At 67.4% G+C, this 55486-nt stretch carries 57 protein-coding genes and 1 pseudogene (2 of these 58 running past the window's edge); 19 read left to right on the top strand and 39 right to left on the bottom strand.

The genetic code is table 11. The features are described from left to right. From ACNQR1_RS11320 to ACNQR1_RS11310, 3 genes are all read left to right on the top strand, one after another. Positions 1-714 carry the 3' portion of an SDR family NAD(P)-dependent oxidoreductase gene (locus ACNQR1_RS11320; RefSeq protein ID WP_418046131.1) on the top strand. Its footprint begins 51 nt before the window's first position, so 714 of the gene's 765 nt are visible here — the last part of the coding sequence; its start codon lies beyond the left edge, outside the window; it ends in the stop codon at positions 712-714. Next, complete coding sequence (locus tag ACNQR1_RS11315) at positions 711-1556, top strand: SDR family NAD(P)-dependent oxidoreductase (protein WP_418046129.1); 846 nt, start codon at positions 711-713, stop codon at positions 1554-1556. Before ACNQR1_RS11320 ends, ACNQR1_RS11315 begins: the two co-directional genes overlap by 4 nt. Positions 1557-1620: 64 nt before the next feature. Next, the gene (locus tag ACNQR1_RS11310; RefSeq protein ID WP_418046127.1) at positions 1621-2808 is read left to right on the top strand and encodes an AI-2E family transporter; all 1188 of its coding nucleotides are present in this window, start codon (positions 1621-1623) and stop codon (positions 2806-2808) included. On the opposite strand, the gene ACNQR1_RS11305 is transcribed toward ACNQR1_RS11310, so the two are convergent. Both ACNQR1_RS11305 and ACNQR1_RS11300 read right to left on the bottom strand, forming a co-directional pair. Beyond that, positions 2805-3608 carry a dienelactone hydrolase family protein gene (locus ACNQR1_RS11305; RefSeq protein ID WP_418046125.1) on the bottom strand — a complete coding sequence of 268 codons (804 nt, stop codon included), beginning with the start codon at positions 3606-3608 and terminating at the stop codon, positions 2805-2807. The two genes, ACNQR1_RS11310 and ACNQR1_RS11305, sit on opposite strands and share 4 nt — an antisense overlap. Before the next feature lie 23 nt (positions 3609-3631). Further along, positions 3632-4270 carry a DUF4245 domain-containing protein gene (locus tag ACNQR1_RS11300; RefSeq protein WP_418046123.1) on the bottom strand — a complete coding sequence of 213 codons (639 nt, stop codon included), beginning with the start codon at positions 4268-4270 and terminating at the stop codon, positions 3632-3634. A 55-nt stretch (positions 4271-4325) separates the two neighbouring features. On the opposite strand from ACNQR1_RS11300, the gene glpX reads away from it, so the two are divergent. Then, positions 4326-5354: a class II fructose-bisphosphatase gene (gene glpX, locus ACNQR1_RS11295; RefSeq protein ID WP_090517867.1), complete on the top strand. Its 1029-nt coding sequence runs from the start codon at positions 4326-4328 to the stop codon at positions 5352-5354. 18 nt (positions 5355-5372) lie between these two features. Further along, a complete protein-coding gene (locus ACNQR1_RS11290; protein ID WP_418046121.1) occupies positions 5373-6803 on the top strand; it encodes a class II fumarate hydratase in 1431 nt (476 codons plus the stop codon). A gap of 72 nt (positions 6804-6875) precedes the next feature. Here ACNQR1_RS11290 and ACNQR1_RS11285 read toward each other — a convergent pair whose 3' ends face one another. The 13 genes from ACNQR1_RS11285 to ACNQR1_RS11225 form a co-directional block, all read right to left on the bottom strand. Continuing rightward, on the bottom strand, positions 6876-8600 hold the full coding sequence (locus tag ACNQR1_RS11285) for a GAF domain-containing protein (RefSeq protein ID WP_418046119.1): 1725 nt from the start codon (positions 8598-8600) through the stop codon (positions 6876-6878). Positions 8601-8642: 42 nt separating this feature from the next. Further along, the gene (locus ACNQR1_RS11280) at positions 8643-9077 is read right to left on the bottom strand and encodes a pyridoxamine 5'-phosphate oxidase family protein (protein WP_418046117.1); all 435 of its coding nucleotides are present in this window, start codon (positions 9075-9077) and stop codon (positions 8643-8645) included. An 84-nt stretch (positions 9078-9161) separates the two neighbouring features. Then, on the bottom strand, positions 9162-9800 hold the full coding sequence (gene dosR, locus ACNQR1_RS11275) for a hypoxia response regulator transcription factor DosR/DevR (RefSeq protein WP_044519937.1): 639 nt from the start codon (positions 9798-9800) through the stop codon (positions 9162-9164). A 10-nt stretch (positions 9801-9810) separates the two neighbouring features. Further along, positions 9811-10260, bottom strand: a complete 450-nt coding sequence (locus tag ACNQR1_RS11270; protein ID WP_418046114.1) for a universal stress protein — start codon at positions 10258-10260, stop codon at positions 9811-9813. Between the two features lie 20 nt (positions 10261-10280). Continuing rightward, positions 10281-11264 (bottom strand): Acg family FMN-binding oxidoreductase, encoded by a 984-nt coding sequence (locus tag ACNQR1_RS11265; RefSeq protein WP_418046112.1) that lies wholly within the window; start codon positions 11262-11264, stop codon positions 10281-10283. 70 nt (positions 11265-11334) lie between these two features. Further along, on the bottom strand, positions 11335-12219 hold the full coding sequence (locus ACNQR1_RS11260) for a polysaccharide deacetylase family protein (protein WP_418046110.1): 885 nt from the start codon (positions 12217-12219) through the stop codon (positions 11335-11337). A gap of 81 nt (positions 12220-12300) precedes the next feature. Continuing rightward, a complete protein-coding gene (locus ACNQR1_RS11255) occupies positions 12301-13614 on the bottom strand; it encodes a PhoH family protein (RefSeq protein WP_418046108.1) in 1314 nt (437 codons plus the stop codon). Between the two features lie 200 nt (positions 13615-13814). Next, complete coding sequence (locus ACNQR1_RS11250) at positions 13815-14642, bottom strand: acyl-ACP desaturase (RefSeq protein WP_418046106.1); 828 nt, start codon at positions 14640-14642, stop codon at positions 13815-13817. A gap of 78 nt (positions 14643-14720) precedes the next feature. After that, positions 14721-16184 carry a glycine hydroxymethyltransferase gene (locus ACNQR1_RS11245; RefSeq protein ID WP_418046104.1) on the bottom strand — a complete coding sequence of 488 codons (1464 nt, stop codon included), beginning with the start codon at positions 16182-16184 and terminating at the stop codon, positions 14721-14723. A 24-nt stretch (positions 16185-16208) separates the two neighbouring features. Continuing rightward, positions 16209-16715, bottom strand: a complete 507-nt coding sequence (locus tag ACNQR1_RS11240) for a hypothetical protein (protein ID WP_418046102.1) — start codon at positions 16713-16715, stop codon at positions 16209-16211. Between the two features lie 67 nt (positions 16716-16782). After that, positions 16783-17106 carry a hypothetical protein gene (locus tag ACNQR1_RS11235; RefSeq protein ID WP_418046100.1) on the bottom strand — a complete coding sequence of 108 codons (324 nt, stop codon included), beginning with the start codon at positions 17104-17106 and terminating at the stop codon, positions 16783-16785. 301 nt (positions 17107-17407) lie between these two features. Further along, the gene (locus ACNQR1_RS11230; RefSeq protein ID WP_418046098.1) at positions 17408-17818 is read right to left on the bottom strand and encodes a hypothetical protein; all 411 of its coding nucleotides are present in this window, start codon (positions 17816-17818) and stop codon (positions 17408-17410) included. Between the two features lie 194 nt (positions 17819-18012). Next, positions 18013-19242 carry a DUF885 domain-containing protein gene (locus ACNQR1_RS11225; RefSeq protein ID WP_418046097.1) on the bottom strand — a complete coding sequence of 410 codons (1230 nt, stop codon included), beginning with the start codon at positions 19240-19242 and terminating at the stop codon, positions 18013-18015. Between the two features lie 30 nt (positions 19243-19272). On the opposite strand from ACNQR1_RS11225, the gene coaA reads away from it, so the two are divergent. Continuing rightward, complete coding sequence (coaA, locus tag ACNQR1_RS11220; protein ID WP_418046095.1) at positions 19273-20211, top strand: type I pantothenate kinase; 939 nt, start codon at positions 19273-19275, stop codon at positions 20209-20211. On the opposite strand, the gene ACNQR1_RS11215 is transcribed toward coaA, so the two are convergent. The 5 genes from ACNQR1_RS11215 to ACNQR1_RS11195 form a co-directional block, all read right to left on the bottom strand. Continuing rightward, entirely contained in the window at positions 20208-21617 is a 1410-nt protein-coding gene (locus tag ACNQR1_RS11215; RefSeq protein WP_418046093.1) for a potassium transporter, read from the bottom strand. The genes coaA and ACNQR1_RS11215 overlap by 4 nt on opposite strands. Before the next feature lie 230 nt (positions 21618-21847). Further along, positions 21848-22261, bottom strand: coding sequence for a hypothetical protein (locus ACNQR1_RS11210; protein ID WP_418046091.1), 414 nt, complete (start codon positions 22259-22261; stop codon positions 21848-21850). 118 nt (positions 22262-22379) lie between these two features. Beyond that, positions 22380-22805: a hypothetical protein gene (locus tag ACNQR1_RS11205; RefSeq protein ID WP_418046089.1), complete on the bottom strand. Its 426-nt coding sequence runs from the start codon at positions 22803-22805 to the stop codon at positions 22380-22382. A gap of 133 nt (positions 22806-22938) precedes the next feature. Continuing rightward, the gene (locus tag ACNQR1_RS11200; protein WP_418046087.1) at positions 22939-24312 is read right to left on the bottom strand and encodes a hypothetical protein; all 1374 of its coding nucleotides are present in this window, start codon (positions 24310-24312) and stop codon (positions 22939-22941) included. Positions 24313-24327: 15 nt separating this feature from the next. After that, positions 24328-25119: a (2Z,6E)-farnesyl diphosphate synthase gene (locus tag ACNQR1_RS11195; RefSeq protein WP_418046085.1), complete on the bottom strand. Its 792-nt coding sequence runs from the start codon at positions 25117-25119 to the stop codon at positions 24328-24330. Between the two features lie 56 nt (positions 25120-25175). Here ACNQR1_RS11195 and trhA point away from each other — a divergent pair, with 56 nt between their 5' ends. Further along, positions 25176-25919 (top strand): PAQR family membrane homeostasis protein TrhA, encoded by a 744-nt coding sequence (trhA, locus tag ACNQR1_RS11190; RefSeq protein ID WP_418046083.1) that lies wholly within the window; start codon positions 25176-25178, stop codon positions 25917-25919. Between the two features lie 47 nt (positions 25920-25966). Here the strand turns inward: trhA and ACNQR1_RS11185 are convergent, their stop codons facing one another. Genes ACNQR1_RS11185 through mca form a run of 4 tightly spaced genes read right to left on the bottom strand, consistent with a single transcriptional unit; the run spans position 25967 to position 29516 of the window. Then, entirely contained in the window at positions 25967-26341 is a 375-nt protein-coding gene (locus tag ACNQR1_RS11185) for a nuclear transport factor 2 family protein (protein WP_418046081.1), read from the bottom strand. 10 nt (positions 26342-26351) lie between these two features. Then, positions 26352-28361, bottom strand: coding sequence for a thioredoxin domain-containing protein (locus ACNQR1_RS11180; RefSeq protein WP_418046079.1), 2010 nt, complete (start codon positions 28359-28361; stop codon positions 26352-26354). Continuing rightward, positions 28342-28653 (bottom strand): hypothetical protein, encoded by a 312-nt coding sequence (locus ACNQR1_RS11175; RefSeq protein ID WP_418046077.1) that lies wholly within the window; start codon positions 28651-28653, stop codon positions 28342-28344. Before ACNQR1_RS11175 ends, ACNQR1_RS11180 begins: the two co-directional genes overlap by 20 nt. Beyond that, positions 28650-29516, bottom strand: a complete 867-nt coding sequence (gene mca, locus ACNQR1_RS11170; protein ID WP_418046075.1) for a mycothiol conjugate amidase Mca — start codon at positions 29514-29516, stop codon at positions 28650-28652. The genes ACNQR1_RS11175 and mca overlap by 4 nt, the downstream gene beginning before the upstream one ends. A 111-nt stretch (positions 29517-29627) precedes the next feature. Here mca and ACNQR1_RS11165 point away from each other — a divergent pair, with 111 nt between their 5' ends. The 3 genes from ACNQR1_RS11165 to ACNQR1_RS11155 all read left to right on the top strand — a co-directional run bounded on the left by ACNQR1_RS11165 (position 29628) and on the right by ACNQR1_RS11155 (position 31492). Next, positions 29628-30050 carry a DUF4307 domain-containing protein gene (locus tag ACNQR1_RS11165; protein WP_418046073.1) on the top strand — a complete coding sequence of 141 codons (423 nt, stop codon included), beginning with the start codon at positions 29628-29630 and terminating at the stop codon, positions 30048-30050. A 239-nt stretch (positions 30051-30289) separates the two neighbouring features. Continuing rightward, the gene (greA, locus tag ACNQR1_RS11160) at positions 30290-30784 is read left to right on the top strand and encodes a transcription elongation factor GreA (protein WP_090427833.1); all 495 of its coding nucleotides are present in this window, start codon (positions 30290-30292) and stop codon (positions 30782-30784) included. Between the two features lie 36 nt (positions 30785-30820). Then, positions 30821-31492, top strand: coding sequence for a GOLPH3/VPS74 family protein (locus ACNQR1_RS11155; RefSeq protein WP_418046071.1), 672 nt, complete (start codon positions 30821-30823; stop codon positions 31490-31492). 13 nt (positions 31493-31505) lie between these two features. On the opposite strand, the gene ACNQR1_RS11150 is transcribed toward ACNQR1_RS11155, so the two are convergent. The 5 genes and pseudogenes from ACNQR1_RS11150 to ACNQR1_RS11130 all read right to left on the bottom strand — a co-directional run bounded on the left by ACNQR1_RS11150 (position 31506) and on the right by ACNQR1_RS11130 (position 37223). Further along, the gene (locus ACNQR1_RS11150; protein WP_418046069.1) at positions 31506-32660 is read right to left on the bottom strand and encodes a cystathionine gamma-synthase; all 1155 of its coding nucleotides are present in this window, start codon (positions 32658-32660) and stop codon (positions 31506-31508) included. Between the two features lie 74 nt (positions 32661-32734). Further along, positions 32735-33271, bottom strand: coding sequence for a TM2 domain-containing protein (locus ACNQR1_RS11145; RefSeq protein WP_418046067.1), 537 nt, complete (start codon positions 33269-33271; stop codon positions 32735-32737). Between the two features lie 1060 nt (positions 33272-34331). Then, positions 34332-34493: pseudogene (locus tag ACNQR1_RS11140) on the bottom strand (hypothetical protein); the annotation flags it as partial. A 268-nt stretch (positions 34494-34761) separates the two neighbouring features. Further along, the gene (locus ACNQR1_RS11135; protein WP_418046065.1) at positions 34762-36156 is read right to left on the bottom strand and encodes a cystathionine beta-synthase; all 1395 of its coding nucleotides are present in this window, start codon (positions 36154-36156) and stop codon (positions 34762-34764) included. 29 nt (positions 36157-36185) lie between these two features. Further along, positions 36186-37223 (bottom strand): alpha/beta hydrolase, encoded by a 1038-nt coding sequence (locus ACNQR1_RS11130; protein ID WP_418046063.1) that lies wholly within the window; start codon positions 37221-37223, stop codon positions 36186-36188. A gap of 192 nt (positions 37224-37415) precedes the next feature. Between ACNQR1_RS11130 and ACNQR1_RS11125 the strand changes: the two genes are divergently transcribed. Together ACNQR1_RS11125 and ACNQR1_RS11120 are read left to right on the top strand one after the other, a co-directional pair. Continuing rightward, the gene (locus ACNQR1_RS11125) at positions 37416-38363 is read left to right on the top strand and encodes an SGNH/GDSL hydrolase family protein (RefSeq protein WP_418046061.1); all 948 of its coding nucleotides are present in this window, start codon (positions 37416-37418) and stop codon (positions 38361-38363) included. 43 nt (positions 38364-38406) lie between these two features. After that, entirely contained in the window at positions 38407-39624 is a 1218-nt protein-coding gene (locus ACNQR1_RS11120; protein ID WP_418046059.1) for an acetyl-CoA C-acetyltransferase, read from the top strand. Positions 39625-39698: 74 nt separating this feature from the next. Here the strand turns inward: ACNQR1_RS11120 and ACNQR1_RS11115 are convergent, their stop codons facing one another. Further along, on the bottom strand, positions 39699-40577 hold the full coding sequence (locus ACNQR1_RS11115; protein ID WP_418046057.1) for a hypothetical protein: 879 nt from the start codon (positions 40575-40577) through the stop codon (positions 39699-39701). 234 nt (positions 40578-40811) lie between these two features. Then, complete coding sequence (locus tag ACNQR1_RS11110) at positions 40812-41660, bottom strand: Bax inhibitor-1/YccA family membrane protein (RefSeq protein ID WP_418046055.1); 849 nt, start codon at positions 41658-41660, stop codon at positions 40812-40814. A gap of 174 nt (positions 41661-41834) precedes the next feature. On the opposite strand from ACNQR1_RS11110, the gene ACNQR1_RS11105 reads away from it, so the two are divergent. From ACNQR1_RS11105 to ACNQR1_RS11095, 3 genes are read left to right on the top strand one after another with little or no spacing between them, the layout of a single operon-like run. Then, a complete protein-coding gene (locus tag ACNQR1_RS11105) occupies positions 41835-42881 on the top strand; it encodes an enoyl-CoA hydratase/isomerase family protein (RefSeq protein WP_418046053.1) in 1047 nt (348 codons plus the stop codon). Continuing rightward, a complete protein-coding gene (locus ACNQR1_RS11100; protein WP_418046051.1) occupies positions 42878-43654 on the top strand; it encodes an enoyl-CoA hydratase in 777 nt (258 codons plus the stop codon). Before ACNQR1_RS11105 ends, ACNQR1_RS11100 begins: the two co-directional genes overlap by 4 nt. A gap of 9 nt (positions 43655-43663) precedes the next feature. Beyond that, positions 43664-45364 carry an alpha/beta hydrolase gene (locus tag ACNQR1_RS11095; RefSeq protein WP_418046049.1) on the top strand — a complete coding sequence of 567 codons (1701 nt, stop codon included), beginning with the start codon at positions 43664-43666 and terminating at the stop codon, positions 45362-45364. Positions 45365-45375: 11 nt separating this feature from the next. On the opposite strand, the gene ACNQR1_RS11090 is transcribed toward ACNQR1_RS11095, so the two are convergent. Together ACNQR1_RS11090 and ACNQR1_RS11085 are read right to left on the bottom strand one after the other, a co-directional pair. Next, the gene (locus ACNQR1_RS11090) at positions 45376-45744 is read right to left on the bottom strand and encodes a rhodanese-like domain-containing protein (RefSeq protein ID WP_418046047.1); all 369 of its coding nucleotides are present in this window, start codon (positions 45742-45744) and stop codon (positions 45376-45378) included. A 2-nt stretch (positions 45745-45746) separates the two neighbouring features. Further along, positions 45747-46274 (bottom strand): cysteine dioxygenase, encoded by a 528-nt coding sequence (locus ACNQR1_RS11085; protein ID WP_418046045.1) that lies wholly within the window; start codon positions 46272-46274, stop codon positions 45747-45749. A gap of 118 nt (positions 46275-46392) precedes the next feature. Here ACNQR1_RS11085 and lpqV point away from each other — a divergent pair, with 118 nt between their 5' ends. Beyond that, on the top strand, positions 46393-46851 hold the full coding sequence (lpqV, locus tag ACNQR1_RS11080; RefSeq protein WP_418046043.1) for a lipoprotein LpqV: 459 nt from the start codon (positions 46393-46395) through the stop codon (positions 46849-46851). On the opposite strand, the gene ACNQR1_RS11075 is transcribed toward lpqV, so the two are convergent. Continuing rightward, on the bottom strand, positions 46848-48557 hold the full coding sequence (locus ACNQR1_RS11075; RefSeq protein WP_418046041.1) for a SulP family inorganic anion transporter: 1710 nt from the start codon (positions 48555-48557) through the stop codon (positions 46848-46850). The two genes, lpqV and ACNQR1_RS11075, sit on opposite strands and share 4 nt — an antisense overlap. 69 nt (positions 48558-48626) lie before the next feature. Then, positions 48627-49898 carry a Glu/Leu/Phe/Val family dehydrogenase gene (locus tag ACNQR1_RS11070; protein ID WP_418046039.1) on the bottom strand — a complete coding sequence of 424 codons (1272 nt, stop codon included), beginning with the start codon at positions 49896-49898 and terminating at the stop codon, positions 48627-48629. A gap of 267 nt (positions 49899-50165) precedes the next feature. On the opposite strand from ACNQR1_RS11070, the gene ACNQR1_RS11065 reads away from it, so the two are divergent. Beyond that, positions 50166-51119: a patatin-like phospholipase family protein gene (locus tag ACNQR1_RS11065; protein WP_418046037.1), complete on the top strand. Its 954-nt coding sequence runs from the start codon at positions 50166-50168 to the stop codon at positions 51117-51119. Position 51120: 1 nt separating this feature from the next. Here ACNQR1_RS11065 and ACNQR1_RS11060 read toward each other — a convergent pair whose 3' ends face one another. Together ACNQR1_RS11060 and ACNQR1_RS11055 are read right to left on the bottom strand one after the other, a co-directional pair. After that, positions 51121-51978 (bottom strand): patatin-like phospholipase family protein, encoded by an 858-nt coding sequence (locus tag ACNQR1_RS11060; protein ID WP_418046035.1) that lies wholly within the window; start codon positions 51976-51978, stop codon positions 51121-51123. Between the two features lie 35 nt (positions 51979-52013). Next, entirely contained in the window at positions 52014-52868 is an 855-nt protein-coding gene (locus ACNQR1_RS11055) for a class II glutamine amidotransferase (RefSeq protein ID WP_418046033.1), read from the bottom strand. Positions 52869-52933: 65 nt separating this feature from the next. Here ACNQR1_RS11055 and ACNQR1_RS11050 point away from each other — a divergent pair, with 65 nt between their 5' ends. Then, complete coding sequence (locus ACNQR1_RS11050) at positions 52934-53989, top strand: zinc-binding dehydrogenase (protein WP_418046031.1); 1056 nt, start codon at positions 52934-52936, stop codon at positions 53987-53989. Positions 53990-53992: 3 nt separating this feature from the next. Here ACNQR1_RS11050 and ACNQR1_RS11045 read toward each other — a convergent pair whose 3' ends face one another. Together ACNQR1_RS11045 and ACNQR1_RS11040 are read right to left on the bottom strand one after the other, a co-directional pair. After that, positions 53993-55048 (bottom strand): dihydrodipicolinate reductase, encoded by a 1056-nt coding sequence (locus ACNQR1_RS11045; RefSeq protein WP_418046029.1) that lies wholly within the window; start codon positions 55046-55048, stop codon positions 53993-53995. A 30-nt stretch (positions 55049-55078) separates the two neighbouring features. After that, positions 55079-55219: a hypothetical protein gene (locus tag ACNQR1_RS11040; RefSeq protein WP_418046027.1), complete on the bottom strand. Its 141-nt coding sequence runs from the start codon at positions 55217-55219 to the stop codon at positions 55079-55081. Between the two features lie 75 nt (positions 55220-55294). On the opposite strand from ACNQR1_RS11040, the gene ACNQR1_RS11035 reads away from it, so the two are divergent. Then, positions 55295-55486: the 5' end (the start) of a hypothetical protein gene (locus tag ACNQR1_RS11035; RefSeq protein WP_418046025.1), read on the top strand. Its footprint extends 192 nt past the window's final position; only the first 192 of its 384 coding nucleotides appear in the window; it begins with the start codon at positions 55295-55297; the stop codon falls past the right edge of the window.

The following is a 55486-nucleotide window of genomic DNA, read 5'->3' as shown; positions in this document are numbered from 1 at the left end:
TGGGCCAGCGCCCAGGCGCTGGCCGCCGACGGCTGCCGCATCGTGGTGGCCGACCGTGACGCCGACGGTGCCGCGGCCCGGGCCGCTCAGCTCGGCGCGCCGCACACGAGCCACTACGCCGATGTCACCGACGAAGCCTCGGTGGAGAAGCTGTTCGAGGCCACGGGAGCGGTCGACATCGTCGTCAACTGCGCGGGGTTCAGCAATGTCGGCCTGATCACCGACCTGGCGGTCGAGGACTTCCGCTCCGTCGTCGACGTCTGCCTCAACGGCGGGTTCATCGTCGCCAAGCACGCCGGCCGTAACCTGCCCGAAGGTGGTGTCCTGGTGTCGATTTCATCGCTGAACGGGCGCCAGCCCGCGGCCGGCATGAGCGCCTACTGCGCGGCCAAGGCCGGACTGTCGATGCTGACGCAGGTGGCCGCGCTGGAAATGGGGCCGCGCGGCATCCGGGTCAACGCGATCGCGCCGGGATTTGTGAAGACCCCGCTGACCGATCCCGCGGCGATGATCCCCGGCGTCGTCGAGGAGTACGTCGAGAACACCGCACTGGGCCGCAGCGGAACCCCCGAGGACATCGCGGCCGCCGTGGTGTTCCTGTGTTCACCGCAGGCGTCGTGGCTGACCGGCGAAGTACTCGATCTCAACGGCGGCGCGCACCTCAAGCGCTACCCGGACATCCTCGGACACGTCATGAAGCTGGCCCAGGCGTGACGAGCCTCGCAGGCAAGCAGGCGCTGGTCACCGGCGCCGGATCCGGCATCGGCGCGGCCCTGTGCCGCGCGCTTGTCGCCGCCGGCGCCGAGGTGCTCTGCACCGACATCGACGAGGACTCCGCAGCCCGCACTGCGGCACCCCTCGGCGCCCGGTCAGCACGCTTGGACGTCACCGATGCGGCCGCGGTGCAGGCAGCAGTCGACGGCGTCGTGGAGCGGGCAGGCCGGCTCGACCTGATGTTCAACAACGCGGGCATCGTCTGGGGCGGGGACACCGAACTCCTGACGTTGGAGCAGTGGAACGCGATCATCGACATCAACGTGCGTGGTGTCGTACACGGTGTGGCAGCGGCGTATCCGCAGATGATCCGACAGGGCCACGGCCACATCATCAACACCGCCTCGATGGCGGGCCTGGCCGCCGCGGGCCAGCTCACCAGCTATGTGATGACCAAGCATGCCGTCGTCGGGCTGTCGCTGGCCCTGCGATCGGAGGCGGCCGCCCATGGCGTCGGCGTGCTGGCGGTGTGCCCGGCCGCGGTCGAGACCCCGATCCTGGACAAAGGTGCGGTCGGCGGTTTCGTCGGCCGCGACTACTTCCTGCAGGGTCAAGGGGTCAAGACCGCCTACGACGCCGACCAGCTGGCCACCGACACCCTTCGCGCCATCGCGCGCAACAAGGCCATCCTGGTCAAACCCCGTCGCGCCCATGCCTCCTGGCTGTTCGCCCGGCTGGCCCCGGGCCTGATGCAACGCCTGTCGATGAAGTTCGTCGCGTCTCAGCGGGCCGGCCAGGCCGCGCACCGCTCGGCCGCGGGTTCCAACGTCACGCTGGAGTGACGCTCAATGCCGGCTGTCACGCCGGCGTGGCGATAGGGTCAGCCCAACGGCGGGAAGGGACCCGATGAAAGACCAGTTCACCGTCACCCAGAAGCGGGCGCTGGCGGTCGTCACGGTGCTGGCCGTGCTGCTCGGCGCCTACTTCCTGCGTGGCTTCTTCGTCCTGATCGTGATGGCCGCGGTCGGTGCGTATCTGTTCACGCCGCTCTACCAACGGTTCCAGCGCCGGTTCGGTACCGGCCTGTCGGCCACGCTCACGCTGTTGGTCGCGATCCTGATGGTGATCATCCCGGTGGCGCTGGTGGTGTTCATGGCCATCGTGCAGGTGACCCAGCTGGTCAACACGGTCAGCACCTGGATCGCCGACACCGACCTCAGCACGCTCGGCGACCGGGCCCTGCAACTGGTCAACTCACTGCTGGGCCGGGTTCCGTTCCTGGACATCCACCTCACCGCGGATTCGTTGCGCGACACCGTGGTCAAGCTTTCTCAGCACCTCGGCGAGTGGCTGCTGGGCATCCTGCAGGGCGCGGTCGGCGGCATGGTCGGCGCGATCACGGCGTCGATCATCTTCCTGTACGTGTTCATCTCGATGCTGGTGAACAGCTCCGAGCTGGCCACGCTGATCCGCAGGCTGAACCCGCTCGGCGAAGAGATCACCGACCTGTACCTGGCCAAGACCGGCGCCATGGTGAAGGGAACCGTCAAGGGGCAGTTCGTGATCGCGTTCTGCCAGGGCGTGGCCGGTGCCATCTCGATCTACGTCGCGGGATTTCACAACGGCTTCTTCGTCTTTGCGATCCTGCTGACCGCACTGTCCGTGATCCCGCTCGGCGGCGGGATCGTCACGATTCCCTTCGGCATCGGAATGGTGTTCTTCGGCAACGTCATCGGCGGCATCTTCGTGGTGGCATTCCATCTGCTGGTCGTCACCAACATCGACAACCTGCTGCGCCCCTGGCTGGTGCCCAAGGCCGCCCGTCTGGATCCCGCACTCATGCTGCTGGCGGTGTTCGCCGGCATCTCGATGTTCGGGTTCTTCGGTCTGGTGATCGGGCCGGTGCTGATGATCATCATCGTCACCACGGTCAGCGTCTACCTGGCGGTCTTCAAAGGCGTCGAACTCGAGACGACCGAACCCGACGAGCCGGGACAACGCCCATGGCGGCGGGTGTGGGATTGGGTTCAGAAACGGCTCGGGGGCAAGACCGATGCACCCCGAGCCGAATCGAAAGCCAAAGCCGAGAGCTAATTCGCGCTCAGCCGCTCGGTGAGGAACGCCACCACCCGTTTGCGCGCCTCGTAGGCGGGATGCCCGTCGACCTCGCGCACCTGATCGGTGAGCACCGAGTGCGCCGACGCCGGGATACCGTCGGGATTTCCCTTCTTCGAGTTGATCTCGATGACCTCGAATGCGTCGCCGAGCCGGGCCTTGAGGGTGGTGAACCGCTCCCCGGGCGCCATCTTGTCCTGGCTGAACCGTAGGGCCAGCGCGCACAGGCCGTCGTCGGCGACGCGCTGTTCGACGATCTTGAGCTCGGCCTCCGACATTCCCGGATCGCGTTTCTGCGCCGCGGTCAGAGCCACCGGGATCGACGGCTGACTCAGCACGGGCGCCAGCACGCTGTCGTCCACCGCGGCGGCGAGCGCGAAACCGCCGGTGAAGCACTGCCCGATGACGCCGACGCCCTTACCGGGGGTGCTGGCGTTGAGGTCGCGTGCCAGGGCCCGCAGGTAGTGCGCGACGGGGCGGTCGGCGTTCGTCGCGAACGCCGCGAATTCCTTTGTCACGCAAGCTTTCACCATGACCGGAATGGCACCCGGCCGGACCGCGGCCGCGCCGGGGGTACCGAACAGCGACGGCGCGGCCACCGTGAAACCGTTGTCCACCAGATGATTGCCCAGCGCGAGGACGCCGGGATGCAGGCCGGGAATCTCGGGAATCAGGACGACACCGGGGCCTTCGCCCTTGCGGTACACGTCGTAGGTCTGATCGGCGGCGGTGAAAGGGGTGGCGGTCCACCCGGTGAGATCTGCAACTGGCGACGACAACACGGGCTCCATCCGGTAGTGCGTCACGGCCTCTTGATCGGCAGCGGCAACTGCTTCTGCGTCGCACTCGCCAGCGTACGGTACTCATCAGTACCACCGGCGCCCGTGATGGCGACCTGCGCCGGTCCGCTCAGCTTCGTCGTCCACACCGGTTCCGGGTCGCTGCTCTCGTAGACCACCCAGGTCACCCCGTCGACGTCCTGGGTGCCGGCCGCAAACGAATCCGGTTTGATCGAAGCCACCAGGGCGGCCTCGTCGGCATTGCTCTGCGTCAGGCTTAAGTACTTACCGGTGGGTGCCAGGTAGCCGATGCGCGAGGACACCGCGCGGCCGTGCTGGCCGTCGGGCAACGTCAGCCCGCCGTCGATGCCGTGGCGACTGCCGGAGTTGGGCTGCCAGCCCTCGGGCAGCTGAGGCAGCCGGATCGGGATCTTCAACGTGTCGGCATCGGCCTGCAGTGCGGCCGGCGCATCGAATTCCGGGGCGGGTCCGGCCCCGGGGCCACCCGCCTGAAACGAGCACATCCCCAGCATTCCGGCCAGCACGATGCAGGCCACGACCAGCGGGGCCATCGACCAGAACATATCCCGACCGTCCTGCAGCAACCGCGACTTTTCCGGCTTCGGGACCGGGGTTGGCTGAGACGTCGGCTCGGAGGACATGCTCGCCAGTATCCCAGCTCCCAAACGCTGACCACGTTCTGGGACAATCTGGGCCATGAGTCCCACGCGGGGAGAAGCCCCGGATCGCAACCTTGCCCTCGAACTCGTCCGGGTGACCGAGGCCGGCGCCATGGCCGCGGGCCGCTGGGTCGGTCGCGGCGACAAGGAGGGCGGAGACGGGGCCGCCGTCGACGCCATGCGTGAGCTGGTCAATTCGGTCTCGATGCGCGGCGTCGTGGTGATCGGCGAGGGCGAGAAAGACGAAGCACCGATGCTCTTCAACGGTGAAGAGGTCGGCAACGGCGACGGTCCGGAATGCGACTTCGCCGTCGATCCGGTCGACGGCACCACGCTGATGAGCAAGGGCATGCCGAACGCCATCTCGGTGCTCGCGGTCGCCGAGCGGGGCGCCATGTTCGACCCGTCGGCGGTGTTCTACATGAACAAGATCGCCGTCGGCCCCGAGTGCGCCGACGCCATCGACATCACCGCCCCGATCGGCGAGAACATCCGCCGGGTGGCCAAGGTCCGCGGCGCCTCGGTGAGCGACCTGACCGTGTGCATCCTGGACCGCCCCCGGCACGCCCAGCTGATCCAGGACGCCCGCGCCGCCGGCGCCCGCATCCGGCTCATCACCGACGGCGACGTCGCCGGCGCCATCTCGGCCTGCCGTCCCAACTCCGGCACCGACATCCTCGCCGGTATCGGCGGCACGCCCGAGGGCATCATCGCCGCGGCCGCCATCCGCTGCATGGGCGGGGCGATCCAGGCCCAGCTGGCCCCGACCGACGACGCCGAGCGCCAGAAGGCCATCGACGCCGGCTACGACCTGGACCAGGTGCTCTCGACCGACGACCTGGTCTCGGGTGAGAACGTCTTCTTCTGCGCGACCGGCGTCACCGACGGTGACCTGCTCAAGGGCGTGCAGTACTACCCCGGCGGCTGCACCACCCAGTCCATCGTGATGCGGTCCAAGTCCGGCACCGTCCGCATGATCGAGGCGTACCACCGGCTGACCAAGCTCAACGAGTACTCCGCCATCGACTTCACCGGCGACAAGACCGCCGCCTACCCGCTCCCGTAACTCGCTAGAAAGGGCATCATGAGCACCGATACCGACGGAGCTGTCGAGTACCGCATCGAGCACGACACCATGGGCGAGGTCCGGGTGCCGGTCAACGCCCTGTGGCGGGCACAGACGCAACGCGCCGTGGAGAACTTCCCGATCTCCTTCCGCGGGCTGGAGCGCACCCAGATCCGCGCGCTCGGCCTGCTGAAGGCGGCCTGCGCGCAGGTCAACAAGGACCTGGGCCTGCTGGCCGCCGACAAGGCCGACGCCATCATCGCCGCGGCCGGCGAGATCGCCGACGGCCTGCACGACGACCAGTTCCCGATCGACGTGTTCCAGACCGGCTCGGGCACCAGTTCCAACATGAACGCCAACGAGGTCATCGCCTCGATCGCCGCGCGTAACGGTGTGACCGTTCACCCCAACGACGACGTGAACATGTCGCAGAGCTCCAACGACACGTTCCCGACGGCCACCCACATCGCCGCCACCGAAGCCGCTGTGCGTCACCTGATTCCGGCGCTCGAGGTGCTCCACGCGTCGCTGGCCGCCAAGGCCAAGCAGTGGAAGACCGTGGTCAAGTCCGGCCGCACCCACCTGATGGACGCGGTGCCGGTGACGCTGGGCCAGGAGTTCGGCGGCTACGCCCGTCAGATCGAAGCCGGCATCGAACGGGTCAAGGCCACCCTCCCCCGCCTCGGTGAGCTCGCCATCGGCGGCACCGCCGTGGGCACCGGGCTCAACGCCCCCGACGGCTTCGGCCCCAAGGTGGTCGAGGTGCTGGTGAACCAGACCGGGCTGGCCGAATTGCGTACTGCCGCCGACTCGTTCGAGGCCCAGGCAGCCCGCGACGGGCTGGTCGAGGCATCGGGCGCGCTCAAGACCATCGCCGCCTCGCTGACCAAGATCGCCAACGACGTGCGGTGGATGGGCTCGGGCCCGCTGACCGGCCTGGGCGAGATCCAGCTGCCGGACCTGCAGCCGGGCAGCTCGATCATGCCGGGCAAGGTCAATCCGGTTCTGCCCGAGGCGGTTACCCAGGTGGCCGCGCAGGTCATCGGCAACGACGCCGCGGTCACCGTCGGCGGCCTGTCAGGTGCCTTCGAGCTCAACGTCTACATCCCGATGATGGCGCGCAACGTGCTGGAGTCGTTCACCCTGCTGTCCAACGTGTCTCGGCTGTTCGCAGAGAAGTGCATCGACGGCCTGGTGGCCAACGAGGAGCACCTGCGCACGCTGGCCGAGTCCTCCCCGTCGATCGTGACGCCGCTGAACTCGGCGATCGGCTACGAGGAGGCCGCCAAGGTCGCCAAGCAGGCCCTCAAGGAGAAGAAGACCATCCGCCAGACCGTGATCGACCGCGGCCTGATCGGCGACAAGCTGTCGGAGGCCGAGCTGGACAAGCGCCTCGACGTGCTCGCCATGGCGAAGGTCGTCGATGAGCGCTTGCGCGAAGAGCAATAAAGCAGGCAGCGACCCTTCTCGACGCGAAAGCGCCCCGAAACCGATCGGTTTCGGGGCGCTCTTGTTTACGCACTACTCGGGAAGCGGTGCGGCCCAGCGCAACACGGTTCCACCACCGGGCCGGTCGGTGATGGTGAACCGGCCGTCCGCACTCAGGGCGCGGGCCCGCAGATTACCCAGCCCGCTCTCGGTCACCTCGGCGGCGATCCCGCACCCGTTGTCCGACACCTCGATAGACAGGTCGTCGGCCACCTCCACGAGAACGCCGAGTTCGGTTGCCCCCGAATGGCGTACCGCGTTGCTGATCGCCTCGCGCAGCACCGCCTCGGCGTGATCGGCCAGGGTCGCGTCGACCACTGACAGCGGTCCGACGAACCGCGTGCTGGTATGGATCGGCGCGTCGGCGAACTGGGCGATCACCTCGTCGAGGCGCTGCCGCAGCCGTGTCGTACCCGCCTGGGCGCCATGCAGATCGAAGATCGCGGTCCGGATCTCCTGGATGACTGCCTGCAGGTCGTCGACGGTGCCGGTGAGCCGTTGCTGGACCTCTGGGGAATGGGCCCGCGGGATCGTGCCCTGCAGTGACAGACCCACCGCGAACAGTCGCTGGATGACGTGATCGTGCAGGTCCCGGGCGATCCGGTCGCGGTCGGCGAGGATCTCCAACTCCCGCACACTGCGCTGCGAGCTGGCCAGCTGCCAGGCCACCGCGGCCTGGTCGGCGAACGCCGCCGCCATGTCGAGTTGCTCGGCGGTGAAGCACCGGGCGCCATCGGCGCGCACGGCCACCAGCACTCCGGCGACGGTGTCGTAGGTGCGCAGCGGCAGCACCAGCGCCGGGCCACCCGCGCCGTCCAGCTCCAGGCGGTCCAGCCGGTGCGGTGTGCCGTCGCGGTAGGCCGCGCCCACCGCGTCCTCCGCGGCGTGCCGGCCCACCGGGATCGAGTCGATCGTGGTCGGCCTGCCCGCGGTGGCGGCCACCACGAGGGTGTCGGCCTCGCCCGCCTGGACCTCGCTGCCGGGTACGGCGACCACGATCCGGTCGGCACCGGTCAGTGTGAGCGCCTCGTCGGCGACCATCCGGAATACCGTTGCCGGATCGGTGCCGCCGAGCAGTTCGGTGCCGATGTCGCGGGTTGCCGCGATCCAGGCCTGCCGGTCGCGCGACAACTGGTAGAGCCGGGCGTTCTCGACGGCCACTCCCGCGGCCGCGGCCAAGGCCTCCACGAGCACCTCGTCGTCCTCGCTGAACGGCTGCCCGTTGGTCTTGTCGGTGAGGTAGAGGTTGCCGAACACCTCGTCGCGGATCCGCACCGGGACGCCCAGGAAGGTCCGCATCGGCGGGTGGTTGGCCGGGAACCCGACCGAGGCGGGATGCTGACGGATATCGTCGAGGCGGATCGGTTTCGGATCGTCGATCAGTACGCCCAGCACACCGCGGCCCTCGGGCAGATGCCCGATCCGGGCACGCATCTCGTCGTCGATGCCCTGGTAGACGAACTCGGTCAGCTCATGATCGTCGCCACGGACACCCAGCGCGCCGTAGCGCGCGTCGACCAGCTCGATCGCGGTCCGCACGATGGTGCTGAGCGTGACCTCGAGGTCCAGGCCCGAGGTCACCGCGAGCATGGCCTCGACCAGGCCGTCGATCCGGTCGCGGCCGGTGATGATCTCCTCGACACGGTCCTGGACCTCGGTGAGCAATTCGCGCAACCGCAGCTGCGAGAGAGTGTTCCGCAACGGCGGGGTTCGCTGTTCATCGTCGGGGTGTGCACCGTGACCAGTCACGTCCACCATGCTGGCACTACCGGCTGCAACGCACCAAGCGCGTCCAGATCGTCACCGCGCAGCCGGCTCGGGCCCGAACCGGAACCGGCGACCGGTGACCCGGACCGGTGACACCCGGACATAGTGCGTCTTCGACGTGGCCGTCCACGGCAGTAACTGCGCCCGTTCGGCTTCGTCCAGTTCGTCGTCGGTGCGCAGGGTGCGTGCCACGCCGCGCACGATCACACTCCAGCCTTCGGCCGCGTTGTGATCGTCGGCTTCGAACACCACCTGGTTGTTGATCGCCGCGCTGATAAGTTTTGTCCCGGCCGCGGTGCGGAACAGGATGGTTCGGTTCTGCACGACGAAGTTCACCGGGAACACGTGCGCCTCGTCGTCGACCGCGGTGACGAGTCGGCCGAGTGACACGCTACCCAGCAGCTCCCAGCTCTCCCTCTCGGAGAGAATCGTGACCGGCTCACTGCGCGTAGACAATTCGATTCCCATGGCGACGACGCTATTGCCACGCAGATCGCCGCACCACGGGCGAAGGCCCCAACCATTAGGGACCAAAGACCCTGGGAGCCAGGGCTACTGGCGGTGACGGTCCAGCGTCGAGGCGAATACCGCAGCCTGTGTGCGGCGCTCCATGCCCAGCTTTGCCAGCAACCGCGAGACGTAGTTCTTGACCGTCTTCTCGGCGAGGAACATCCGGGCCGCGATCTGCCGGTTGGTGAGCCCCTCCCCCAGCAGATCGAGCAGCACCCGCTCCTGCTGGGTCAGCCCGGCCAACGGGTCGGAACGCTCGGCGTCCCCACGCAGCTTGGCCATCAGGGCCGTGGCGGCGCGGTTGTCCAGCAGCGACTTCCCGGCCCCCACGTCCTTGATCGCCTTGGCCAGTTCCATGCCCTTGATGTCCTTGACCACGTAGCCGCTGGCGCCGGCCAGGATGGCATCCAGCATGGCCTCGTCGGAGGTGAACGAGGTCAACATCAGGCAACGCAGATCGGGCATGCGCGACAACAGTTCCCGGCACAGCTCGATGCCGTTGCCGTCGGGCAACCGGACATCGAGCACCGCGACGTCGGGTGCCAGCGCAGGCACCCGGGCCAGCGCCTGGGCTACCGAGTCGGCCTCGCCGATCACGTCGAGCTCCGGGTCGGCGCTGAGCAGGTCGATCAGCCCGCGGCGAACCACCTCATGGTCGTCGACCAGAAAAACTCTGATCATTCCCCGAGTCTCACAACCGGTGGCGCCGATCGCAAGTGAGGACCGCGCAACCCGAGCGCGCCAGCGCCGTCTGCAGGCCGGCCGAATCCGGGTGATCGGCTCCCAGCACGAGCACCTGGGCCGAGTCCGGGTGTGTCGTCAGGTATTCCGCCACGCTGTCGTAGCCGTCGATGCTCTGCACGTCGAGCCCAGGAGAACGCTTGAGCGCGCGGGCCAGACGCCGCTGCAGCTGCGCCTCAGACAACCGGTCGCGCTCGGCGACGGCCGTCTCGTCGTACATCTCACGGTGCCGGGCTCCCCAGGTGGTCAGCACCCGCAGCGGTGCACCACGGAGCAGGGCCTCCTCGATCGCGGTGTGCAACGCGTCGTTGCTGGCGGTGCGGCCGTCGGCCTCGACCACGACGGCCGCACCAGCGGCGGGAACAGAGGTGGCGGCGGGATCGATCAGGGTATCGGTCATGGTCAGCTCCTATTCGACGGTCAGGATTCGAAGGTCAGGAAGGCCTCGACGGCGCGGCGCGGGGTCGGCGGGGGCGCGTCGGTGATCGTCGGGGCGATGCCGATCCGCACCAGCAGTTGCGGGCAGGCGTCGCGGCCGATCAGGGTGGCGATGATGTCGCGGCTGGCGTGCAGTTCGGTCACGTGGCTCACCGGGCAGGTGGCCAGGCCCGACAGCGTGCACTCCAGCAGCAGCGCCGACAGCGCCTCGCCGGCATCGAGGGCGTCGGCCCGGCTGTATCCGTCGGTGGACAACACCACCAGGGTGGCCGAATCGTCGCGGACCGTGGGGCGCCGATCGCTGTGGGCGACGACCGGGAAGGTGCGTGCCACCGCGACGCGCTCGCTTTCGGCGGCCGACACCAGAGAACTCTGCGGGATACCGTCCTCGGTCGCGAACGGTGTTGTCCACCAAGCGAGTTCGGCGTGATAGCCGGAATCGTAGAGCCGCAGCGACTCCGTCAGCTCGGCGGCCTCGGCCACGGTCTCCCGCATGTCCTCGGACAGCACGTCCAGGTGCACCGGTCCTTCGGCGAACCGGGCCCGCAGCAGTACCTCGAACGCGTCCCAGTCCGCGTACGCGGTCATCGGCAGTCGGTCGGTGCGCCGGGCCAAGATCGCGTCGGCCCTTCGGCGGTGGGCGTCGGTGACGAACTCCATCGGCGAGAACTGCAACGTCGCCAGGTGGTCGAGGTCGTTCGGATTGGGGAAGCGGTCGACCATGGTGGCCCACCCGGCCGCGGCCATGGCGACCCGGAGGTGGTCCAGCAGCACGCCGCAGCTGATGATCGCTTCCCGCGCGGACCGGTCGGTCGCGGTCACCACCCGGTTGGGGTCCAGGTGCAGGTGCAGACAGTCACGTTCAGCCACCAGCCGCCACGGTTGAGTGTTGTGCAGGGAGGGTGCACGCGATGCCAGCTGCACCGCAAGGGTGAGGGTCGCGGTATCGCACATCGTGTCGGGCATACTTCAAGCCTCGTCGTGCCCGGGCCCGCCGGTTAGGGTCTTTGGTCCTCAAACCGGCGCGATGTACGTCTCACGCCCCGTTGTTGGGGCCCCCGGAATTCGCACCGGGGATGTCGGTGATCGGGAAGTTCGGCATCGGCGGAGGCGACGGCGTGGCGGGCAGCGCCGGGATCTCCTCCGGCGGAATGTCCTTGAGCGCCTCGGCCGGCGGTACGGGCGGGGCGTTCTCCCGGCTGCCGTAACTGGTGCCCGGCTCGCGCTCACCGAGCATGTGGCTCACGGTCACCAGGTGGTAGCCGTTGGCCTTGAGTACCGGGATGAACTGCTCCACCAGGTCCACGGTGGACGAGTAGGTGTCATGAAACAACACGACGTTGTTGGGCCTGATCTGCGTCATCAGCATGTAGCGGGTCGCGGCGATGTTGGCGTCGTTGGCCCAGTCGAACGGGATGACGTCCCAGTTGATGTCGGCCAAACCCTGCTTGCGGGCCTCGGCCAGCACCTGGTCATTGACCAACCCGCCTGCTGTGCGCACCAGCTTCGGACGCCGGCCCGTCGCGGCCTCGATGGCGTCGCTGGCCTTGCTGAACTGGGCGGGGATCTCCTCGGGCGGGATGGTCGTCATGTTGGGGTGTTCCCAGGTGTGGCTGCCCAGTTCCATCCCTGCCTCGACCACCCGCTTGGCACCCTCGGGATTGGCGGCGACCTTGTTGCCGATCTCGAAGAACGTTGCCTTGGCGTCGTTGTCCTTGAGGATCTGCAGGAGCCGGTCGGTGTAGGGCCCGGGCCCGTCGTCGAAGGTCAGTGCGACGCACTTCTCCTTGGCGCAGTCCACGTCATCGGGGCCGTCGCGGTAGATGTGGCCGGTGAGCGCGCCTACCACCACGACCACGACGGCGGCGGTCACGCCGACTACGGTCCAACGCCACGCCTGACTGTCGGGAAGCCTCGCCACCCCGGCAGCCTACCGGGCCGGTGATTTGGGTGCGTTTACCGGCGATGAGCGCCGGTAAACGCACCCAAATCACTCAGGGGCTCAGGGCAGGGCGCCGGGGCTGAACTCCTCCAGCATCTCGGTGACGAGCGCGGCGATCGGCGAACGTTCACTGCGCTGCAGCGTGATGTGGGCGAACAGCGGGTGCCCCTTGAGCTTCTCGATCACCGCCGCGACACCGTCGTGGCGACCCACCCGCAGGTTGTCGCGCTGGGCCACGTCGTGGGTCAGCACCACCCGCGAGCCCGCGCCGAGCCGCGACAGCACGGTCAGCAGCACGTTGCGTTCCAGTGACTGTGCCTCGTCGACGATCACGAACGAGTCGTGCAGGGACCGGCCCCGAATGTGGGTCAGCGGAAGCACTTCCAGCATTCCACGGGACAGCACCTCTTCCAGGACCGCCGGGCTGGCCAACCCTTCGAGGGTGTCGAAGACAGCCTGGGCCCATGGACCCATCTTCTCGCTCTCACTGCCCGGCAGGTAGCCGAGATCCTGGCCGCCGACCGCATACAGCGGACGGAACACCACGACCTTGCGCTGCGTTCGGCGTTCCAGCACGGCTTCCAGACCCGCGCACAGGGCGAGCGCGGATTTGCCGGTGCCTGCCTTGCCGCCGAGCGAGACGATGCCGACGGATTCGTCGAGCAGCAGATCGAGGGCGACGCGCTGTTCGGCTGACCTTCCCCGGAGGCCGAACACTTCGCGATCACCGCGTACCAGCTGCACCCGCTTCTCGGCGTTGACCCGCCCGAGCGCCGACGAGCTACCGCCCAGCAACCGAATTCCGGTGTGGCAGGGCAGATCCCGAGCTTCGGTAAGGTCGATCTCGCCATCGGCGAACAGCGTGTCGATATCTTCTGCCGCCACGTCGAATTCGGTCATTCCGGTCCAGCCGGACACCACCACGTCCTGCGCGTGGTACTCGTCGGCGGCCAGGCCGACTGCGCCGGCTTTGACGCGTAGCGGGATGTCCTTGCTCACCAGCGTGACATGCTTACCCTCCGCGGCGAGATTGGCGGCACACGCGAGGATGCGGGTGTCGTTCGTCTCGGTGCGAAAGCCCGTCGGCAACACTGAAGGGTCGATGTGATTCAACTCGACCTGCAACGTGCCACCCTCTGCGCCAACAGGAATCGGCTGATCCAGCCGTCCGTGCTCAAGCCGCAGATCATCGAACATCCGTAGCGCCTGCCGGGCGAACCAGCCCAGCTCGTGGTGATGCCGTTTGGCTTCCAGCTCGCTGATCACGACCAGCGGGACCACCACTTCATGCTCGGCGAACCGGTTGCATGCCCATGGATCGGACAGCAACACGGATGTGTCGAGCACATAGGTACGGACAGGAGTATCAGTCACGTGGCGCTCCTAGAACCCGCGCGGCCCCACACGAGTTGCTCGGTGGACACTGCGGCACCAGGACCGGAGCCGGTCCTCTCGTGATCTAACCGATCGGTACCGTCCGGACAGCAGAGCATGTCGCTAGCCATCGGATTTGACGCTACTCCCGCCTCGGCGGGGTTGCTGGCTGGCGCGCCGCGCGTGTGATGCCCGGCGCGTTACGTGTTGATGAACTCCTGGAGCTCAGACTCACCGGCGAGTCCCCAGGCGTCGATCCGGTCGGAGATGACCTTCGCCAGAGCTGCCTTGTCGAAGATGCCGGCCTCGGCCACGACGGCGACCTTGTCCTGGTAGGCGTCGATATCTGAGCCTATGACGCCGAGCCCTCTAGCCCGGGCCGCGATGGCCGCGATGGTCTCGTCGCGGTGGGTGCCCAGCAGGTGCGACACCAGGTTGGCGAAGAACAGCTCGTGGCGCTCCTCGTCGAGGACGATGCGCTCGACCATCGCGCCCAGCACCGGCTCGGTGATCTGCGCCCGCAGGTTGCGGGTGTACACCGCGTGCGCACGCTCGAAGAACGCCATGAACACCAGCGTCTCGATCTGGCTGTAGCTGTCGGCGCGGTAGCCCTTCATCACGTGCTCGACGCGGACGTCCTCGTTGGCCGTCGGGTCGATCTCACGGGTGACGACGAGATAGTTGCGCAGCGCGACGGCGTGCAGATGCTCCTCGGCGGTCCAGCGGCCCAGGAAGCGGCCCCACTTGTCCTCGAGGATGAAGTGCTCGACGAGCTCCCGGTGGTAACCGGAGAGGTTGTCCTTGGTGATCAGCAGGATCTCCAAGGCGTCGGTGACGGTCTTGGGCAGTGTCACCTGCGACGGATCCCAGTCCTGACCGCCGAGGAAGGCGAAGTTCTCGCCCTGGTCGAACGGCACGTAATCGTGCGCGTACCAGAGATCCTCGGTATCCAGGTGGCGACGCAGCTCGGCCTCGACAACGGGCTCAAGCTCCAAGGTCAGCGCATTAGCGACAGGTTTCTGTGCCATGAGGTAACTGTAACCCGGGTTCACACGTTTCTGAAATTCGGGCCGCCACGTGTCGCGGCGGCCCGACTCAGAAGACGATCAGAGGGTCAGACCCGGGTACAGCGGGTTGGCGTCGAGCAGCTCGGCCGAGGCCGCGTGCACGCGCTCGGCGGTTCCGTCTGCCGACTTGTACTTGGCCTTCGAGGTCCCCTCGGCCTGCGTGTTGGACAGCACCTCGACGATCAGCTCGGCCACCCGGTCGAAGTCGTCGGCACCGAACCCGCGACTGGTCAGCGCCGGGGTACCCAGCCGGATGCCGCTGGTGTACCAGGCGCCGTTGGGGTCGGCCGGGATCGCGTTGCGGTTGGTGACGACGCCGGCATCCAGCAGGGCGGACTCGGCCTGGCGGCCGGTCAGGCCGAACGAACGCACGTCGAGCAGCACGAGGTGGTTGTCGGTGCCACCGGTGACCAGGCCCGCGTCCCGCTTGACGAAGCCGTCGGCCAGCGCCTGGGCGTTGTCGGCGACCTGCTGGGCGTAGGTCTGGAATGCGGGCTGGCGCGCCTCGGCCAGCGCGACGGCCTTGGCCGCCATCACGTGGCTCAGCGGTCCGCCCAGCACCATCGGGCAGCCCTTGTCGACGGCCGGCGCGAATTCCTCGGTGGCCAGCACCATGCCGCCGCGCGGGCCGCGCAGCGACTTGTGCGTGGTGGTCGTGGTGACGTGGGCGTGCGGCACCGGGTTCTCGTCACCGGTGAACACCTTGCCCGCGACCAGGCCGGCGAAGTGCGCCATGTCGACCATCAGGGTGGCGCCCACCTCGTCGGCGATCTCGCGCATCTTGGCGAAGTTCACCCGGCGCGGGTAGGCCGAGTAGCCCGCGACCAGCACCAACGGCTTGAACTCGCGGGCAGCTGCGGCGACCGCGTCGTAGTCCAGGAAGCCCGTCTCGGGGTTCGTCCCGTAGCTGTGCTGATGGAACATCTTGCCCGAGATGTTGGGCCGGAAGCCGTGCGTCAGGTGTCCGCCGGCATCCAGGGACATGCCGAGCAGACGCTGGTTGCCCAGCTTGTTGCGCAGGGTCTCCCAGTCCGCCTCGGACAGGTCGTTGACGTGCTTGGCGCCGAGCTCGGCCAGGCCTGGTGCCTCCACCTTGGTGGCCAGGATGGCCCAGTAGGCAACGAGATTGGCGTCGATGCCGGAGTGCGGCTGGACGTAGGCGTAGGGGGCGCCGAACAGTTCGCGGGCGTGCTCGGCGGCCAGCGCCTCGACGGTGTCGACGTTCTGGCAACCCGCGTAGAAGCGGTGCCCGACGGTTCCCTCGGCGTACTTGTCGGAGAACCAGGTGCCCATGGTGAGCAGCACCGCCGGAGAGGCGTAGTTCTCACTGGCGATCAGCTTGAGCGAATCACGTTGATCGGCAAGCTCTTTGCGGGTGGCTGCCGCGACCCGGGGCTCGACGGATTCGATGACCTGCAATGCGGCCTGGTAGGCGGCGCTTGAGGTGTCGGCGTAATCAGCACCGGAAGCCGCGGGCAAGGTGGATGACGAGTCTGCTGCCATGGCATTCAGCCTAGTCGGAGCGGGTCAGCTCGACGGTCCCGGGCCGGTTTGGCCCGGCGGGTAACCGACGTAGGGATAGGGCGGCTGAGTCGGCGGCGGGACAGCGGTTCCCCGGGTGAGCTTGGTGAGCAACACGAACCAAGCGACAACCCCGGCGATCACCGATCCGGCCCACAGCAGGTTGCTGACGGTTTCCATGCGCGGTCCGTCGCCGATCGCCTTCATCAGGACCGAGGGGAATGCGCCGGGGCTGTCTCCGCCGTCGACACAGGCGAGCCCGAACACGAACATCGACGCCCACAGGATTACCTGGGCCCAGGCCTGCCCGGAGGTGAGCTCCCCGCCCGGCTGCTTACGCATCAACCTGCTCGTGAATACCAGGCAGAGTGCCAGCCACGGTGCGGCGAGGACGCCGAACACCACCATCCACCCGAGCTGCACGAACAGTCCCCGGCCGATCACCATCCACGCCAGCAAGAGCATGTTGAGCGGCATGGCCAACGCGGGGACGTACAGCCGAAACTCGGACACCCTCCGAGCCTAGGCCCGCAATGTCCACGCGAGGAACAGCTCATCGCAGGAGGCGTCGAGGGTCAGATCAGTCGGCGGTGTGGTTCCACGCGCCACCGGCCTTGCCGTTGGCATAACCACCGCCGGGCCAGCCCTTGCTCCAGTCGTGACCGGCCCAGGCACCTCCGGGCCAGCCCTTGCTCCAGTCCCAGCCGGCCCACGCGCCGCCGGGCCACGGGCTCACGAGAGGAGGCTTCGGCGGGGCCACCGTCTCGCCGTTCAAGACCACGACGGGATCGGCATTGGCCACCATCGCCGGTCCGGCCAGCAGCCCGGCCAGGCACGTCGCTCCCGCCGCCACCACACCGGCCATGCGCTTGACCCGGTTCGATTTCGTGCTCGTTGTAGTCATCTCGACCCCTTGCTGCCGCCCGGTACGTCGCACGATGCTCAGCAAATATTTTACGCTCGGCCCGCGAGCCCGATCAAGGCATCGAGGCGTCGGGACCCAGGGCGCCGGCGGTCAGCGAATCAAGGTCAATATTTGCCTTTTCAACTGCATATTTCAGAAAATGCACCCACCGCAGGCGCAACTCGTCAGCGGGCGCGGGGCCTGAACCCCAGAGACCTCAACAGCAAATCCGAAACTACGGGGACGACTGGCAGCACGCGGAAACCGGGCGGACCGATCGGTTCGCCTGGTTTCGCGGTTGTCAGCGGTGATTCCAGGCGCCGCCGGCCCTGCCGTGGATGGCAGCGCCGCCGCCCTTGCCGTTGGCCAAACCGCCACCGGGGTATCCCTTGCTCCAATCGTGACCGGCCCACGCGCCGCCGGGCCACGGGCTGACGAGGGGCGGGATCTCGACACCAGAGCCGCCAGAGGTGGCGGCGTCGGCAATGCCAGAGATGACGGATGTCACCGGATCGCTGCCGACCTTGGTGACGGGACCCTTTTTGCCCCCGGGACTGACCGGTGCCACCGGATCGCTACCGACCTTCGTGACGGGTCCGGCATTGGCCACCGCGCCCGAGCCGAGGATTCCGGCGAGCGCAATCGCACCGGCCGCCACACTCACGCCGGCCATGCGCTTGATCGTGTCCAGTTTTTCCCTTGTTGCCGCCATGGTCATTTCCTTTGCCTGACCCGGTATGGTCACCGGGCCCTATGGCAACAATGTTACCGATCAGTAACTAAGGGGCTCAAGCACTTGAGACAGGCGTCATACCGGCAGCGCAACGCAACCTAGGACACCATCAGGCAAACACAGGTTGCCCCATCGGGGCGGCGCCGAAATCCGCTGAGAAATTTGCTGCCAGGCTAGGTCCGCAGCGTCGACGGGATCAGCGGCTCGTCGAGCAGCCTGCCGAATCGCTGGGTGAGCGTCACGCCGTCGGGCCGGTCGTCCAACCACCCGCGCAGCAGCCGGTAACCCTCGATGTAGGTACTGGTGTAGGCCCGCCACAGCGGCGAGGACAGGAACCGCAGCGACTGCCTGGCCCGGTCGTCGCCGACCAGCAGCCACCGCTTGAGGAATTCCGCCACCTCGTCGACGTCGCGATGCTCGTCGTGCAGCATCAGCGCCGCGTCCTGGCGCACGTCGGCCAGCCCGGCCATGGCCTCCGAGATCGCCTCGGCGCGCTCCCCGTCGAACCGCAGCCCCAGATCGGCGTAGATGTCGGCGGCCCACGCGCCCCAGCCGGGCCCGACGATGGCGTGCAGCGCCAGGTCCGCCAGGCCCTCGGCCATCAGGCACTGCGGGGTGTTGACGAGAAAGATCGTCTGTTCCAGTTCGCCGTCGCGGGCCACCAGCCCGGCCTCTTTGCGGCAGTGCTCGGTGTGATGGCCCGGGTAGGACTCGTGGGCCACCAGCCTGGGCAGGTTGGCCATCTGTTGCTTGAGGTCGGCATTGACCGCGACGGTGGACTTGTAGTCGCCCAGGTAGTAGTTGAATCCCGACCACGGCTTGTCGGTGACCACCTCATAGGTGATGGTCTCGGTCTCCGGCAGCGGGTATGCCGCGCGCACCTTGTCGCGCAGAGCCGAGGAGAACGCGTGGATGCACTCCTCCAGCCGGGCCGGCGGAATCTCGTCGCCGGTGCGGTGCGCCTGGATCCGCTCGGTCAGTGGGCCGGTGCCGCCGAGTGCGTCGTCGAGTTTGGCGTGGGCCTGGCGGTACGTCTCTGGGTCGCCCTTGCTGATCCGTACGTCGAAATAGGCCTGCACCTCGTCGACGAAACCGACCTGCTCACCGGCGAACTTGCGGCCCGCGCAGTTGAGCGCGCGCAGGTGCGCCGCGATGTATGCGGCGCGGTCGTGGTCGAGGTCGTCGGGGATCTGGCTCAGCAACCGGTCGGCCTGGCGGGCCAGCTCGGCGGGGTCGGGCGCGGGCTCGTTCTCGACCGCGCGGCGCAGTTGGGGGTCACCGGTGAAGGAGTCGACATAGCCGTCTTCCACGCGGTCGAAGCGCAGGCCGAGCAGCAGGTACTCGCGGACGAAATCGGCCGAGTCCGTCCCCGCGCTGATTCCCAAGTCCATCCCGTTTCCCATGCCCACAACCGTAGATGCAAGACTGACCGAATGCCGCGGCCGAGCGAGCCGAGCCCCTATGTGGAGTTCGACCGAAGTCAATGGCGTGCACTGCGCATGTCGACACCGCTGAAACTCACCGAGGACGAGCTGCTGCGCCTGCGGGGTATGGGCGAGAAACTCGACATCCTCGAGGTCGAAGAGGTCTATCTGCCCCTGGCCCGGTTGATCCACCTTCAGGTGGCCGCCCGCCAGCGTCTGTTCGCCGCGACGGCCGAATTCCTCGGTGAGCCGCAGCAGAATCCGGACCGGCCGGTCCCGTTCGTCATCGGCGTCGCGGGCAGCGTGGCGGTCGGGAAATCGACCACCGCCCGTGTGCTGCAGGCCCTGTTGGCCCGCTGGGGCCACCACCCCCGGGTCGACCTCGTGACCACCGACGGTTTTCTCTACCCCAACAAGGAGCTCCACCGCCGGAACCTCATGCACCGCAAGGGGTTCCCGGAGAGCTATGACCGCCGCGGCCTGATGCGGTTCGTCACCGCGGTGAAATCGGGTGCCGACGAAGTCTGTGCGCCGGTGTACTCACACCTGCTCTACGACATCGTGCCGGGTGAGAAGCAGGTGGTGCGGCATCCGGACATCCTGATCCTCGAAGGCCTCAACGTCCTGCAGACCGGGCCGGCGCTGATGGTCTCGGACCTGTTCGACTTCTCGGTCTACGTCGATGCGCGCATCGAAGACATCGAGCAGTGGTACATCTCCCGGTTCCTGACGATGCGCTCGACCGCGTTCGCCGACCCGGCCTCACACTTCCACCATTACTCGACGCTGACCGATGACCAGGCGGTGTTCGCCGCGCGCGACATCTGGCATTCGATCAACCGGCCCAACCTGATCGAGAACATCCTGCCGACCCGGCCGCGGGCCACCCTGGTGCTCCGCAAGGACGGCGACCATTCGATCAACCGGCTGCGACTGCGCAAGCTCTAGCCCGCCCCGGCCTGCGCCGCGACCAGCGGACCGCACCGCACGTCGAAGCGCTCCCGCACGGTGTCCAGGGTGCGACGCAGATGCTCGCGGTCGCGGTGATGGGTCGCCATGAAACGCGCGGTGGCGGACAGCTGGCGCGGCATCGGATACCAGCGGTTGAAGTCCAGGCCGCACTCACGGAACACCCTGACCGGCACCGCATCCGAGATGAGGCTCAGGTTGTACTGAGCCAGGGTGAACATCGCGTACAGCATCGCCTTCTTGGACTTCAGCGCCAGGTCCTGCAGGTCGAGTTCGTAGAGCGGGACCGTGTTCAACTTGCCCAGGAACATCAGGTGCGTCACGAAATAGGCCGCGAACGACGTCAGATGCATGGTGGCCGAACGCAATTGAACCGACAAGATGGAGCCGTCACCGGAAAGGTACGGCTCGTAGGGATGCTCGTCCTTGATGAGATACCCGGTGCAGTTCACGATCCAACTGCCCGGCGAGACGGTTTTCCTTGCCCCGCTCCGCAACAACAGATCGGCGGAACCGTTGCTGTCGACGACGTCGACCAGGTGGTCCATCACCACGTCGTTCAGACCCGCGACGATGGCGGCGTTCTCCGCCTCCGACAGGACACCTGCCATGAAATGAGCGGCCTGCGGCGTCGGCGAGGTGCCGTAGGACGACCGGTACCACCGGGCGACTTCGTCCTCGTTCGTGCCGTCGAAGAGCCGCGTCAGATCGATGGACATCCTGGTCAACGAGATCCCGCCCGACCAGCGCCGGGCACCGGTGGGGAACAACTGATCCCGGCTCGAGAAGAACGTCCCCGAGCCCGCCACCATGTTCACCTCGCGCCCCGGATTCGACGTGATCAACGCGTGCGCGGTGTCCATGGCGGTCTTGCCGCTGCCGATCACCCACACCGGGGTGTCACTGTCGTTTATCGCCCCTGAGCGAACATCACACGTATCGGGCGACACCGACTGCACCCGGTCACTGGACAGCTCGAGGGCGTCGTTGGGCGTCACTCGCACGCCGTAGGCCTTGATCAGTCGACCGGCCCGGATGGTGTGCGGCTGCCCGTTCCCGTCGCGGCAGGTGACCTGCACGGCACCGTCGACCGCGTCCGCGGACAGGAAATCCCAGCCATAGCGTTCTTCGACCCGTACCCGTCGCCTGATCTGCTGCAGGCAATAGCTGAAGTGATCGAGCACCTCGGGTTTGGTGGCCAGATAGGAGGGCTCACGACCGAGGGTCCACTTGATGTTGCCTGCGGTGAACATGGGGTGGGGCTGGTGCAGTCGCACATACGGATACGTGTCCACCCACATACCGCCGACCCGGGGACGACGGTCGATCAGGATGATCTTCTGATCGGGTCTGAGGTATGTGCTGGCCACGAACAGCGCGTTCATGCCGCACAGGCCGGCACCGACAATGCAAACATCGCAATCTTCTGGCATCGCAAATCTCCGATATCGCCGTGTGAGCCCAGTCTGGGCCCGAACGGTCGCCACGCCATGAGTAGTGCGCTACCCGAATCGGTGAATGATCTGGTGCGCAGTGCAGTCCCCACTCGGAATCATCGGCCACACACGACAGCGCCCAGAGCCTCGAAGGCCCTGGGCGCTGTGCCGACGGCAGATCAGGCCGCGATCCGTTTGACCCCGACATACTGCAGTTCGGCCATCGCCAGCGTGTAGATGCCGGCGCCGATGACGAAGACCACGCCCGCCGTGGTCAGGGTCATGGTGAAGACCGCGGCCAGCGCGATCACCGTGCAGGCGGCGTTGGCGATCACGGTGCCGATCCCTGCGGGGCGCACCCGCTCGATCCCGGCCAGCGCGAACACCAGGATGCCGTAGACGACCGAGAAGATGCCGACGCCGTACTCGACGGATTTCGGCAGGCCAGTCAGATCGGCGAACCATCCGGCCGCGGCCAGCAGTGCGATCCCGCTGATTCCGACCAGGACTGCGTCGAGGCGCATGGCCAGGCGCAGCAGTGAGTCGGTCGACTTCCTGGTGCCCGCGGCTCCGGTGGCGGTGATGGCGGTCATGATTCTCCTTCTCCTGATGGGATTTCTTGTCGTGCATTGACGTCGTGCGATGGAGCACGGTGCGGGGATACTCGCCGTAACCTCTTCCGGCGGCACCCCGCACCGGCTCGGGAAGGAGTCACGCCAGACGGCGCACTCCGCGGTATTGCAGCCAGGCCAATACGACGGTGGCGCTGACGAATCCGAGTACCAACTCGACGCCGGCCCCGGTCAACGGCAACCAGCCTGTCACGATGGCTACGACCGTCGTGACCGCGAAGGCCACGTTGCCTGCGAGGACGACGATGCCCACCCGCCGGACGTGCGAGACCGCGGCCAGGACGTACAGCAGGGCGCCGTAGCCGACCAGAGCAGCGCCGACGAACCACCCGGCGGTGGCGGACACGCCCGCGATCCGGGCCAGCTGATCGGCGGCCATGGCCACCAGCAGTCCGACGCCGGCACACACGGTGGCATCGGCGCGCAGGGCGAACCGCAGCAGGGAATCTTCCGTGGCCGCTCCGGCGGTGGGCTCGGCCAGTGGTTGGTGGAGGGTGGCGGTCATGTCGGGCTCCTCGGCGATGAGGTGTCGATGGGTGGAACACCTCCGACCCTGCCCATGAGGTGCTGCCAGATCGACGCCAAACACTGCCAAGGACTGCCAAGCGCAGGTCAGCGGGATTTCTTGCGGCGCGAACCTAGCGGCCGGCCGAGCCGACCACCGGTGCCAGGTCGCCGCGCAGGTCCGCCGCGATCACCCGCGCCGCGGCGTTCTGCCAGTTGTGCAGCGAGCGTTGCGGCACCTCGGTGACGAACCACTGCCAGGCCTGCCGGGCGACCGGATCCAACCCGGCGGCGGTGGCGTTCTGCGCGTAGGCGCGGACCCCGACGACGTAGGGGAAGTACAGCGAGTTGTAGTGGCGCCACTGCTCGGTGGTGCCGAAGTCGCCGCTGTCGCGGGGCTTGAGTGCGGTGATGCGGTCGGCGAGCAGCGCCTTGAGTTCGTTCGCTCGTTCCAGCGGCTGATCCGGCGCCCCGCGCTCCGCCAGCCGGGCGTCGATGGCGGGCAGCGCGGTCAGCGGACTGGCCACCAGTTTGGACAGGTCGCCGTAGTGTCCGAGGGCGCGGCGGGTGAGGCGCGTGAAGGCGTCGTCGTCGATGCCGCCCAGCGGGTGATCCGATCGCAGCGGCAGCGCGGCCTCGGTCTGGCGCAGTGCCTCACGGTCGGCGCGCAGATCCGGGGACCGGGAGAAGGCCAACCGGTCGAACACCCCGGCCAGCGGATCGGCCAGCACCTCCACGGCGACCGCGACCGCCAGGCTGGTGAACAACAGGATCGTCATCACGGTGCGGCCGGTCCCGGCGTCGAGCACGGTCATGCCGATCAAGGCCTGCGCGGCGAAGGGAACCGCGATCACCAGCGTGCCGATGATCGAGCGACGCATGTCCGCGCGCAGCGCCTGCCCCTCGTCGAACGCGTCCCAGATCGCGACCGCGACACCGAGCAGTGCGACGTCGAATCCGGTGGAGGCCAGCGCCAGCCAACTGGGAACCAGTCCGAGCGGGATCACCAGGATCGCGTTGCCCAGCGCGAAGAACAGCGTGGCGACGATGATGAAGCCCACCACCGAACCGGGTTTGGCGCCGCCGACCACCGCCTTGATCATGGCGCCGAGCGAGGACAGCGAGATCACCGCGAACATCACCCAGTGACCGGCCCGCAGCGGACCGTCGACGCTGCCCGCGAGTCCCGCGCCGGCAAGGGCCAGAACCGCGACGGCGAAGATCGCGGCGATCTCGCCGGCACGCGACCGGAAGGTGTCGGCCGGCCGGGCGAGTTCGACCATGACCGCGAACCAGGCGATACCCGGCAGCGCCACCAGATAGATCTCGACGCGGCTGAGCACTTCCGAACCGGTGACCAGCCGGACCGCGTCGAGCGCGACGACGACCGCGAAACTGGTCAGCCCGATCGCCGCGAGGACCAGGACGGGCTTACGCGGGTCCCGCGCGAGCAGGTAGAGACCCAGCCACCAACTGAGGGTGAAGACCACTGCCGACAGCGCAGCCATAGGTTCAGTTTGGCACTACTTGCCGAATCTGCGGTGCCGGGCCGTGTAATCGCGCAGTGCGCGCAGGAAGTCGACGCGACGGAACGCGGGCCAGTGCGCCTCGGTGAACCACATCTCCGAATATGCGCTCTGCCACAACAGGAATCCGCTGAGTCGTTGCTCGCCGGAGGTGCGGATGACGAGATCGGGGTCGGGTTGGCCTGAGGTGTAGAGGTTCTCGGAGATGCCCTCGACCGAGACGGCGTCGACGAGTTGCTCGGCCGTCGCCCCGTTGGCCAGTTCCTTCGACAACAGGGAGCGCACGGCGTCGACGATCTCCTGACGGCCGCCGTAGGCGACGGCGACGTTCACATGGAACTTCCCGCCCCTGCCGTTCGTGGATTCCACCGCGTCACGCAACCGCCGGGCCGTCTCCTCCCCCAACAATCCCAGGTCACCGACGGTGCGCACACTCCACGTGTTCGACGGGGCGCAGATCTCCTCGACCACGTCGGTGATGATCTCGATCAGTGCGGCGAGCTCTTCGGGATCGCGTTGCAGGTTCTCGGTGGAGAGCAGATAGACCGTGGTCATCTCGATACCTGCGGCCTGACACCAGCGCAGCATCTCGGCGATCTTGGCCGCACCCATCCGGTAGCCGATGCTGACATCGTCGTAACCCGCATCACGCGCCCAACGGCGGTTTCCGTCGCACAACACCGCGATGTGGCGGGGCAGTTCGGATATGGACTCCCGCAACTCCTGACGCAACCGCATCTCGTAGAGCCGATAGGCCGGTTCCTTGAGCCGCGGGGGAATGATGTCCACGAGAACCCAGACTACTGTGAGCTTCGGGGTACACCACGGTTCTCAATGGAGGTGACATGACTGCGCCGACGGGTAGCACCAAGCCCTACCGCTCAGCGGCCGCGCTGAGCCGGCCCGCGGAAGATCTGCCCGAAGCCGTCGCCGAAGGCGTCGCCCAGTTCCTGGGCAAGCCGCGCGCACGGGGCTGGATCCACGTGTATTCGGCGGTGGTCGCGTTCATCGCCGGCGCGGCACTGGTGTCGGTGTCGTGGTCGGCCGAATCCACCCGGGCCGGGCTGGCCACGCTGCTCTACACCTTCACGATCGTGGCGATGTTCACCGTCAGCGGCACCTATCACCGGGTGAACTGGAAATCCGAAGGCGCCCGCAAGTGGATGAAGCGCCTCGATCACTCGATGATCTTCATCTTCATCGCCGGCAGCTACACCCCGTTCGCACTGCTCGCCCTGCCCGAATCCAAAGGCATGGTGCTGTTCTGGATCGTCTGGGGTGGGGCGATCGCGGGTGTGCTGCTCAAGATGTTCTGGCCGTCAGCGCCACGCTGGCTCGGCGTCCCTCTCTACATCCTGTTGGGCTGGGTCGCGGCCTGGTTCATCGGACCGATCATGCACGGGGCCGGGGTGGCCGCGGTGGTGCTGCTGATCGTCGGCGGTGCGCTCTACAGCATCGGCGGCGTGCTCTACGCGCTCAAATGGCCCAACCCCTGGCCGACCACGTTCGGTCATCACGAGTTCTTCCACGCCTGCACGGCGGTGGCGGCGATCTGCCACTACATCGCCATGTGGTTCGCGGTCTTCTGACGCGAAAGCCCCGCATCGCCGAAGCGATGCGGGGCTTTCGCACGTGTCTACAGCTGGGTGATGTCAGCGGCCGTCCAGTAGGCCTTCATCGCGGTGATCTTGCCCTCGGCGTCGAACGTCATGACCTCCATGGGCTCGATGCGCATGGCCCCGCCGACGACGATCGCGAACAGGAAGGCCGCCTCGTGTCCGCCGGGACGGAACTTGAGCAGCTCGGTCGTGATCTCGGCGCCCGCAGCGGTCAGATTCTTGTAGAAGCCCTCGATCGCCTGGCGCCCGATGTGCACCTCGCCGCTGCCCACCGGATCCTCCAGCGTCGCGTCGTCGGCGTACAGCGCGGCAACCTCGGCCGCGGACCCACCTGCAACGGTGTCGAGATAGCGCTTGACGAAGGACTCCAGGGCGGCGGCATCGTGGCTCATGGCCGCGAGGCTACACGGCACCACTTCCGCCGTCTGCCGGTTCACCACCCAGCGAGACAGCCAGATCCGCGGCCGTGGTGACGGGCAGGTCGCACACCGTGCCGCGACAGACATACGCGGCGTCGGCGCCGTCCACGCGATCGCGCCCGGTGAGCAGTTCCGAGGAGTCGACCTCACCGCCGACCACCAACGCCCCACCCGGCGCCAGCAGGCGCGCGGCGGCCAGCAGCGGCGACGACGGATCGCCCGCGACTGCGATCTGGATCGGGCCGCGGACCTGCGCCTCGGCGACCGCGAGCCAGTGTCCCCCGGACCGGGCCGCGCGCGCGAGGATCGGCGTGGCCGACGACAACGTCGCCTGTGCCGCATCCACGTAGCGCGAAGACCCCGTCAGGTACCCCGCGACCTGCAACGCCTCGGCGATCAGGGAGGCGCCCGACGGCGTCGCACCGTCGATCGGATCGGCGGGACGCACCATGAGTTGCTCGGCGTCATCGGCGGTGTCGAACCAGCGCCCGGGCTGATCCGGGTCGGCAAAATGTTCGAGCGCGAGATCCACCAGGCCAACCGCCTCGGGCAATCCGAATCCGGTGAGCTGGTACAGCGTCAGCAATGCGGTGGCCAGCGCCGCGTGATCCTCCAGGATCGCTGCGCTCTCCCCGACCCGGCCCCCCAGACTGGCGCGGCGCAAACGGCCGTCCACCATGTGCAGATCCAGCAGCCGGCGCGCGCATTCGAGTGCGGCGGAAAGGAATTCGGGCCGCTCGAGCGCGACCGACGCTTCGGCCAGCGCGGTGATGGCCAGGCCGTTCCACGCGGTCACCACCTTGTCGTCGCGTGCGGGCTGGGGTCGCAGCGCCCGAGCCGCCGACAACGCCGCACGCACCGATTCGAAGCGGGCCTCGTCATCGGGATCGCGGTGCAGTTGCAGCACCGAGGCACCGTGCTCGAAGGTGCCGACTTTCGTCACCTCGAAAAGTGAAGCCGCCCAGGCTCCGTCGTCATCGCCCAGTACCGAGCGCAGTTCGGCCGGCGTCCACACGTAGGTCAGGCCTTCACGCCCGCCCGCGTCGGCATCCAGCGACGAGGTGAACATTCCGTCGGCACCCAGGTCCGACACGATGAACGCCGCGGTCTCCCCGGTCACCCTGTGCGCCAACGGGTCCCCGGTACGACGCGCCAGGTGCGCGTACGCCCGCAGCAACAGCGCGTTGTCGTACAGCATCTTCTCGAAGTGCGGTACCACCCAGTGCGGGTCGACGCTGTAGCGGGCGAATCCACCGGCCAGCTGGTCGTAGATGCCGCCGCGGGCCATCGCCGAACACGTGCGCCGCACGGCCGTCAGCGCCGGGGTGGATCCGGTGCGTTCATGGTGGCGCAGCAGCCCTTCCAACAACGCCGAGGGCGGGAACTTGGGCGCGCCGCCGAACCCTCCGTAGGTCTCGTCCTCGTCGTGCAGGACCGCGGCCACTGCGTGGTCGCACAGTTCCGGCCCCACCGGCGCCCCACCGCCGGGCAGCCCGGCAGACATCGAACGCAGTTCGGTGGCGATCTGGTCCGAGGCCCGCTCGACCTCGTCGCGCCGGTCCCGCCAGGTTTCGGCGACCGCGTCCAGCAGTTGCAGGAACCCCAGTTTCGGGTAGTACGTGCCGCAGAAGAACGGCCGGCCGTCGGGGGTCAGGAAGCAGGTCATCGGCCAGCCGCCCTGACCGGTCAACGCGACGGTGGCGTTCATGTACACCGCGTCCAGGTCGGGACGTTCCTCACGGTCGACCTTGATGCAGACGAATCCGTCGTTGAGCACAGCCGCGACCTCGGCGTCCTCGAACGACTCGTGCGCCATGACATGGCACCAGTGGCACGCCGCGTAGCCGATGGACAGCAGGATGGGGACGTCCCTTGAGGCGGCCTCAGCGAGCGCCTCGGGCGTCCATTCTCGCCAGTGCACCGGATTGTCGGCGTGCTGGCGAAGGTACGGGCTGGTGGACCCGCCGAGCGCGTTACCCGCCACCCTGCTCACGTGACTGACCCTTGCGGTCGTCGGGAGTGCTGTTCACCGCGCCGTCGGCGTCGTCGACCGTGCCGTCGGCGGTACCTTCGTCGGCCGCCTGATCGGGCTCGGGGTGTTCCCGGTCGAAGGACTCGGGCAGCTTGCGCAGGTGCCGGTTCATCGACCAGACCAGCGCGAAGGTTCCGATCAGCAGCGCCACCGTGATGAGCAGGCCGAGCGGGGTCGCCTTACCGAACTCCGGTCCGGTGTTTCGCGGCTCCTCGGCGAGCAGTGTGACCACTGCGGTGAAAGTGTCGATCATTTCTCAATCCCGGTGAACAGGTCGTCTTCCGGCAGGTTCACCGGCACGCGCGACCGCGCCAACTCGAACTCCTCCGTCGGCCAGAGCCGCTGCTGCCACTCGATCGGCGCATGGAAGAAATCGCCTTTCGGGTCGATCTGGGTCGCGTGTGCGCGCAGCGCATCGTCACGCTGGCTGAAGTACTCCGAGCATTCAACACGGGTGGTGACCCGCTTGGCGAATATGTCGTGATCGGGGTCCCAGTGCTCAAGCCATTTGGCGAAGGGGCCCGTCCGACCGTTCTTGGCGAACTCGTCCTGCAGCAGTTGCATGCGCTGGCGCAGGAAGCCGTGGTTGTAATACAGCTTCGACACGCTCCACGGCGTCCCGGCCTCGGGGTACAGCCGGTAGTCCGCGGCCGCCTCGTAGGCCGCCACCGACACCTCGTGGCAGCGGATGTGGTCGGGGTGTGGGTAGCCACCGTTCTCGTCGTAGGTGGTCAGCACATGCGGCTGGAACTCCCGGATGACCTGGACCAGGCGGCTGACCGGCTCGGCGAGGGGCACGCACGCGAAGCAGCCGTCGGGCAGCGGAGGCAGCGGATCGCCCTCGGGCAGACCCGAGTCGACGAATCCCAGCCAGTGATGCTCGACGCCGAGGATCTCGGCCGCCTTGGCCATCTCGTCGCGGCGCACCTCACTGATCCGGCCGTGGACCTCGGGAAGATCCATCGCCGGATTGAGAATGTCGCCGCGCTCGCCACCGGTGAGCGTCACGACCATGACGCGCACACCTTCGGCCGCATAGCGCGCGGTGGTTGCCGCACCCTTGCTGGACTCGTCGTCCGGGTGGGCATGCACCGCCATCAACCGCAGTTCACTCATTTCGCTTTCATCTAACTACGGCGTCCTCTTACCTAATCCCTGTACCCAAGTCCTCGGCCCGATCCCTGGGCTTCGGTGACATATTTGCCTGGCCCTATAGTTCCAGTTCTGATGATCGAACGCCCCGCCGCCCGCTACGGATCCCGCCAAATGTCGCGCCGGACCCGGCGGTGGATCACGTTCGCACTGGTCGGGCTCGTGCTGGTGGCAGGTGTGATCCTCGCGGTCGTGGCCTTCCAGCGGCTGGGCACGGGCGAGGTGAAAGGCGAGCTCTCGGCCTACGAACTGGTCGACAACCAGACAGTGTCGGTGACCATCGGCGTGACCCGCCCCGACCCGTCCAAGCCCGTGGTGTGCATCGTCCGGGCCCGCTCGATCGACGGCAGCGAGACCGGGCGCCGCGAGATTCTGGTCGGTCCGTCCGACCAGACGGTTGTGCAGGTGACGACGGAAGTGAAATCCAGCCGACCCCCCGTGATCGGCGATGTCTACGGTTGCGGGACGGATGTGCCGTCCTACCTGGTAGCGCCCTGATTTTGACGTCCGCAACCCTGGTCGGACAGCGATTAAATGAAGATTCGTTGGCCGCGCGGTGGTACGATTGTGCGATACACGGTTCCTCGCTGGGGCCGTGTATTGCTGCATTAGCACTCAGTTAGATGCTGACGCCCGCGGCAATACACGCAGCCTGTCCCCGGCCGGAAACGACGAACTTCGTACGCGAGGACGGCGCAAGAGCGCCGCAAGAGCAGGACAGACAGGAGCGCGAGAACATGACCGACACACAGGTCACCTGGCTCACTCAGGAAGCATTCGACCGGTTGAAGGCGGAGCTGGATCAGCTGATCGCCAACCGGCCGGTGATCGCCGCCGAGATCAACGACCGTCGCGAAGAGGGCGACCTGCGCGAGAACGGTGGCTATCACGCCGCCCGCGAGGAGCAGGGCCAGCAGGAGGCCCGCATCCGCCAGCTGCAGGAGCTGCTCAACAACGCCAAGGTCGGTGAGGCACCCAAGCAGTCCGGTGTCGCGCTGCCCGGTTCGGTCGTCAAGGTGTACTACGACGACGACAAGAGCGACACCGAGACGTTCCTGATCGCCACCCGCCAGGAGGGCATCAGCGACGGCAAGCTCGAGGTGTACTCCCCCAACTCACCGCTGGGCAGTGCGCTGATCGACGCCAAGGTCGGCGAGTCGCGCACCTACACCGTGCCCAACGGCAACACCGTCAAGGTCACCCTGGTCAGCGCCGAGCCCTACCACGCCTGACCGGACGGCCCGGGTCGAAGCACTACAGTCGGGGAAATGGCGCAAATCGCCGAAGACCTGTTCTTGCTGTTGCTGGACAACGCAGCCGCGCAGCCCGGGCTCGACCGTCACCGCAGGGAAAAGGTACTCAGCGCCGCAGTACTGCTGGATCTGGCGTATGCCTGCCGGATCCGTCCTGCCATGGCCGGCGAACCGATCGAGGCCGGTCGGCTGATCGCGCTGGCCGGCGACTGGCCCGTCGATCCGGTGGGTGACCCGGCCTTCGAACTACTCCAACGCCGGCCACTTGCGGCCGACACCGCGCTGTCGAAGTTGGGCAGGCACACCCAGCCCACCCTGGAACTGCATCTCGAACGTCTCGGCCAGATCCGCCGAGTCCGCATGCCCGGCAAGGGCTTTCCCGGCAGACCCGTCTACTGCTGGCCGCTGACCAACCGGGATCGGGTCAGCCAGACCCGTGCGGCCCTGCTGGCCGCGCTGTTCGACGGCCACAACCCGGTACCGGCGATCGCCGCGATCATCTGCCTGCTGCACGCGGTCGACGGCCTCGGCGCCGTCCTGAGCCTCAACGACCGGGGCTGGCGTTGGGTGCATGCCCGGTCCACCGAAATCGCCACGGGCATCTGGGTGGACGAGACCGCGTCGGCACTGCCGGAGATGAATCTGGCAGTGACGACGTCGGCGTTGCGTCCGGCCCTGATGGGCTAGACGCCACGGGCCCCTAGGACAGCGCCTGCTCCAGATCGGCCAGCAGGTCGGCGGCGTGCTCGATGCCCACCGACAGCCGGACCAGGTTGTCGGGCACCTCGAGCTGCGAACCCGCGGTCGAGGCGTGCGTCATGGCACCCGGGTACTCGATCAACGACTCCACCCCGCCGAGCGACTCGGCGAGGATGAAAAGCTCGGTACGCGAGCACAATTCACGTGCGGCACGAGGTCCGCCACGCAGCTGCAGGCTCACCATGCCGCCGAAGCCGGACATCTGGCGAGCCGCCACATCGTGGTTGGGATGGCTGACCAGACCGGGATAGAGCACGGTCTCCACCGCGGGGTGCCCGTCGAGGAATTCGGCTATCAGCGCGGCGTTTTCGCTGTGCTGACGCATCCGGAGCACCAGCGTCTTGAGTCCGCGCATGGTCAGGTAGGCATCGAACGGTCCCGGCACCGCGCCCGCGCCGTTCTGCAGGAACGCGAATGCCGAGTCGAGTTCCTCGTCGTTGGTCAGCAGCGCGCCGCCGACCACATCCGAATGTCCGCCGATGTACTTGGTGGTCGAGTGCAACACGATGTCGGCACCCAGCAGCAGCGGCTGCTGCAACGCTGGGGAGGCAAACGTGTTGTCCACCAACACCTTGACGCCCGAGGACGACGCGATCTGCACGATCGCGGCGATGTCGGCCACGCTCAGCAGCGGGTTGGTCGGGGTCTCCACCCAGATCATCCGGGTGCGTGGGGTCAACGCCGACCGCACCGCGTCCAGGTCGCTCAGCGGCACGGGGGTGTGGGTGACGCCCCACTGCGAGAACACCTTGTCGATGAGCCGGAACGTGCCGCCGTAGGCGTCGTCGGGGATCACCACATGGTCGCCGGGCCGCAACACCGCGCGCAGCGCACAGTCGGTGGCGGCCATGCCCGAGCTGAACGCACGCCCGTAGGCGGCTTCCTCGACCGCGGCCAACGCCGCTTCCAGGGCCTGTCGCGTCGGGTTGCCGGTGCGGGCGTACTCGAATCCGCCGCGCAGGCCGCCGACGCCGTCCTGGGCGAAGGTCGAACTAGCGTAGATCGGGGTGTTGACGGCTCCGGTACCCGGGTCGGGTCGGTAACCGGCGTGGATGGCTTTTGTGGCCAGACCGTGCCACCTGCGCTGTTCACTCATAACGCGTCGAGCCTATCGGGGTGGGCGCGAGCATGCCCGGCCCACCACCTCTGCGCGGTTGACACCACGACGATTCAGTTGCGCAGCTTCCGGCCGTACTGGTCGGGAATCGACCGGGTGAACATCATCACCGCATCCACCAGGGCCCAGATTCCGACGCCGAGGCAGATGAAGATTCCGACGATCAACCACGACGTGAGGATGCCGAGGAGAGTAAGCCCGAGCTGGATCGCGCCGATGTTGGTGGAACCGATGTAGAAGCGTCCGACGCCGAACCCGCCCAGGAAGAACTGCAGCAGGCCGGCAGTCATCGCCGACTTGTCGGACAGCGGCTCGCCGGTCAGCGGGTCGCGACCGTAAGGCGCCGACGGGTCGACCGGATAGGCACCGTAAGGCTGCGGCTGGCCCGGGTACCCGGGCGGCGGGCCCTGCGGCGGGTATCCGGCCGGCGGTCCCTGGGGCGGATACCCGCCGTACGACGGAACGCCTTGCGGCGGCACACCTTGCGGGGGCACACCCTGCGGGGGCATGCCCTGCGGGGGGACGCCCTGGGGTGGCATGCCCTGCGGGGGCATCCCGTACATATCTCCCGGCTGGTTTGGCATAGACATTGGGGGCCACGACTTTCTCGAATGCACCGAGCGGATGGGATCGGCAGGCTAGCTCACATGATGTCACGGACCACAACGCCCACGGCGCGGGCATTTCTGCCCGTACGCGCCGTGGGCGTCGAGTGTGGTTCTACTACTGGGACAGCGGTGCCACCGGGCCTCCGCTGAGCCGACGCCAGGCGTACACCTGGATCAGCAGGATCAGCGGCATCGCCACGATCAAGCCGAGCCCACACGGGATGGCACCGACGATTGCGATCGCCACCATCACGAGCACGGTGAGCAGCACCGTGCCGAAGTTGGGCTTCACCAGATTGAAACTGGCCTTGACCGCGTCGACGGCCTTGAGGTTGCGGTCCACCGCGGCCACCGTCGTGAACAGGAACAGGACTGCGATGGCCACCTCGGCGATGAACGCCAGCGGCAGGGTCACGAATCCGAGCGCCCCGATGAACATCGTCGGGACCTGCAGCACGAACAGGACCGCGAACGTGATCGCACCGACGATCACCGTCGCCAGGATCACGTTGGCGACGTTGCGCGGCTTGAAGAACGATCCGATCGTCACGGGCTGCCCGTTGGCGATGTCGAGCAGACCGGCGGTGTAGGCCGCGGCGATCCACCCGGTGAGGACCAGCATCACGATCGACCCGATGAACATCACGATCCCGCCGGCGACCCCGAGATCATTCGATGAAGCCGAGAAACTGAAGCCGTCGTCGTAAGACTCGTAGCTGCTGGTCGACTCGGGCGACACCGCAGCTGCCATCAGCGTGATGACAACCCAGACGGCAGCCGATGCCGCGCCGAACACCAGACCCGGCACGATGAGCTCGACCGGGTGCTTGAGGAACTTGTTCCAGGCCCACGAGAACGCGTCACCGATGTTGTATGGCGCGCCGCCGAATCCGGCGCCGGCGGACGGGTAGCCCGGAACCTGATTACCACCGGGCGGCGGGTAGCCGCCGGGGGGCGGGTATCCGGCGGGAGGCGGGTAACCACCGGGCGGCGGTGGGTAGCCACCACCCTGCGGCGGGGGCGGGGGCGGGTAACCGCTCTGTCCGGGCGGCGGCGGGTAGCCACCGGGAGGAGGCGGTGGGTAGCCACCACCACCGGGCGGAGGAGGTGGCGGGTAACCACCTTGCTGAGGTGGAGGCGGAGGCGGATATCCACCCTCTGGCGGCGGCGGGTAATTCCCGGGCGGGGGCGGTTGATCGGTCACGTCGAAAGCTCTCCTCATCTGCCGATAGCGCTCCGCGAACGGACGCTACTTTCTGCCAGCACCTAGATGTACAGACTGCTCCACAGGCAGATTACGCACCGTGATCCCCGTTTGACAGGTCAACACGAGCGCATTCGCCGGGCACAGCGGGACGGCCGTCGCCACGGGCGGTGATGGCTCTTGAGTTTGCCGGCCCTAGGCCAGCTCACCCTAGCTGAGAAGTTGCTGGAGACAAGGTATTCCACGCGGCACGAGCCACGCGACGTGTCTAGTGCCTGCCACCGCCATCGGACAGGAAGCCGAGCAGATCGTGGCGGGTGAGCACCCCGACGGGCTTGCCCTCCTCGACAACCATCACCGCGTCGCACTCACGCAGTGTCTTTGCCGCGGTGGAAACCAACTCCCCCGCGCCGATCAGCGGCAGCGGCGGGCTCATGTGCTCGGCGACGGCGTCGGCCAGCTTCGCGCGGCCCTCGAACACCGCGGACAACAATTCCCGCTCGGACACACTGCCCGCGACCTCGCCGGCCATCACCGGAGGCTCGGCGCCGACCACCGGCATCTGTGAGACGCCGTATTCGCGGAGGATGCCGATCGCGTCGCGCACCGTCTCCGAGGGGTGGGTGTGCACCAGGTCGGGCAGCGCCCCGGACTTGCCGCGCAGTACGTCCCCGACGGTCGACTGCTCGATCGAGCCGTCCAGCCGATTGCGCAGGAATCCGTAGGACGACATCCATGCGTCGTTGAAAATCTTTGAGAGATAACCACGTCCACCGTCGGGCAGCAGCACCACGACGACCGAGTCCGGGCCGGCCTTACGGGCCACCTCAAGTGCGGCCACCACCGCCATACCGCAGGATCCACCGACCAGCAGGGCCTCTTCGCGGGCCAGCCGCCTGGTCATGTCGAACGAATCGGCGTCGGAGACCGCGATGATCTCGTCGGGAACCGACGGGTCGTAGGCCGACGGCCAGAAGTCCTCGCCGACGCCCTCCACCAGATAGGGCCGGCCGGTCCCGCCGGAGTACACCGAGCCTTCGGGGTCGGCGCCGACGATCTTCACCTTCCCGTCCGACACCTCTTTGAGGTAGCGGCCGGTACCGGTGATGGTGCCGCCGGTACCGACGCCCGCCACGAAGTGCGTCACGGTGCCGTCGGTGTCGGCCCAGATCTCCGGGCCCGTCGTCTCGTAGTGGCTTTCCGGCCCCATCGGGTTGGAGTACTGATCGGGCTTCCAGGCGCCCTCGATCTCCTCGACGAGACGGTTGGAGACGCTGTAGTAGCTGTCCGGGTGGTCCGGCGGCACCGCCGTCGGGCACACCACGACCTCGGCACCGTAGGCGCGCAACACATTCTGCTTGTCCTCGCTGACCTTGTCGGGGCAGACGAAGATGCACTTGTAACCGCGCGTCTGGGCCACGAGCGCCAGGCCGACGCCGGTGTTGCCGGACGTCGGTTCGACGATGGTGCCGCCCGGCTTGAGCTCACCGCTGGCCTCGGCGGCGTCGATCATCTTGGCCGCGATGCGGTCCTTGGAGCTGCCGCCGGGGTTCAGGTACTCGATCTTGGCCAGGACCACGCCCGAGCCTTCGGGGACAACTGAGTTCAGCTGTACCAGCGGGGTGTTGCCGATGAGCTCACTGATGTGCCTGGCGATGCGCATACGTCAATGGTCTCAGGCCCGCTGAAAGCTCACCAGGTGGCCTCTCGAATGTATTCGCCGATCTGGCGCAACGAGCGCTTCGCCTCGGACACCAGGGGCGACGCGAGCTGGAAGACATGCATCTGACCGGGCCAGATCCGGAGTTCGACCGGAACGCCTGCGGCGGCCAGCATGTGCGCGGCCTTTCGCGCATCGCTGAGCAGAACCTCCGAACCCGACGCGTGGATCAGTGTGCGCGGCAGACCGGACTCGACGTGATCGAGCGGCTCGTAGACGTCCTCGCCCTTGCGCTTGGCCGCGGCCTCGATGAGCTCGACGAGGGCGTCGAAGGCCTTGGCCGGGAACATCGCGTCGGTGTGCATGTTCGGGTGGTTGGCCCGCGACTCGTTGTCGATCTCGAACAGCGGCGACATCGTGACCAACGCGGCGGGCATCTCGCCCTCGTCGATCAGGCGCTCGGCCAGTGCCAGCGACAGGTAGCCGCCCGCCGAGTCGCCGGCCAGCACGATCTGGTCCGGCTGGTAGCCGGTCAGCCGCAGCCACCGGTAGGCGTCGTAACAGTCGTCGATCGCGGTGCCCACCGAGTGCTTGGGAACCATCCGGTAATCCACCACGAGCACCGGGCTGTCGGCGTATCCGGAGAGAGCCGTGACGATCCCGGAGTGGGTGTTGGCCCCGCAGGCCAGGAAGGCACCGCCGTGCAGGTACAGGATGACGCTGCGTTTCCCGTCGGCGGGCAGTACCCCGTCGGCGCGCACGAGCTGCGCCTTGCAGTGCGGCAGCGCGATGGTGGCCTTGATGGTCCCGGGCACCGGCCGGATCAGCCGGGCGGCGAAGTTGACCAACCCGAACGGCCACGGCAGATGCGGTACGTGGCTACCAATTGCCAAGGTCGGCTTGATTGTCAGCATCGCCGCCAGCGAAACCAAACGGCCTGCCAAGCTCGGCCCGTCCTCGACCACCTCGACGGGTGCGCCGTCACTGACCGGAAACCTACGCCCGCGAGGGGCCCTAGCTGGGGTTATGCCAGCATGATGAGACCTGGATACCTTGCTCGGTGCAGTCATCGTCACCACTTCCTACGTCTTTGTAGTGCTCGGTGAGCTTCGTCACTCAGACAACCCGGGTAACTTAGCTTGACATCCGTAAACAGTTCAACAGTCAAATAAACTGAATTGATACCGGACTTGATACAGCACCGTGATCGCCACGCTGCGCCGCCACGCGGACAAGCTGTCTCATCCGCCTAAACTGATCTCGTGGGCACACCGCGCCGGTCGACCATCGCCCTCGCCGCTGCGGCGACGCTGGCTTCTACTGGATCGGCTTACATCGGAGCACGCAACCTGCTGAGCGGGCAGGCCGACAAGGCCCGCCAGGTCATCCCCAAGTCATGGGACATCCCGCCCCGCGCCGACGGCGTGTACCTCCCCGGCGGCGGGCCCGTCGAGAAATGGGAACGCGGGGTCCCCTTCGACCTGCATCTGATGATCTTCGGCGACTCCACGGCCACCGGATACGGCTGCCGGGTGCCCGACGAGGTGCCGGGAGTGTTGATCGCCCGCGGCGTGGCCGAGCAGTTCGACAAACGAATCCGCTTGAGCACCAAGGCGATTGTCGGCGCCACCTCCAAGGGGCTGTCCGGACAGATCGACGCCATGTTCGTCGCGGGCCCACCACCGGATGCCGCCGTGATCATGATCGGCGCCAACGACATCACCAAGCCCAACGGCATCGGGCCGTCGGCCCGCCGGGTCGGCGACGCGGTGCGCCGGCTACGCGCGGCAGGAGCTGTCGTCGTGGTCGGCACCTGCCCCGATTTCGGGGTGATCAGCGCGATCCCCCAGCCGCTGCGCGCGTTCGCCCGCCGTCAAGGCCTGCGGCTGGCCCGCGCCCAGGCCGCTGCGGTACGCGCCGCCGGCGGTGTTCCGGTGCCGTTCTCCGATCTGCTGGCTCCGGAGTTCTACAAGTCCCCTGAACTGCTGTTTTCCGAGGACATGTTCCATCCGTCAGCGGCCGGCTATGCACTGGCCGCCAAGCAGTTGCTGCCCGCGTTGTGCACGGTCCTGGGCGAATGGGACGGCGACGCGGCACTGGAATCCGGAGCCGCTGATAGCGGGTCACTGCTGACCCGCCTCGGCAGTGTCAGCAGGCTGTGGCGCCGCTCGACCGGGGTGCCCGCACCCATCGTGGTACCCGCGGGCTAGTTTCAACTGAGTTTTCTAAGCCATTCGATTAGCAGGAGTCGTCATGCCTGAAGCCGTCATCGTTGCCACAGCCCGCTCACCCATCGGCCGCGCCGTTAAGGGGTCGCTGGCCACCATGCGCCCCGACGACCTCGCCGCGCAGATGGTGAAGGCCGTTCTGGACAAGGTGCCCTCGCTCGATCCCCGGGACATCGACGACCTGATGATGGGCTGCGCCCAGCCCGCCGGTGAGGCCGGCTACAACATCGCCCGCGCGGTGGCCGTCGAGCTCGGCTACGACTTCCTGCCCGGCACCACCGTCAACCGGTACTGCTCGTCGTCGCTGCAGACCACCCGGATGGCCTTCCACGCCATCAAGGCCGGCGAGGGTGACGTGTTCATCTCCGCGGGTGTCGAGACCGTGTCGCGCTTCGGCGTCGGGGCCGCCGACGGCGCCCCCAACTCCAAGAACTCGCTGTTCGAAGAGGCCCAGGCTCGCACCGTCAAGCAGGCCGAGGACGACAGCAAATGGCATGACCCCCGCGAGGACGGCCTGATCCCGGACGTCTACATCGCCATGGGCCAGACCGCCGAGAACGTCGCCACCTACACCGGCATCAGCCGTGAGGACCAGGACCACTGGGGTCTGCGGTCGCAGAACCGCGCCGAGGAGGCCATCAAGAACGGCTTCTTCGAGCGCGAGATCGTCCCGGTGACGCTGCCCGACGGCACCGTCGTCTCGACCGACGACGGCCCCCGCGCCGGCACGTCCTACGACAAGATCAGCCAGCTCAAGCCGGTGTTCCGGCCCAACGGCACCATCACCGCGGGCAACGCGTGTCCGCTGAACGACGGCGCCGCCGCGGTCGTCATCATGAGCGACACCAAGGCCAAGGAACTGGGCCTGACCCCGCTGGCGCGCATCGTGTCCACCGGCGTGTCCGGCCTGTCGCCCGAGATCATGGGCCTTGGCCCGATCGAGGCCATCAAGAAGGCACTCGCCAAGGCAGGCAAGAAGATCTCCGACATCGATCTGGTGGAGATCAACGAGGCATTCGCCGTGCAGGTGCTCGGCTCGGCACGCGAGCTCGGCATCGACGAGGACAAGCTGAACGTCTCCGGCGGCGCGATCGCGCTGGGCCACCCGTTCGGCATGACCGGTGCCCGCATCACCGCCACGCTGCTGAACAACCTGTCCACCTACGACAAGACCTTCGGCATCGAATCCATGTGTGTCGGTGGCGGCCAGGGTATGGCGATGGTTGTGGAGCGCCTCTCCTAATTCGCTTTTCGCCGAGTCTGCGTACAGATCGCGATTTCACCCGATTTCGCGATCTGTACGCAGACTCGCTGCACTCAGCGCAGCATCGTCTGTCTGGCGATTGCTGCCCGAACCCTGCTCAGAATCTCTGGCGGCCGGTCCTCTGCCACCACTCTGACGATGATCCAGCCCATCCGCTCCAGCTCGGCTGTCCGGCGGATGTCCTTCACATACTGCGCGCGATCGCTGCGATGCTGGTCTCCGTCGTACTCCACCGCGATCATCCATTCGACCCAACCCATGTCGAGGTAGGCGAACGGGTAGCCATTTGCCCCCAGCACCGGGATCTGGGTCTGCGGGCGCGGCAGACCGTCGTCGACGAGGAGCAGGCGCAGCCAGGTTTCCTTCGGCGATTGGGCCCCTGCGTCGAGCATCGGAAGCGCCCTCTCCAGTTGGCGCAGTCCGCGGGCTCCGCGATGCCGGGCAGCCACTTCTTCGACATCACGAACCTTCAAACCTGTTGCCCTGGCCAGGGAATCGAGCCGAGCCACCGCACGACCGATCCCCGGTGTGCGGCCGATGTCGAAGGCGGTCCGCTCCGGTGTGGTCACGGGAAGCTCGTGGACCTGTCCGATCTCGTTCGGCTGCAAGCGCATTGCGGATGTCCGCACCCCGCGCGGGCTCCTGGCATTGACCCAGATCAACTCGATCGGTGCGGAATCGTCGACCCAATTCGCCCCGTGCAAGGCCGCCGCGGTGACGCCTGCCAGCACCCCCTGGCGGTGCGACCACAGCCATGCTGCCCTGGCCCGATCGACCAGCCCCGGACTGAAGTCCCTGGCCACGTAGACGTCGGGCAGGACGGCGCGGAAGTTGGCCCGCAATTGGTGCTTGCGGATCAGACCGGCCCGCAACGCTTCTGAACCGATGAACGGACTGTCGAAGATGGTCACGGTGTAGACGGTGCGAGGCATCTCCGACGGCCACTGTTCACGCAAGGGTGTGCGAGCTACACCTGTGGATGAAATCCACCCTGTGTATAGACCTTCGAGTCTGCGCCCAGCGCGTGTTTTCGCGCGATTTCACGCCCTCAGCGCAGACTCGACGCTCCCAGCGCAGACTCGACGCTCCCAGCGCAGAGTCGGGCGCCCACAACCCAAAAGAAAAAGGCGCCCGCAATCGCGGACGCCTTTCTCGGGGCAGGGTTGCTAGTCGTTGTTGAAGTACGACAGCAACCGGAGGATCTCGATGTACAGCCAGACCAGGGTGACGGTCAGACCCAGGGCGATGCCCCAGGCGGCCTTCTCCGGCGCGCCGGCACGGACCATCTGGTCGGCAGCGTCGAAGTCGATCAGGAAGCTGAACGCGGCCAGGCCGATGCACAGCAGCGAGAAGCCGATCGCCAGCATGCCGCCGTCACGCAGGCCGAGGCCGGCACCGCCGCCCACGCCGAAGATCGCCAACACGAAGTTGAGCAGCATCAGCGCCAGGACGCCGAACATGCCGGCGATGATCATGCGGGTGAACTTCGGCGTCACGCGGATGGCGCCGGTCTTGTAGACCACCAGCATGCCCAGGAACACACCCATGGTGCCGACGATCGCCTGCGCGATCATGCCTGCGCCGCCGACCGAGGCGACGTTGGCGATGATGAACGACACCGCACCGAGGAACAGGCCCTCGAGCGCCGCGTAGCTCAGCACGATCGCCGGGTTGTCCTGCTTGCGACCGAAGGTGGCGATCAGTACCAGCACCAGACCGCCGAGGCCACCGATCAGGGCGAACGGCGTCGCCAGCGCCAGGTTGCCTGCCACCAGAAAGTAGGACACCACTGCGACGGCCGAGAGCACGGCCAGGGTGATGCCGGTCTTGGTGACGACGTCATCAATGGTCAGCGGCCGGGAAACGCCGGTCTGCGGCTGCTCCAGGTACTCCTGCGCGTAGGGCTGTGCATGCACCTGCTGTGCACCGTAGCCTGCGGCTCCGGTACCGAATTGTGCGTATCCGCCCTGCTGCTTCGGCAGGCTGCGGAATACCGGGTTGCTGGATTCGCGCACCGTCGGGTTCCTCTCCTATGAGATGTTCGCTTACGAACTAGTAGCTCAACGATCGATGTTCCTGGCGGGTTCCCGTCGAGGCGAAAAGACTCTCAGGAAACTTCCAGGTTTGATCTTGAGGCAAACCCTACCCGTAGCGCACCATCCCTGGGGGGCCGAACTAGATTGCAACTCGTGACAGAAAACGAGGACGTCCTAGTAAGTGTCCGCAACGGCGTCGGGATCCTCACGCTGAACCGGCCGAAAGCGATCAACTCGCTCAACGATGCGATGGTCGCGGGCATCTCCGAGGCGCTGCACGCCTGGGAGAACGATGACTCCGTTCACACGGTCCTGCTGACCGGTTCTGGCGAACGTGGCCTGTGCGCGGGCGGCGACGTGGTGGCGCTCTATCACAGCGCGAAGGCCGACGACGGGGCTGCACAGCGGTTCTGGTACGACGAATACCTGCTCAACGCCTACATCGGCAGCTATCCCAAGCCCTATGTGGCGTTGATGGACGGCATCGTGATGGGCGGCGGCGTGGGTGTCGCCTCCCACGGCAGCGTCCGCATCGCCACCGACACCACCAAGATGGCGATGCCCGAGGTCGGCATCGGCTTCATCCCCGACGTCGGCGGCACCTATCTACTGTCGCGTGCTCCCGGCGCACTGGGATTGCACGCCGCGCTCACCGGTGCACCATTCTCCGGGGCCGACGCGATCGCCATGGGTTTCGCCGATCACTACGTGCCCCATGACAAGTTGGCCGATTTCACCGAGTCCGTCATCCACGACGGCGTCCAGAACGCGCTGGCCACCTATGCCGTCGAACCGCCTGCCAGCCCACTGCTGGAACAGCAGAGCTGGATCGACGAGTGCTACTCCGGCGAGACCGTGGCCGACATCCTCACTGCGCTGCAGGCTCACGGCACCGCGGCCGAAGACGCCGCCAAGCTCATCGCCACCCGCTCCCCCGTCTCACTGGCCGTCACGCTGGAAGCAGTGCGCCGCGCGGCCAAGCTGGAGACACTGGAGGACGTGCTGCGCCAGGAGTACCGGACCTCGTGCGCGTCGGTGAAATCCCACGATTTCGTCGAGGGCATCCGGGCTCAGCTCGTCGACAAGGACCGCAACCCGCAGTGGTCACCCGCCTCGATCGCAGCGGTCACCCCCGCCGATGTCGAGGCGTACTTCGTTCCGGCAGACCCCGACCTGACCTTCCAGGAGGAGAACAAATGAGTGAGTTCGAGACCATCCTGGTGACCCGCACCGACCGGGTCGCCACTATCACCCTCAACCGGCCGAAGGCGCTCAACGCGCTCAACACCCAGGTCATGACCGAAGTGACCACCGCCGCAGCCGAACTCGACCGTGATCCGAGCGTCGGGGCCATCATCGTCACCGGCAACGAAAAGGCTTTCGCCGCCGGCGCCGACATCAAGGAAATGGCCGAGCTGTCGTTCGCCGACGTGTACTCGGCCGACTTCTTCGAGCTGTGGTCGAAGTTCGCCGCCACCCGCACCCCCACGATCGCTGCGGTCGCCGGGTACGCGCTGGGCGGCGGCTGCGAGCTCGCGATGATGTGCGACATCCTGATCGCCGCGGATTCGGCGAAGTTCGGTCAGCCCGAGATCAAGCTGGGCGTGCTGCCGGGCATGGGCGGCAGCCAGCGGCTGACGCGGGCGATCGGCAAGGCCAAGGCCATGGATCTGATCCTCACCGGCCGCACAATCGACGCCGTGGAAGCCGAGCGTGCCGGGCTGGTTTCCCGCCTGGTGCCCGCGGATTCGCTGATCGACGAGGCTCTTGCCGTGGCCGAGACCATCGCCGGGATGTCCTTGTCGGCCTCCCGGATGGCCAAGGAAGCGGTCAACCGCGCCTTCGAGTCCACCCTGGCCGAGGGCCTGCTCTACGAGCGCAGGCTGTTCCACTCGGCGTTCGCCACCGCCGACCAGAAGGAAGGCATGGCGGCGTTCTCAGAGAAGCGCGCCGCCAACTTCACCCATCGCTAAGGTCGACGGGTGACCGAGACCGCCGAACCCGAGGCCGACGCACCCGAAGTCCAGTCAGGTGAGACAGACAAACCTGTCTGGTGGGCGCGTCATTACACCTTCTTCGGGACGGCGGTCGGTCTGGTCTTCGTCTGGTTCTCGCTGACGCCGTCGCTGCTGCCCCGCGGCCCGCTGTTCCAGGGCCTGGTCAGCGGCGCGGCGGGCGCGTCCGGTTACGGAATCGGCGTTTTCGCGGTGTGGCTGGTCCGCTACATGCGTTCGGCCGAGACCAGCCCGCGGGCGCCGAAGTGGGCCTGGCTGTCGCTGCTGGCCGTCGGCATCGTCGGGCAGGTCCTGATGATCGTCTACTTCCACGTCTGGCAGGACGAGATCCGCGACTTCATGGGGGTGCCCCGGCTGAAGTTCTGGGATCACCCGTTGACGGCGGTGCTGTCGCTGGTGGTGTTGTTCGCGTTCGTCGAGCTCGGCCAGCTGATCCGCAAGCTGGTGCACTTCCTGGATCTCAAGCTGGATCGCTTTCTGCCGCCCCGGGTTTCGGCCGTCGTGGTCGTGGCCTTGCTGCTGGCGTTGAGCATCGCGTTGCTCAACGGTGTGGTGGTCCGGGTGGCGATGGACACCATCAACCGGACGTTCGCGGCCGTCAACGACGAGAACGATCCCGATTTCCCCGCCCTGTTGTCGCCCCTGCGCTCAGGCGGCCCGCAGTCGCTGGCCGACTGGGAGTCGCTGGGCCATCAGGGCCGGGTGTTCGTGTCGGCCGGCCCTACCGTGCAACAACTTTCGCGGTTCAGCGGCAAACCCGCGGTCGAGCCGATCCGCGCCTATGCGGGCCTGCATTCCGCTGACGGCATCAAGGCGACAGCGGCCCTGGCGGCCAGGGAATTACAGCGCACCGGCGGGCTGAACCGCGCCGTGGTCGCGGTGGCCACCACGACGGGCACGGGCTGGATCAACGAGGCCGAGGCCTCTGCCCTGGAGTACATGTACAACGGCAACACCGCGATCGTGTCGATGCAGTACTCGTTCCTGCCGAGCTGGTTGTCGTTCCTGGTCGACCAGGAGAACGCGCGGCAGGCCGGGCAGGCGTTGTTCGAGGCCGTCGACGCGTTGGTGCGTGCGATGCCGGAGGCCCAGCGGCCCAAGCTGGTGGTGTTCGGGGAGAGCCTGGGCTCGTTCGGCGGCGAGGCACCGTTCCTGTCGCTGAACAATCTGGTGGCCCGCACCGACGGCGCGCTGTTCTCGGGTCCGACGTTCAAGAACACCATCTGGACGACGCTGACCCGGGAGCGCGACGCCGGTTCGCCGGAGTGGCTGCCGATCTACGACAACGGCGAGAACGTCCGGTTCGTCGCGAAAGCCGAGAATCTGGACCGGCCCGACGCGCCATGGGGCCACCCTCGCGCGGTGTACCTGCAGCACGCGTCCGACCCGATCTCGTGGTGGACACCCGATCTGCTGTTCGCCAAGCCGGACTGGCTGCGTGAACCCCGTGGCTACGACGTGTCCCGCCGCATGGAATGGATTCCGGTGGTGACGTTCCTCCAGGTATCCGCGGACATGGCAGTGGCCGTCGACGTTCCCGACGGGCACGGACACGTCTACGTCGAGAACGTGGCCGATGCCTGGGCGGCAGTGCTGCAGCCGCCGGGGTGGACACCGGAGATGACCGCGAAGCTGCGCCCCATGCTGAGCAGCAACGAGAACGCTTGAGCGCCTGCCGTTTACACCTGGCCGGCAGCAACCAGCGCGTGATAGCCGCCGACGACGTCGGTTGACCGGTGCAAGCCGAGGTCGACCAGCGAGGCGGCAGCCAGGCTCGACGTGTAGCCCTCCGAGCACAGGATCACCCAGTAGACGTCGTCGTCGACGGCCTGCGGGATCCGGGCGTCGCTGGTCGGGTCGCAGCGCCACTCCAGCACGTTGCGTTCGATGACCAACGCTCCGGGCACCGAACCCTCGGCGGCGCGCTGGGCGGCCGGGCGGATGTCGACCAGCACGGCGCCGGAGTTCAGCGCCTCGGGCAGTTCTGAAGCGGGAAGCCGGTCCAGCCGGGTACGGGCCTGCTCCAGCACTGCGTCGATGCGGCTCATTGCTATCCCTCCGGGGCGTCGGTGAGTTCGGTGCGGTTGCGGCGCAACGTGTTCTGCGTGGTCACCTCGTAGTAGGACATCGCGGTCAGCGGCGGCGAGTACGCATGCACGCTCAGGGTTGGTGACGGAGGGCCTGAAACGGCCGCCGGCGCATGCACCACGTCATGCACCCAGCCCAGCGGGAACGCCGCCTGATCGCCCGCCGAAAGTCGCCGCTTCCGTAAAAGCTCGCCATCCCAACGGGTTTCGCGCAGCGCTCCGGACACCACGGTCAGGGCGCCGAGGGATCCGCCGTGGTCGTGCAGTTCGGTGGACTTCTCGGGCACCCAGCTGATCAGCCAGACCTCGACCTCGTCGTCACCGGACAACCGCGTATACCAGCGGTCGTCCTGGGGCAGTCCCCGCAGCAGCCGGTCGTAACGACCGGACAACACGTCGTCGGCGGCGCGGTCGGTGGTGTGCAGCAGATCAGGCAATCGCAGCCGGGTGGGCGCGGAGACAGCAGGAACGGGCGCGAGCGTGGACAGCATCAGAGAAACTCCAGGGATGGCGGCGGAACAGGGCAGACGGGCGCGCTAGCAAGCCCGACAACACTCCTGGAATCCGGTCCCTTCCGTCACGGCCGCCAGTGTTGCATAGATTGGCGGGATGCGCCGTTACACGTGGACCACCCGCTTGACCGCCGGAGCCGCCACAGCGGCCGGCCTGAGCCTGCTGATCGGATGCTCGACGGATGAAGGCAAGGACCAGTCCGGGGCATCCACGCCACCTCCCCCGCAGGCGACCACGACCGCCGAGGCGGCGACCCCGACGGCCAAGCCCGGCGAGGTGGCGACGTCGCCGGGCGGGGTCACGACGGCCGTCGGCGCCGACGCGCAGTCCACCGAAGAGGAGTATTTCCAGGCCTGTCATGCCGCGAAGCTCTGGATGCAGGCCAAGGGCGGTGACCTCAAGGCCCAGATCGAGCCGTACCTGGCGAGCGTGCAGGCACCCGACGCGGCACCCGGGCCGGGCACGTACAACGTGGCGTGGGCCCAGCTGGAGCCGGGGCGTCAGGCTGCGGTCATCGTCGCGGCCCGGGCGGCGGCCGACGAGCTCTGCAGCTAGTTCGAATCACGCTGCGGCGAATCCCCCGGTTCACCGGCCTGGGCAGCCACCCACGCGCGGCCGCGCTCGACGGCCACGTCGAGTGCGCCGAAGATCCGGTCGGACGCCGGCACGATGCCATCGGCGCCCAGCAGGTCATCGAGGCCGCCCCGGCGCAGCACCTCCGCGGTCGCGCGGTCGACCCCGGCGATGATCAGCCGTCCGTTGTTGGCTTTCAGCTGGCCGGCCCAGCGGCGCAATGCCTTGATCGTCACCGACGACGGCACGTCGGGCAGCGCGCGCAGGCTGAGCACCACGACGGCGTTGGACGTGCCCTCGGCCCGCGGCCAGTCCTCATCGATGCGGGCCACCTCGGCGAACAGTCCGACTCCGGCGTAGTGCAGCACGGTGACGTCGTCGCCGGCGCACTGCTCGGGCACCGGTGCCTGCTCCCAGCCGCCGTCTCCGGTCGGTTGCAGCGCCACCAACTGTGCCGCCTTGGCCGCTTTGGCGCAGTAGAGCACCAAGGAGGTGATCACGCCGATCAGGATCGCGGTGTGCAGCGGCAGCTGCGTGGTGGCGGCGAACGTCACCAACATCGCCACCGCCGACAGCGGGGCGACCCGCAACACCAGCTTGATGTCGGGGAGCCGACCGACGACGAGTTCGGCGCCGATCACCAGGATCAGCCCGCCGATCACCGGCATCGGGATGATCTCGGCGGCCGACCCTGCCACGAGTACCAGCAGCGCGAGCCACAGCCCGGCGAAGATGCCCGACCACCGGGTCTGGGCACCGGCCGATGTCGACACCCCGGTGCGCGAGAGCGAGCCGCCGGCCGGAAGTGCGCCGAACATGCCGCCCGCCACGTTCGCGGCGCCCTGGGCCAGAAAATCGCCGTTCATGTTGGTGCGGCTGCCGTCCGGGTTGGGTACGGCGGCGGAGATGCCGGCAGCCTGGGCGAGTGCGACGAGCGCGACGGCGACTCCGCCGACGAGCAGTTCGGGCATGGCGGCGAAGTTCGGAACCGTCACGGGCGGAAGCGCATTCGCGATCGACGCGATGTCCCCGACGGTTTCGACGTCGATACGCGCGACGGCTACCACCGCGGTCACCACCACGAGAGCCAGCAACGTCGCGAACGATTCCAGCGGTTTGATGAAGTGGAACACCGCCCACACCGCGACCGTGCCCAGTGCCACCGCGACGGCGGCCGGGTGCCATAGCCCGATGTGCGCCAGCGAGTCGATGAATTTGCCAATGGTGTTGCCGCTCTGCGGTTTGTAGCCGGTGGCGTCGCCGAGGACGCCGGCCACGATCTGCAGGGCGATACCGGTGGAGAAGCCGGTCATCACCGCGTTGGAGACGAAGTTCATGATCGAGCCGAACCGCAGCAGACCGAACAGCAGCATCACAGCGCCGACGACGAGGGCCAGCGCGGCAACGTTGGCCGGATCCTGGGGATCCAGCCCGGCTTCCTTGAGGACGCTGCGCGATGTCAGCGCGATCGCGCTGGTCAGCGTCGTCACCATCAGCACCGTGCGGGCGAACAGTGACCCGATGATGCCGGGCATGATGCCGGCGTAGATGCCGGTGACGGGGTTGAACCCGCCGATGCTGGCATAGGCCATGCCCTCGGGGATCGAGAACAGACCCGTGACCAGTCCTGCTATGACATCACGAGGCTTGGGACGGCCCAGCTTCCGAACGAACGTTGGCGCACCCACGGGATCAACCCTCCCACGGATGGGTCTGGTCCGGGCGAGACTTCGGTTGTGCGCGTGCTGAACCAGGCGCTACGGATAGAGCCCGCGTAGCCGCCCGGCGTGGGCGACGCGTTCGACGGCCAGGCAGGTGGCGGCGGCGCGAAGTGGTCGCCGCAGTTTCTCGGCGTGGTCGCTGACTTGCTTCCAGGCGGTCAGCATGCGGTCGGCGAGCCGCGCCTCGACTTCGTCGACTCCCCACCAGTAGGCCTGATTCGCCTGCACCCATTCGAAGTACGAGACGATGACGCCGCCGGCGTTGGCCAGGATATCGGGAACCACCAGTGTTCCAGCGTCATTGAGCAGCCGGTCCGCCTCCGGGGTGGTCGGCCCGTTGGCGCCCTCGACCACGACGGTGGCATTGATCTGCCCTGCATTACCTCCGTGGATCACCCCTTCGACGGCCGCGGGAACCAGGAGATCGACGTCGGCGGCGAGCAGGTCTTCGTTGCTGATCGCGTCGGCTTCCCCGAAGCCGACCACCGAACCGGTGGCGTCAGCATGACGCGCCAGGGCCGCGATGTCGAGGCCAGAGTCTGCCGCGACGGCGCCGTACTGGTCGCATATCGCGACGACGCGGACGCCGGCTTCGTCGAGAAAGCGCGCCGCGTGCCGACCGACCTTGCCGAAACCCTGCACCGCGGCGGTGGCGCCCTCGGGTTTGATGCCACGAGACCTCAGGGCAGCCAGCGCCACGTGGACCACCCCGCGCGATGTCGACGTGGCGCGGCCGAGAGAACCGCCGAGACTCACCGGCTTTCCGGTGGTGACACCGAGAACGGTGTGCCCCTGTTGAGCGGAATAGGTGTCCATCATCCAGGCCATGGTCTGCTCGTCGGTCCCGACGTCGGGTGCCGGGATGTCATGGTCCGGCCCGATCAGCGGACTGATCTCGCTGGTGTAGCGGCGGGTGACCCGCTCCAGTTCAGAGCGGCTGTATTGATGCGGATCGATGCGGATTCCGCCTTTCGCGCCGCCGTAGGGCACATCGAGCAGTGCACACTTCCACGTCATCCACATCGCCAGGGCACGAACTTCGTCGAGTGTCACATCGAGTGAATAACGCAGTCCACCCTTCGCCGGACCACGAGAAACGTTGTGCTGCACCCGATGTCCGATGAACAGTTCCATCTCACCGGAATCTCTACGGAGCGGCACGGCCACGGTGAGCTCACGGCGGGGATTGGCCAGCAACTCGTACATGCCGTCGTCGTAGCCCAAGATCGTGACGGCATCGCGGAGTTGGGCACGTGCGTCGTCGAACGGGTGGGCGCGATCGGCCGCGGTGTGTTCGATCGTGGTCACGCCTTCTCCTGTTGTCGGTTGGCTTGGCGCTTGGCGCCAGAAGGGTAGGCGCTCGTGGTCTGGCCCAGCAGCGCCGAACGGCCGGCAGGCCGGGCCGAAATATCCTTGTACTGACACTAATTGGCATCGCCGACGCGCGGTGGACACAGAACGGGTCTCAAACCATGTTCTAAGACTTTCCGGCGATCACCGAAAGCAGTCGCGCGACGTCGGCCCAGGTAGAGGGCGCAAGGCGACCTTCTCCCCCAAGTGCTTCACAATGGAGGTATGCGTATTGCACTGGCCCTCGGCAGTGGTGGGGCTCGCGGCTACGCGCACATCGGGGTGATCAACGAACTGCAGGATCGCGGTTACGAGGTCGTCGGGGTGTCCGGGTCATCGATGGGTGCGCTGGTCGGCGGCCTGCACGCGGCGGGCAAGCTCGACGAGTTCGCCGACTGGGCACGGACTTTGACTCAGCGGGCGGTATTGCGGCTGCTGGATCCGTCGATCACCGCGGCCGGCATCCTGCGCGCCGGAAAGATCCTCGACGCCGTGCGCGACATCCTCGGCGAGGTGACCATCGAGGACCTACCGATCCCGTATACATCGGTTGCGACCGATCTGATCGCCGGCAAATCGGTTTGGCTGCAAAGAGGCCCGGTCGACGAGGCGATCCGGGCATCGATCGCCATCCCGGGGGTGATCGCCCCGCACGTTCTGGACGGTCGCCTGCTCGGCGACGGCGGCATCCTCGACCCGCTGCCGATGGCACCGATCGCCGCTGTCAACGCCGATCTCACCATCGCGGTCAGCCTCGCCGGCAGCGAGTCCGCGGGCGCGGAGCCCGAACCTGAGCCGGATTCCGGTTCCAAGCCCCGGTCCACCACCGAATGGCTCAACAGGATGCTGCGAAGCACATCGGCATTGATGGACACCGTGGTGCCGAGTCGCTCCAGCGCATCGGCTGAACCGGAAGGGGCAGAGGCGGAAGCCGGTGCCGAGCCGGACGAGCCCGAGGAACCCGACGTGCCCGAGGTTCCCCGGCTGGGCAGCTTCGAGGTGATGAACCGCACCATCGACATCGCGCAGGCCGCGCTGGCCCGCCACACGCTCGCCGCCTATCCGCCCGATCTGCTGATCGAGGTGCCGCGCACGGTCTGTCGCAGCCTTGACTTCCACCGCGCCGCCGAGGTCATCGACATCGGCCGGCAGCTGGCCGCCCGCGCGCTCGACGGCTGACTCAGCCCTTCAGGAACTCGGCGACCTCAGCCGCCACACGGCGTCCCTGAGCCCGTCCCGCCAACGCCGACGGCACCCGGCAGTCCGGGTCGAGCGGGTTCTCACCGAAGGCCGCCAGGGCCTCGTCGTCGGCGAAGATCCCCAGCGACCGTCCGTCGAAGCCGTCGACCTCCTGCGCGGCGCCGCTGCCGAACGGTGACGGCGTGGAGCGGCCCTGCGGCACCAGGGCCACCACGGTGTCGCAGTCGCCGGCCAGCGCCATGTTGACCGCGCTGCCGATGCCGCCGTCCATGAACCGGCGGCCACCGATCGTCACGACGGGCCACACCGCGGGCACCGCACAACTGGCGGTGACGGCGTCGACCAGCGACACCCCGGAGTCCCGGTCCAGCGTCACCAGCTCGCCGGTGTCGATGTCGACAGCCGAGATCCGCAGGATCCGGTCAGGCCAGTCATGCGACGGCAGGCGCGCTTCGATCACCTTGCGCCGTACGGCCGGGTCGATGGTGACGGTGCCGAGTGCCACGGCGCCGATCTGTTGCAGCTTCTGCGCCTTGGTGGTGTTGGGCGTCAGCACGGCTTTGACGAAGAGGTCGGTGACGCTGTCGATGCTGATCCCGGGGTCGAGCTCGGCTGAATCGGCACCGACCTGGCGCTCGAACAGCTCTTCCAGGGGCAGGCCGCTGCCGAGCTGGGCGGATACCGTCGAACCCGCCGAGGTGCCCACCAGCACGTCGGAGGCGAGCAGTGCGTCGGCGGTTTCGGGTGATTCGTCGGCGATGCCCTGCAGGATGCCGGTCTCCCAGGCGATCCCTGCGATACCGCCACCGGCCAGCACCAGTGCACGTTTGGAAGTCACGAAGGTCGAGTGTGCCAGGGCCCCGAAAATGGCGGCTAGGCGTGCTGGGATGCCGCGGCCTGCGCGGACAGGTCGTCGCGGTGCAGCAGGTGGCGCGGTGGATCCGGGAACGCAACCCGAGTGCTGATCCGCAGATCCGCGTCGACGTGCACCAGTTCGCCGGGGGCGATCAGCCGCCAGTCCTCGCCGTCCATCGGCTCGCTGGCGAACAGCACCGACGGCTGCGACGTCAGGTGCTCGGATTCGGCGCGGATCCGGGCGCTGCGCAGGCGCAGGCGGCGCTGGTCAGGATGCCGGCGGTCGAGCACATACAGCTCGTGGGTGTCGGGGTAGCGCAGCGCCCACATGTCGGTGGCGGTGCTGAGCAGGAGATTGACCGCGTAGATCGGCACGTTGTCGGCCAGCCGGCCGATGGCGTCGACGATGCCCGCGCCTACGTCACCGTCATGAGCCCGGACGGCCGCGGTGATGAGCGCGAAGACGCGTTCGGAGTCGGTCTGGCCGCCGACGAGGTCCGCCACGCCGAGCTCGCGGATCTGGTCGTCGAGCGCATCGAGACCTTCGACGACACCGTTGTGCGCGAAGATCCGGTCATCCTGGAGAAAGGGATGGGTGTTCGCCACGTCGAGCGCCCCGGTCGAGGCGTACCGGACGTGCGCGATGAACGTCGTCGCGGTGACATCGTGTGCCTCGGTGGCGAATTCGGAGTCCTGCCACGCCGCGACGGGTTCCTTGTGCAGTACTGCGACGCCGTCGGCACCGAACACCCCGAGGCCGGTGCCGTCCGGGTTGCGCCTGCTCTGCGCGGCAAGATTGTCGGGAGCGTCCAGCAACCAGAAGGTCGCCGGTACCAGTCGGCGGCCGGCGTGCAGACCGAACAATCGGCACATGCCCTCAGCCCACCCGATGAAGTGCCATGATTTCCGATAGTAGCCGCGGGAGAGAAGGAGACGCCATGACATCCGACCTCGGGCCGACCATGCGGGCAGAGCGCTTCTACGCCGACACCAAACAGGTTGTGGTGGAAGATGTTCCGATTCCCGAGCCCGGTCCGGGCGAGGTGCTGGTCAAGGTCGCGTTCTGCGGGATCTGCCACTCCGACCTGAGCCTGATCAACGGGACCTTCCCCGCGCAGGCGCCGGTGGTCACGCAGGGCCACGAGGCATCCGGCACCATCGCCAAGCTCGGGCCGGGTGTCACCGGTTGGGCCGAGGGCGACCGCGTGATCGTCGCTGCCGGCCGGCCCTGTATGGAATGCCCCAACTGCGGGCGCGGCGACATCGCCAACTGTATGCGGATCCGGTTGATGGCCTTCGCCTATGACGGGGCGTGGGCCGAATACACGCTGGCTCAGGCGGTCGGGCTCACGCTCGTGCCGGACAACGTGCCGTTGGAGCAGGCGGCGATCCTCGCCGATGCGGTGTCGACGCCGTACGGCGCGGTGGTGCGCACGGGCAAGGTCGGTATCGGCGAGTCGGTCGGGGTGTGGGGCCTGGGCGGTGTCGGCACCCACATCGCGCAACTGGCCCGACTGGTGGGCGCGGTGCCGGTGGTTGCCGTCGACATCAAGCCCGAGGTGCTGGAGCGGGCCCTGGAACTCGGCGCCGACTATGCGTTCGATGCCGACGACGAGCGACTGGGTGAGAAGATCGCCGAGGTCACCGGCGGCCGCGGACTCGATGTGGCGTTCGACGCGGTGGGGCTCAAGTCGACGTTCGAGCAGGCCCTGGGGCAGTTGACGGTCGGGGGCCGACTGGTCGCGGTCGGGATGAGCGCCCAGGAACCGACGATCGGCCCGACGTCGATGTTCGGCCTGACCCAGAAGCAGGTGCTGGGTCATTTGGGTTACCAGAACGTCGACATCTCCACCTTGGCGACGCTGGTCTCCCTGGGCAGGCTGGACCTGTCCCGCTCGATCAGTGAGATCGTGTCCCTGGAGGACATCGCGCTGGGTATCGACAAGCTGGAGCGCCAGGAGGGCAATCCGATCCGAATCCTGGTGCGGCCCTGAGCCTTATGCGCCGGCGATCTTGGGCGCGGCCTTCCCGCTGATCAGTGGCAGGTCGGGGTAGGTCACCACGCCGGCAGCAGCGGCACATACCGCTGGCACCGAATTGACGCAGTGTGCGGCAGTCGCGACGACGCCGGACTCCGGGCCGTCCTCACCGGCCTCGGACTGGAACCCCTTGATGATGACGGTGAAGTCCGGGTTGCCGCGGACCTCCATCTCGTACCGCTGTCCGGCGGGGCCGAAAGTCCATGCGGGATCCAGGTTCTCCTCGCCCATCAACCAGTTCACGGTGACCCGCACGACGGGTTCGCCGTCGACGAGCGCCTCCCAGTGGAACTTGCGGCCGGCAACCTGGCCGGGTTCGATCACGCCGATCGGCGAGTCGATGGGTGCGGTGGCCACGGCGATCTCCTGCGTGGCCCGGATCCGCGGATCGATCTTGAACCCGATCTGATCGACGACCATCTTGACGGCCTGGATGAATCCGCCGTCGAGCATCTTCTGCATCGGCCCGCTCAACGCCGTGTCGGGGGTGCCGCCGAATCCCATGACGTGGCGCACCACATCCGGCGCGTCATAGGTGCGCAGATCGGAAAACTCCTCGGCACGAACGAAGTTCACCCCGGTGGCCATCGCGGAGAACACCAGCGGGAACTTCTCGCTGATCCCGCCGGGCGCGATGCCGGTACCGTGCAGCGTCGCGTTGCCCTCCAGCGCGGCGGCCCGCATCGGCGCGGCCTGCTTCTCGCTCGGGTACAACCAGCCGACGGGGGTGATGACGTTCTTGCCCGAGCGCAGCAACGCCGCGACCTCGTCGGGGTTGGGGATGAGCGGCGAGTAGATCACCGCGTCGGCGTCGAGCGCCAGGATTTCCTCGGCGCTGCTGGTAGCGATGACACCGAGCGGCTCGGTGCCGATGATCTCGCCGACATCTTTGCCGTTCTTGGCGTCGGAGTGCACCCAGCAGCCGACCAGCTGCAGGTCGGGATGTTCGAGGACGCCTTTGATCGCGGCTACGCCGACCCCACCGGTTGCCCACTGCACGACGCGTAACGCCACAGACCCTCCTCGGCAGAACTAGAACACGTTCTACTTCAGGTCTACACCACCGTCGTCGTCAGCGGAAGTGCGTTCGCGCCGCGCCGCGTACGAGATCACGAGCACCACCAGGACGGCGGGCAGAAATGCGGGCACGGTCAGCAACAGGGAATGGTCGGCGAGGTAGGTCATGGCCCTTCGACGAGGCAGCCCGGCCGAATGTGACTGTCACATCCGCGGCGCCTACCCCGTCTGAGGAACATGCAGATGAAATTCATTCAGATCACCGTCGTGGTGGCGGCGCTGAGCATGCTGGTGACCGGGGTGTGGATGCGGATCGACCCGGCGTCGTTCGCGCAGTGGGCCAATTGGCCCAACCACGTCCACTTCCTGCACGACGCGGGGGTGTTCCAGATCGGGATCGCCGTGACGATGCTGTTCGCACTCTGGTGGCGCGAC

It is taken from the genome of Mycobacterium sp. 48b (assembly GCF_048282725.1).
Taxonomy (GTDB): domain Bacteria; phylum Actinomycetota; class Actinomycetes; order Mycobacteriales; family Mycobacteriaceae; genus Mycobacterium.
The sequence above is the reverse complement of the archived record's forward strand: the minus strand, read 5'-3'. Positions and strand labels throughout refer to the sequence as shown.

What these genes read in the sequence shown, in the direction of transcription:
- ACNQR1_RS11310 (WP_418046127.1), top strand. Translation starts at nt 1,621, where the DNA reads ATGAAAGACCAGTTCACCGTCACCCAGAAGCGGGCGCTGGCGGTCGTC.
- ACNQR1_RS11300 (WP_418046123.1), bottom strand. Translation starts at nt 4,270, where the DNA reads ATGTCCTCCGAGCCGACGTCTCAGCCAACCCCGGTCCCGAAGCCGGAA.
- glpX (WP_090517867.1), top strand. Translation starts at nt 4,326, where the DNA reads ATGAGTCCCACGCGGGGAGAAGCCCCGGATCGCAACCTTGCCCTCGAA.
- ACNQR1_RS11290 (WP_418046121.1), top strand. Translation starts at nt 5,373, where the DNA reads ATGAGCACCGATACCGACGGAGCTGTCGAGTACCGCATCGAGCACGAC.
- ACNQR1_RS11285 (WP_418046119.1), bottom strand. Translation starts at nt 8,600, where the DNA reads ATGGTGGACGTGACTGGTCACGGTGCACACCCCGACGATGAACAGCGA.
- ACNQR1_RS11280 (WP_418046117.1), bottom strand. Translation starts at nt 9,077, where the DNA reads ATGGGAATCGAATTGTCTACGCGCAGTGAGCCGGTCACGATTCTCTCC.
- dosR (WP_044519937.1), bottom strand. Translation starts at nt 9,800, where the DNA reads ATGATCAGAGTTTTTCTGGTCGACGACCATGAGGTGGTTCGCCGCGGG.
- ACNQR1_RS11270 (WP_418046114.1), bottom strand. Translation starts at nt 10,260, where the DNA reads ATGACCGATACCCTGATCGATCCCGCCGCCACCTCTGTTCCCGCCGCT.
- ACNQR1_RS11265 (WP_418046112.1), bottom strand. Translation starts at nt 11,264, where the DNA reads ATGCCCGACACGATGTGCGATACCGCGACCCTCACCCTTGCGGTGCAG.
- ACNQR1_RS11250 (WP_418046106.1), bottom strand. Translation starts at nt 14,642, where the DNA reads ATGGCACAGAAACCTGTCGCTAATGCGCTGACCTTGGAGCTTGAGCCC.
- ACNQR1_RS11245 (WP_418046104.1), bottom strand. Translation starts at nt 16,184, where the DNA reads ATGGCAGCAGACTCGTCATCCACCTTGCCCGCGGCTTCCGGTGCTGAT.
- ACNQR1_RS11235 (WP_418046100.1), bottom strand. Translation starts at nt 17,106, where the DNA reads ATGACTACAACGAGCACGAAATCGAACCGGGTCAAGCGCATGGCCGGT.
- ACNQR1_RS11230 (WP_418046098.1), bottom strand. Translation starts at nt 17,818, where the DNA reads ATGGCGGCAACAAGGGAAAAACTGGACACGATCAAGCGCATGGCCGGC.
- ACNQR1_RS11225 (WP_418046097.1), bottom strand. Translation starts at nt 19,242, where the DNA reads ATGGGAAACGGGATGGACTTGGGAATCAGCGCGGGGACGGACTCGGCC.
- coaA (WP_418046095.1), top strand. Translation starts at nt 19,273, where the DNA reads ATGCCGCGGCCGAGCGAGCCGAGCCCCTATGTGGAGTTCGACCGAAGT.
- ACNQR1_RS11215 (WP_418046093.1), bottom strand. Translation starts at nt 21,617, where the DNA reads ATGAACGCGCTGTTCGTGGCCAGCACATACCTCAGACCCGATCAGAAG.
- ACNQR1_RS11210 (WP_418046091.1), bottom strand. Translation starts at nt 22,261, where the DNA reads ATGACCGCCATCACCGCCACCGGAGCCGCGGGCACCAGGAAGTCGACC.
- ACNQR1_RS11205 (WP_418046089.1), bottom strand. Translation starts at nt 22,805, where the DNA reads ATGACCGCCACCCTCCACCAACCACTGGCCGAGCCCACCGCCGGAGCG.
- ACNQR1_RS11200 (WP_418046087.1), bottom strand. Translation starts at nt 24,312, where the DNA reads ATGGCTGCGCTGTCGGCAGTGGTCTTCACCCTCAGTTGGTGGCTGGGT.
- trhA (WP_418046083.1), top strand. Translation starts at nt 25,176, where the DNA reads ATGACTGCGCCGACGGGTAGCACCAAGCCCTACCGCTCAGCGGCCGCG.
- ACNQR1_RS11185 (WP_418046081.1), bottom strand. Translation starts at nt 26,341, where the DNA reads ATGAGCCACGATGCCGCCGCCCTGGAGTCCTTCGTCAAGCGCTATCTC.
- ACNQR1_RS11175 (WP_418046077.1), bottom strand. Translation starts at nt 28,653, where the DNA reads ATGATCGACACTTTCACCGCAGTGGTCACACTGCTCGCCGAGGAGCCG.
- mca (WP_418046075.1), bottom strand. Translation starts at nt 29,516, where the DNA reads ATGAGTGAACTGCGGTTGATGGCGGTGCATGCCCACCCGGACGACGAG.
- ACNQR1_RS11165 (WP_418046073.1), top strand. Translation starts at nt 29,628, where the DNA reads ATGATCGAACGCCCCGCCGCCCGCTACGGATCCCGCCAAATGTCGCGC.
- greA (WP_090427833.1), top strand. Translation starts at nt 30,290, where the DNA reads ATGACCGACACACAGGTCACCTGGCTCACTCAGGAAGCATTCGACCGG.
- ACNQR1_RS11155 (WP_418046071.1), top strand. Translation starts at nt 30,821, where the DNA reads ATGGCGCAAATCGCCGAAGACCTGTTCTTGCTGTTGCTGGACAACGCA.
- ACNQR1_RS11150 (WP_418046069.1), bottom strand. Translation starts at nt 32,660, where the DNA reads ATGAGTGAACAGCGCAGGTGGCACGGTCTGGCCACAAAAGCCATCCAC.
- ACNQR1_RS11145 (WP_418046067.1), bottom strand. Translation starts at nt 33,271, where the DNA reads ATGTCTATGCCAAACCAGCCGGGAGATATGTACGGGATGCCCCCGCAG.
- ACNQR1_RS11135 (WP_418046065.1), bottom strand. Translation starts at nt 36,156, where the DNA reads ATGCGCATCGCCAGGCACATCAGTGAGCTCATCGGCAACACCCCGCTG.
- ACNQR1_RS11130 (WP_418046063.1), bottom strand. Translation starts at nt 37,223, where the DNA reads ATGACTGCACCGAGCAAGGTATCCAGGTCTCATCATGCTGGCATAACC.
- ACNQR1_RS11120 (WP_418046059.1), top strand. Translation starts at nt 38,407, where the DNA reads ATGCCTGAAGCCGTCATCGTTGCCACAGCCCGCTCACCCATCGGCCGC.
- ACNQR1_RS11115 (WP_418046057.1), bottom strand. Translation starts at nt 40,577, where the DNA reads ATGCCTCGCACCGTCTACACCGTGACCATCTTCGACAGTCCGTTCATC.
- ACNQR1_RS11100 (WP_418046051.1), top strand. Translation starts at nt 42,878, where the DNA reads ATGAGTGAGTTCGAGACCATCCTGGTGACCCGCACCGACCGGGTCGCC.
- ACNQR1_RS11090 (WP_418046047.1), bottom strand. Translation starts at nt 45,744, where the DNA reads ATGAGCCGCATCGACGCAGTGCTGGAGCAGGCCCGTACCCGGCTGGAC.
- ACNQR1_RS11085 (WP_418046045.1), bottom strand. Translation starts at nt 46,274, where the DNA reads ATGCTGTCCACGCTCGCGCCCGTTCCTGCTGTCTCCGCGCCCACCCGG.
- lpqV (WP_418046043.1), top strand. Translation starts at nt 46,393, where the DNA reads ATGCGCCGTTACACGTGGACCACCCGCTTGACCGCCGGAGCCGCCACA.
- ACNQR1_RS11065 (WP_418046037.1), top strand. Translation starts at nt 50,166, where the DNA reads ATGCGTATTGCACTGGCCCTCGGCAGTGGTGGGGCTCGCGGCTACGCG.
- ACNQR1_RS11055 (WP_418046033.1), bottom strand. Translation starts at nt 52,868, where the DNA reads ATGTGCCGATTGTTCGGTCTGCACGCCGGCCGCCGACTGGTACCGGCG.
- ACNQR1_RS11050 (WP_418046031.1), top strand. Translation starts at nt 52,934, where the DNA reads ATGACATCCGACCTCGGGCCGACCATGCGGGCAGAGCGCTTCTACGCC.
- ACNQR1_RS11040 (WP_418046027.1), bottom strand. Translation starts at nt 55,219, where the DNA reads ATGACCTACCTCGCCGACCATTCCCTGTTGCTGACCGTGCCCGCATTT.